Source organism: Streptosporangium sp. NPDC003464 (assembly GCF_053588315.1).
On the sequence record NZ_JBSFPS010000006.1, the window covers coordinates 1 to 56790 of the forward strand.

The following is a 56790-nucleotide window of genomic DNA, read 5'->3' on the forward strand; positions in this document are numbered from 1 at the left end:
GCTGGGCGGGGTTGCCGGCCACCACCGCGCCGCCCTTGACGCGCAGCCACTCCTTGCCCTCGGTCCCTTGGTTCCCCACCCAGCATTGTCCGTTTTTATCCAAGAAGAAGCCCGTCTGGCCGATCGCGGGGTTCACACCGGAACCCGTCGGACCGAAATGAATGAGTCCACCGTCGTTGCCCTGAAGCATTCCCGCGATCTTGCCGATCGTCGTACCCACAGAGAGCGCGGTCTTCACCCAGTCCATGATGAATCCCTTTGACATGCGATTTTTTCGGCTACAGCATGACAGCGATTCCATTTACTCGCGAATTTCATGCCTCATATGTGACCGAAGGCTTCCCTCCCGAGTCACCGTAACCTTCGGCACCATATGAGCCGAAAATATCAGCGCCGTCCGCGTTTTACGGATGGCCCGCGCGGCTCACTCTTTCTGATTTTGGTAAGATTTTTCCATCTATGCCCGGAGTCGCCATAGCAGGCCCCGGCCAGTCCGAATGTCGCCGGGCCCAGTGCCGGGAGCGGTTGTCAGCGGTGGATCAGGGCGAAGACCCCCCAGCCCACGTATTCGCGTTCGTAACGCGCGTAGTGGGCGGGAGCTTCCGAGAGTTCGGCCCGCAGGTCGGCGGCCAGTCCGTCGTCGGGGTTGCGGTCGAGCCAGCGGCGGATGTTGAGCCACTGCGCCGCCCTGTAGCGGTCCCAGCTGTCCTGATCGGCGAGCACCATTTCGACGACGTCGTAACCCAGTTCTCCGAACTGCTCGATGAGCTCCGGGAGCAGCCGGAGGTCGTCTCTGTCGCGGACGCGGCAGGCCTCGACGGCATGCTGGTCAGGAGGGTCCTGACGCCAGTACGGCTCACCGATCAACATCGTGCCGCCCGGCCGGAGGCTGCGGTTCAGCAGTTCGACCGTGCCGGCCGGACCACCGCCGATCCAGGTCGCGCCGATGCACGCCGCGAGCTCGACGGGTTCTTGCGCGACGTAGCCTGAGGCGTCGCCGTGGATGAAGCTCACCCGGCCGGCGACGCCCAGCTCGACCGCGCGGGCACGCGCGTTCCCGGTGAACACCGTGCTGATGTCCACCCCGGTCCCGGTGATCTGATGGGCCTGGGCCCAGGTGCACAGCATCTCGCCCGATCCGCTCGCGAGGTCGAGCACGCGCGTTCCGGGCTCCAGGCGCAGCGCCCGCCCCAGAGTGGCCAGCTTCTCGCTGGTGAACGGGTTGTGGATGCGGTGACTGCTCTCGCGGATGGTGAAACTACGAGAAAGGTCCACTGACGGGATTCCTTACGTCCGTTGAGGTCATGGCGTTCGCGGATGACGGCCGGTCGCAGCGGGCCGCCGGTGCCTGGAACCTCATGAGATGCACCCCGATCAGGACGTGGGAATCTTGAGCCCTGTGAAGATAGGACGCCACAGGTCATCACGTCTATCGGTTATGCGCACGCGCCGAGCGCGATGATCACTGCCTGCCTGGCGGCCGCCCTCCTGCGGCCGGTCTCCCGTACGGGGCCGGGGGCGGTCGACGGCCACTCCGGGCCGAACGGCCACGCCGTACCCCTCCCGCAAGGGGTCCGCGAGGTGCCGAGAGGGTTGTCGCTGGTGAGAGAGTTATTTGTTAAGAAACTTGACAGTGATGCCGTTGGTCCCGACCATGTAACCACGCGGATCCGTGCACTCATCCAGTAGCTCGCTGGCGGGCGAATCCACCGGCCTCGCCAGTGCGCCATCACCCGTACCCTCACCCCCCTCGATCGGCGCGGAGGCTCCGATCGCTCCTGGTCCGGGAGACCCGCATGCGAAACCGAACATCGCGTCTGCTGACGCTGGCAGTGTCGCTACTGCTGGCGGCCGTGGGCGCCCTCATCGCCCAGACGCCGGCCAGCGCGGCCAACCTGCTTGTGAATCCCGACTTCGAGACCGGAGCCCTCTCGCCCTGGACCTGCGCCGGCGGGCTGGGATCGGTGGTCGATTCCCCCGCCCGCTCCGGCACGAAGGCGCTCGCCGGCGCGGCGAGCGCCTCCGACACCGCCCAGTGCAGCCAGTCCGTGGCCGTCCGGCCGAGCACCGCCTACACCCTGACCGCCTGGGTCCGCGGCAACTACGTATACCTGGGCGTGAACGGCGGCGGATCCACCTGGACCTCATCGGCGACGGCGTACACGCAGCTCACCGTCCCCTTCACCACCGCGGCCAACCAGACCACCGCCGTGATCTACCTGCACGGCTGGTACGGCCAGGGCACCTACTACGCCGATGACGTGAGCTTCGACGGCCCCGGATCCTCGCCGTCCCCCACGCCCACCCCGACACCGACGCCGACACCGACCCCCACCCCGACACCGACGCCAACCCCGACCCCAACGCCCACGCCCACGCCCACGCCCACGCCCACGCCAGGGACGACGTGCCCGGTGAAGTCGAGGCCGGCGGGCAAGGTCCTCCATGGGTACTGGGAGAACTGGGACGGCGCGTCGAACGGTGTGCACCCGCCGCTCGGCTGGATCCCGATCACCGACTCCCGCATCCAGGCCCACGGCTACAACGTGATCAACGCGGCGTTCCCGGTGATCCGCTCCGACGGCACCGCCCTGTGGGAAGACGGCATGGACTCCACCGTCAAGGTCGCCACCCCGGCCGAGATGTGCCAGGCCAAGGCCGCCGGTCTGACGATCCTGATGTCCATCGGCGGAGCGACCGCCGGCATCGATCTCAGCTCCAGCACCGTCGCCGACCGCTTCGTCGCGACCATCGTGCCGATCCTCAAGAAGTACAACTTCGACGGCATCGACATCGACATCGAGACCGGTCTCAGCGGCAGCGGCAACATCAACCAGCTGTCCGCGTCCCAGGCCAACCTCATCCGCATCATCGACGGCGTGCTCGCCCAGATGCCCGCCAACTTCGGCCTGACCATGGCCCCCGAGACGGCGTACGTCACGGGAGGCAGCGTCACCTACGGCTCGATCTGGGGCGCGTATCTGCCGATCATCAAGAAGTACGCCGACAACGGCCGCCTCTGGTGGTTGAACATGCAGTACTACAACGGGAGCATGTACGGCTGCTCCGGTGACTCCTACTCCGCGGGAACGGTTCAGGGATTCACCGCCCAGACCACCTGTCTGGACAAGGGGCTGGTCATCCAGGGCACCACGATCAGGGTCCCCTATGACAAGCAGGTCCCCGGCCTGCCCGCCCAGCCCGGAGCGGGAGGCGGCTACATGTCGCCCTCCCTGGTGAGCCAGAGCTGGAACGGCTTCAACGGCAACCTCAAGGGCCTGATGACCTGGTCCATCAACTGGGACGGGTCGAAGGGCTGGACCTTCGGCGACAACGTCAGGAGCCTGCAAGGTCGCTGACCGGTGTGCCCGTCCGGGCCTGCCGGTACGGACCCTGTCGGCACGCTGCCCCGGCCGCGCACGGGCCGGGGCAGCGTGCGCGGCCCCCGCCGTGGACGGGCTCGCCTGCCGACGGGCTCTCCTACCGGCGGGTTCACTTGCCGGTGGGCTCTCCTACCGGCGGGCTCGCCTGCCGGTTACGCCGGTCCGGGCTTGCGGGCCAGGAGGCAGACGTACGGCCTCTTCCGGCCCTCGCCGGGCTCCTCCAGCAGCCGCGCGATGACGACGAGCCCGGCCTCGGCGAGCAGCTCGGTGAGGCGGTCGGGCGGCAGCAGGTAGGAGCCCAAGGACACTGGGTGGCCGTACGCCTGCTGGAGATGCAGGCGCTCGTCGCCGACATGGGTCCCCAGCAACAGGTGGCCGCCCGGTGCCAGCGTCCGCTGGAACTCGGCGAACACCACCGGCAACTGCTCCGTCGGGACGTGATGGGTGGAGTACCAGGCGACGATGCCGCCCAGTCCGCCGTCCTTGAGATCCAGCGCGGTCATCGAACCCTCGTGGAAGCGCAGGCCGGGGTGCCTCCGCCGGGCCACCTCGACCATCTTGGGCGACAGGTCGACGCCGAACACCGGCACTCCCAGCGTGTTCAGATGCGCCGCCACGTGTCCGGGCCCGCACCCGACATCGGCGACCGGCCCGTCTCCGGCGGCTTGCACGAGTTCGGCGAACGCGGCCAGCATCGCGCGGGTCAACGGCATCGACGCGAGCGCGTCTCCGTAGCGTTCCGCGTAGTCGACGGCGACGGTGTCGTAGGACGCCCGAGTGTCGGTCAGGTAGGAGGGTTCGGTCACGCGGATCACCGTAGCCCGTTGCCCGTGGTCCGGCGCGTGTCGCAGACCCCGGCCACCGGGCGCCGGACCCCGGACCCCTGCCACCGGCCACCGGACGCCGGACGCCCGATCACCGTAGCCCGTCACCGGGCCCCGGCACGGTCGGCGCGGGGACGGGACCCTAGGCGGGCAGGACCTTCGCGTCGCCCGCAACGGTGGTGATCGAGATCCGGTGCTTCGAGGCCGAGTTGTCGGTGACCTTCACCGCCACGTCGCCCGTGACCGCGTCCGTGGTCACGTTGTAGGCCCCGTCGGGGACGTAGACGATGCCGTTGCCACTGGCGGTCTCCATCTCGACGTCGTCGGGCTTGGCCGTGTACCTCAGCTCGATGTCACCCGAGACCGTCTCGCCGATGAACTTCTTGCCGCCCAGTCCGCTGGCGACGATGTTGCCGGAACTGGTCGCCGCCTCGACCACCCCGGACAGGGTATGGAGTGTGATGTCGCCCGCCCGGTTGTCCACCTTCACATGCAGGCCCTTGGGTACCTCCACCCGGTAGTCGACGCCGCACGAGCCCCAGTCCGACTCGCACTGGTAGGACACGACCAGCGCCTCTCCCTCCACCCGGTGCTCCGTCTTCGGCTTGTCCCCACGCCAGTAGAGAGTCTCGACGACCCGGATCCCGGTCCTGTCCTTCTCGACGACCGTGATGTCCCCCGTCCGGCCCCGGACGTCCAGCTTGGCCACCCGGTCCTCGACGTCGTAGGAGATCTCGTCCCGCGCGGAGGCCTTCCCGAGGTCCTGCAGACCGCATCCGGTCAACAACGCGCAGGAGGCCAGCAGCGCTCCGGCGGCGATCACGTTCTTCATCCTCACGACGAAGATCCTCCCTCCCGGCCGGGTGGCCGCGCATCGGGGGATCCCCTGAGAGAACCCCCAGGGGACCCCCGACCGGCGGGCGGCTGGCGGCGGGATCGGGTCAGGGGTCGAGAGGCTCGTAGGCGACGACCTCCCGGGAGGCGAGGCGGGCCAGGCAGTCGCCGACGACGTGCTTCTGGAAGTGCTCGGAGGCGCGGTGCGCCTCGAAGGCCGCGGCGTCGACGTACTGTTCGTAGATCATGAACCGCCGGGGGTCGTCGACGGAGACGTGGGCCTGGTAGACGAGATTGCCCGGCTCCCGGCGGGACAGCGGGGTGATGGTCCGGATGATGTCGGCGACGGCGTTCTCCTCTCCGTCACGGGCGGTCCAGACGGCTTGCACGACATAAGACATGGTGTGCGACTTTAGGGTTAATGTCCTTGATTGTCACATTTGGGTCATGACCCTTGACATAACGGACATGCATAAATAACGTCCTGTTAACCGACAGGCACAGACGAAGACATCCCTGTCAGTGGTCTTCGTCTGTGCTTTTTGTCGTTCCTGGACCGCTGGCAAGGGATTCAACCCCCCTGAAAGGCGGCTGGGCATGGACGACGGCCCCGCGACCACAAGAACAGCAGTCATCCGCAACGCGGGAGACGCGGCCGATCTCATCGACACTCTCAAGACCTTGGGCGGCAGGGCGAACTGGATCTGGTTCCTCGCCCTGGCAGGTCTGTTCCTGGACGCCTACTCCAACGCGGCGCTGGGGGCCGGCCTGTCCCCCATGGTCAAGCAGCTGAACCTGTCACCCGCGCAGGTCGGCCTGCTCACCGCGATGGCCCCGGCGATCGCGATCGTCTCCAACCCCTTCGGCGGCTGGCTCGCCGCGCGGATCGGCCGGATCAGACCGCTGCTGATCACGAAGGTCGTCTTCGCGCTCGGCGCTCTGCTGACCGCGGCCGGCTCGGACTTCCAGACGGTCTTCGCCGGGCGGGCCCTGGTGGGCGTCGCCTACGGCATGGACTTCGCCGTCGCCATGGCACTGCTCGCCGAATACACGCCCGCCTCCCTCAAGGGCAGGCTCAACTTCTGGCAGGGCGTCTGGTACACCGCGACGACCATGAACCTCCTGCTCACCCTGGTGTTCTACAAGTTCGACGTCGGCGCCGACATCTGGCGCTGGTCCGTCGGCTCCGCGGCCGTCTTCGCGCTCGCCCTGTTCGTGCTGCAGCTGACCTTCCTGGTGGAGAGCCCCACCTGGCTGGCGTCCAAGGGGCGTCTCCGGGAGGCCGTGGCGAACCTCCGCCGGATGTACGGGTTCGCCGCGCAGGAAGGGCCCCAGGAGGACGGGCAGTCCGGGAAGCCGGCGCACCAGGTCGGGTTGCGGGACGCGGGCGTGCTCTTCCGCAAGCCCTACCTGCCGCGGACCATGCTGTCGACCGTCATCTCCCTCACCCAGGCCATGCAGTACTTCGCCGTGGGCTGGTATCTGCCGGTGATCAGCCTTGAGCTGTTCGGCAAGGAGTTCGAGAAGGCGACCCTGGGTTCCATGGCGTTCAACGCCGTCGGCATCATCGGCGGCTGCCTGTCGGCCTACGCCGGCCGCCGGCTGGGTCTGCGGATCAGCTCCATGCTCGGGTACGCCATGGTGTTCGTCGCCCTGCTGGTCATGGGCGCGACGTTCAAGGAACTTCCGATCGCGCTGGCCGCCATGCTGCCGGTGCTGTTCATCTTCTTCCACTCCGCCGGCCCCGGTCCCAACGGCAAGTCGATCGCGGCGCTGTCGTACCGCAGCGACATCCGCACGCTGGGCACCGGCGTGACCGGCATGCTCGGCAGCCTCGGATCGGTCGCGGGCCTGTACCTGTTCCCGCAGCTCCAGGCGGGCCTCGGGGTGGGCACCAGCCTGATGCTCCTGTCGGTGGTGCCGCTGGTCGGCCTGCTCACCTGCGTGGCGATCAAGTGGGATCCCACCCGCGTGGCGGTGAACCTGGAAGAAGAGACGATCCACCTCCAGCAGCGCAAGCCGGTGTCGGCCTGAACGGTGTCCGGCTCGGACACGATGAAAGGACCTTCTCGGATGACCGGAGAACGCCGCCGCGGCGTGCTCAGCATCGATGAGGGCACCACGGGCACCCGTGCCGCCGTCGTCCTCGACGACGGCGGCACGGCACCACCCGCCTACCTGCCCATCTCGGTCTGCTCGCCTGACCATCTGCGCGTCGAACAGGACGGGACGGAGATCTGGGTGAACACCGTCCAGGTCTGCCGTGAGGCGCTGGACTGGGCCTCCGCGCACGGGGTGGAGATCACCGGAGTGTCGATCTCCACCCAGCGCGCCACGGTGCTGTTGTGGGACACGGTGACCGGCGTGCCGCTGAGCCAGGCCGTGGTGTGGCAGGACCGCCGCTACGCCGCCCGGCTGCGGGAGTGGGAGCCGGAGTGGGACGCGCACCTCGTCCAGCACACCGGCCGGCCGGTCGGCTCCCGGGCGCCGCTGCTGTGGGCGGCGGAGGAGCTCACCCGGAACGAGGCCGCCGGCCGGGCCCACGACGAGGGCCGGCTCGCCTTCGGCTCGATCGACACCTGGCTGGTCTGGAAGCTCACCGGCGGGGCGCGCCATGTCATGTCCGCCACGAACGCCGTGGCGACGGGCGCCTACGACCTGCGGACGGGGGACTGGCACGGGCCGTGGGTGGACTTCCTCGGCTGCCCGCGCGACCTGCTGCCGCGGATCGTGGACGAGGACGGCGACTTCGGCGTCACCGACCCGTCGGTCCTCGGCGTGCGGCTGCCCATCCTGTCCGTCATGGGCGACCAGCACGCGGCGATGATCGCGCTCGGCGCCCACCGGCCCGGTCAGGCCATGTGCGTCCACGGGACCGGCACGTTCCTCGACGCCGTCGCGGGCGACCGGCCGCCCGCCCACCTCCGCCAGGTGCCGGGGGTGCTCACCCTGGTCGGCTGGCGGTCCGCGGGCGCGTCCGTGTTCAGCCTGGAGGGGTACGCCCCGACGACCGGCTCCGCGATGCGCTGGCTGTGCGAGGAGATCGGGCTGTTCGAGTCACCGGCCCAGCTGGCCGAGCTCGCCCGCGAGCACACGGGGCCGACCCGGGTCCGGTTCCTGCCCGCGCTGGCGGGGCTGCGGACCCCGGTCTGGTCGCCGGAGGCCACCGGGATCCTCACCGGGCTCAGCCTGTCCACGACCCGGGCGGAGCTGGCGCGCGGCATCCTCGACGGCTTCGCGCACTCGGTGTGCGACCTGCTGGAAGGCGTGGAGGGGGCCATGGGCCGGCCGGTCACCGACCTGTTCTGCGGCGGCGGGCTCGCCACCAGCGACGTGTTGATGTCCAGCCAGGCGGATCTGATCGGCCGGCCCGTACGGCGCGCCCGCGACAACGGGACCGCCAGCCTCCGCGGCACCGCCTACCTCGGCGGCGTGCGGACCGGGCTGTGGCCGAGCCTCTCGGCGGCCGTCGCCGGGCTCCGGACCGCCCCCGTCTTCGAACCCACCCTGTCAGACGCCGGGCGCCAGGAGGCCCGCGCCGAATGGCGCGACCTGCTGGCCCGCCACATCACCCCCGCCGACCACGGCGCCCGGCCGCAGAGGCCCGGGGCCCGCGGCGCCGAACCCGATTCACAGGAGGAATCAACGTCGTGATCCGGCTTCCCGAACGTAAGGCGAGATCAGAGACGAAGAGCGCCATCCGGCGCACCGCGCTGGAACTCGACCGCCAGGAGCAGATCGAACGGCTCGCCTCCCAGCACGTGGACGTCCTCGTCGTCGGCGGCGGCGTCACCGGCTGCTACACCGCGCTGGACGCCGTCACCCGCGGCCTGACCGTGGCGCTCGTGGAGCGGGACGACTTCGCGTCGGGCACCTCCTCCAAGTCGTCGAAGATGGTGCACGGCGGCCTGCGGTACATCGAGCAGGGCAACCTGCCGCTGGTCCGGCGTTCGCTGCTGGAGCGGCAGCGGTTCCGCCACAACGCGCCGCACCTGGTGCAGCGGCTGCCGTTCGTCTTCCCCGTCCTCGCCCAGGACGGCGTCTTCGACGCGCGCATCGCCAAGGCCTTCGAGGGCCTGCTGTGGACCTACGACCTCGCCGGGGGATGGCGCATCGGCAGGCTCCACCAGCGGCTCAGCGTGCCCGAGGTCCTCGCCCGCGCCCCACGGCTGCGCGCCGACCGGCTCAAGGGCGGGCTGCTCTACTACGACAGCCGCACCGACGACGCGCGCCTGACCCTGACCATCGCGCGGACCGCCGCGCACTTCGGGGCGACCGTGCTCAACGGCGCCGCCTGCCGCGGCCTCGTCCGCGAGGGCGGCAGGGTGCGCGGCGCGACCGTCGAGGTCGACGGCCGTGACATCGAGGTGCGGGCGAGCGTCGTGATCAATGCCACCGGAGTCTGGTCGGACACGCTCGACGCCCTGTCGGACCCCGGCCACCGGCCTCGGATCCGCCCCGCCAAGGGGGTGCACATCGTGGTGCCGTGGACCCGGCTGCCCATCGACGGCACCGTGACCGTGCCCATCCCCGGCCGGGCCCGCCGTGCGACCTGCACCCGCTGGGGGGACGTGGTCGTGGTCGGGACGACCGACACCGACTACGAGGGCTCCCTGGAGGAGGTGCTGTGCACCCGGGAGGAGATGCAGTATCTCCTCGACGGGGCCAACACCGCCTTCGACGCCGACCTCACCCCGGACGACGTGGTCGGCTCGATCGCCGGGCTCCGTCCCCTGGTCGGCGGCAAGGAGGGGGCCACCCTCGACATGAGCCGCGACCACCGCATCTCGACGGACGCGCACGGGCTCGTCACCGTCACCGGCGGCAAGCTCACCACCAGCCGCCACATGGGTGAGCTCGTGGTCGACGAGGCCCTGAAGGTGCTCGGCCGCCAGGCCCGCTGCCGTACGGCGCGCCTCCCCCTGCTGGGCGGCGCCGGCTACGACACGGAGGCCACCTCGGCCACCGGGGGGCTCGGCGCCCACCTGGGGGAGCGGTACGGCACCGAGGCCCGCTTCGTCGCCGACCTCTTCAACGAGGATCCGTCCCTCGTCGAGCCGATCATCGAGGGCACCGCCCACCTGCGGGCCGAGGTGGTCTACGCGGCCCGGTGCGAGCTGGCGCGGACCGTCGACGACGTGCTGTCCCGCCGCACCCGGATGCGGGTGTTCGCCCGGGACCTGTCGGTCAAGGCGGCCCCGGAGGTCGGCCGGCTGCTCCAGCGGGAGCTCGGGCTGTCCGACGACGAGGTCGCCCGGCAGGTCGACGACTACATCTCCGGCATCGACCGGGAGAAGACCGTACTGATGGAGGGACTTTCATGATCAGCAGGCAGACCATCACCCATCCGTTCAACCGGGGCGACTACGTCGTCGGCGCCCCCACCCCGCCGCGCTGGGCCGCCGACTGCCCGCCCGGCGCGGGAGAGGCCAGTCTGCAGACTGCCGTGGTGGAGGTCCCCGACACGGTCGTCGCCGAGCTGCGCGCGGTCGCCGCCGCCGTGCACACCGACCGGGACGAGGTGATCCTGCGCACCCGCGACTGGTGGGCGGGCACGTCCATCGGGGAGACGGACGGCAACCCCGCCACCCCGGACGCCGTGATCGTCGAGGCGTCCGACGAGGAGCAGGTGGCCGCCGTGGTCCGCGTCTGCCGCGCGCACGGCATCCCCCTGACGGTCTCGGCCGGCCGCAGCAACGTCCTCGGGGCCGCCCTGCCGGTGTTCGGCGGGGTCGTGCTGGACGTCTGCCGGCTCAACCAGATCATCTCCTTCGACGCCGAGTCGATGATCGTCGAGGTGCAGGCGGGCATGTTCGGCGACCTGTTCGAGAAGGAGCTGCAGGAGGTGCACGGCGCCACCACCGGGCACTGGCCGTCCGCCTTCGCCATCTCCACGGTCGGCGGCTGGGCCGCCTGCCGCGGCGCCGGCCAGCTGTCCACCCGGTACGGGAAGATAGAGGACATGGTCGTCGGCCTGGACGTGGTCCTCCCGGACGGGAGCACCGCCAGCTACGGCACCTATCCCCGGGCCGCCGTCGGCCCGGACCTCCGCCAGCTCTTCATCGGCTCCGAGGGCACCCTGGGCGTGATCACCCGGCTGCGGTTGCGGACCCACCGGCTGCCCTCCTACGCGACGGGCCTGGCGTACGGGTTCGACACGTTCGCCGCGGGTCTGGACGCCTGCCGGGAGATCCTCCAGCGGGGCGCGACCCCCGCGGTGCTGCGCCTGTACGACGCGCACGAGAGCGGCACCCATTTCGGCGAGCCGGGCACCAACCTGCTGCTCATCGCCGACGAGGGGGACCCGGCGCTGGTGGACGCGGCCATGGCGGTGGCCGAGGAGGTCTGCGGCGAGCGGGCGTCGGTGACGCTCGACGGCGACGCGCTCCTCGCCCGCTGGCTGGACGAGCGGATGCTCGTCGGCAAGTCCGGTGACGGTTTCGCCAAGGGTCCCGGCTTCGTCGCCGACACCTGTGAGATCGCCGGGCCGTGGTCGTCGCTGCCGGCGATCTACGACGAGGTGGTCGCGGCCATCGAGGCGGTCCCGGGGACGCTGCGCGCCTCCGCGCACCAGTCGCACGCCTACACCGACGGGGCCTGCCTGTACTTCTCGCTCCGCGGTGACGTGGAGCGGCCCCGCCGCCGCGAGTGGTACCGGGCCGCCTGGGACGCCGCCAACGAGGTGCTCATCCGGCACGGCGCCGCGATCAGCCACCATCACGGTGTCGGACTGCTGCGCTCGCCGTACGTGGAGCGCTCGCTGGGCAGCGGCTTCGGCACCTGGGTGGCTATCAAGCAGGCCCTCGACCCGACGGGGATCATGAACCCCGGGAAGCTGGGGCTGCCCGACCGTTTCAAGGCCGGTACGTCCGACCAGGGCTAGCACATAAGGTGGATTGGTGAACCATCGTCCAAAACGTCCCGTTGACCGGCGCCTGCTGGCCGCGCTGGCGGAACATCCCGTCATGGCGTCGCTGGTCGGTGTGGAGATGGCGGACCGGTTCACCACCACCTCGACCCCGCTCGGCATCCTCGCCTCGGTCCCGCTCGGCGACCTGACGGAGACGGTCCGGCGGACCGTCGCCGCGGGCAAGATCGTGTTCGTCAACATGGACTCGACCCCCGGTCTGGGCCACGACCCCGGAGCCCTGACCTACCTCAAGGGGATCGGGGCGATCGGGATCTGTTCCACCCGCGCGGCGATCATCGAGCGGGCGAGCAGTCTGGGCCTGCTGGCCATGCAGAAGGTGTTCGTCACCGACCGCTCCAACCTGCACCGCAGCCTCCAGTCCATCGCCCGCTCCCGCCCGGACCTGGTCCAGCTCATGCCCGCCGTCGTGTTGCGCTACATGGAGCAGCAGGCCAGAGCGCTCGGCGTGCCGTATCTGGCGGCCGGGTTCGTCCAGGACGAGGCGGACGTGGTCGAGGCACTCCACCACGGTGCCGCCGGGGTCTGCACCTCGGACGAGGAGCTGTGGGGGCTGCGCCGCTCGGCCCTGCGCGCCTCCTGAGACACCTCCCGGCCCACCGGCCCACCCGTACCGCCCCGCCCTGACGCGCGGGCGGGTCCGCGTGACCCCAGATCACGCGGGGCGGGTCTGTGTGGCCTCGGCCGCCGCATGAGCGTGATCCGCCGGCGGCCATCCGCAGTGAGCAGTCTCCGCACGGAAGGACGACTCGATGACGCCGGTAACGCCGGATCTGTCCGGACCGCGCCCTGGGCCGCCGCCGGCGGCTCCCGGGGTACCACCCGGCGGCACGGACAGGACCGCGCCCGGTGACACGGACGGGAGCGCACCCGACGACACGGACAGGACCGCGTCCAGCGACACGGACAGGAGCACGTCCGGCGGCACGGACGGGGCCGCGTCCGTGCCGGAACCGCCGGCGGGCGGGCGCCCACGCCTGATGGCGGCCGCCCCTGCCGTGTTCGTCGTGCTCTGGAGCAGCGCGTTCATCGCCGGCATTCCGGGAGTCGCGGCCGCTCCGCCGCTGCTCCTGATGTTCGCGCGCTTCGCCCTGGCCGGGGTGCTGCTCGCCGGGTACGCCCTGATCACGCGCGCGCCCTGGCCACGCGGCCGGGCCCTGGCGCACATCGCCGTCTCCGGTCTGCTCATCCAGGCCGTCCAGTTCGGCAGCTTCTACACCGCGCTCGGCATGGGCTTCCCGGCGGCCGTCGTCTCCCTCGTCCAGGGGCTCAACCCTGTCGTCATCGTGCTGGCCACGCGCTTCCTCGGCGAGAGGGTCACCGGGCGGCAGGGACTCGGCTTCGCCCTCGGCGCGGCCGGTGTGATGCTCGCCGTCGCCGACCGGGTGAGCCTTTCGATCTGGGGCGTGGTGCTGTGCCTGGTCGGGCTGTTCGGCCTGAGCGCCGGCACCCTCTACCAGAAGCGTTTCGTCCCGCGCATGGACGTCCGCACCGGGACCGCCGTGCAGCTTCTCGCCAGCGCCCCGGCGGTCGGGCTGGCCTGCCTGGCCGTCGAGACCCCGCGGGTGTCGGACTGGGCGGCGTTCGGCGGGTCCGTGGCCTGGATGGTGCTGGTCAACTCCATCGCGGCGTTCATCCTGCTCAACATGATGCTGCTGCGCTCGTCCGCCAGCCGGGTCAGCACGATGTTCTTCCTGACGCCCTCGGTGACGGCGGTGCTGGCCTGGCTGCTCGTCGGCCAGTCACTGCACCCGCTCGCCGTCGCCGGGCTCGTCCTCGGCGGCGCCGGCGTCCTGCTCGCCAATCACCGGCCGGCACAGGATCAAGGGTGAACGGCCTGCTCCTGTCCCCGGCGGCTCCACCCGCGCGCGTCTGCCCGAGAAACCGATGTCGAACAGAACCCCGAACCCCCCGGAGAGGTGATGTGATGAGAATCCGCGGAGCCGTCCTCGAAGAGATCGGCCGGTCGCGCCCGTACGCCGAGTCCCGGCCGCTGTCGGTCTCCGAGCTCGAACTGGACCCGCCCGGCCCCGGCGAGCTCCTCGTCAGGATCGAGGCGGCGGGCGTGTGCCACTCGGACCTGTCGGTCGTCGACGGCAACCGGGTGCGCCCGGTCCCCATGCTCCTGGGGCACGAGGCGGCCGGCCTGGTGGAGCAGGTCGGCGCGGGCGTCGATGACGTCGAGGTCGGCCGGCGGGTCGTCATGACCTTCCTGCCTCGCTGCGGCGGGTGCGAGGGCTGTGCCACCGACGGGGTGACGCCCTGCGTCCCCGGAAGCGCGGCGAACAACAGGGGAGCGCTGCTGGCCGGCGGCGTCCGCCTGCGCCGGGACGGCGCCGAGGTCCTGCACCACCTCGGGGTCTCCGCCTTCGCCACCCACGCCGTCGTCGACCGGCACTCGGTCGTCCCGGTGGGCGAGGACGTCCCTCCCGAGGTCGCCGCGATCCTCGGCTGCGCCGTGCTCACCGGCGGCGGCGCGGTCATCAACGTCGGCAGGCCCTCCGCCGGTCAGACGGTGATGGTCGTCGGGCTCGGCGGCGTCGGCATGGCCGCGCTGATCACCGCCCTCGCCTTCGACGGCGTCACGGTCATCGGCGTCGACGGCAACCCGGACAAGCTCGTCACCGCACAGGAACTGGGCGCCCACGCGGTGTACCGCCCCGCCGAGGTCGTCGAGCTCGGGATCAAGGCGCCGATCGTCGTCGAGGCGGCCGGGAACGCCCGGGCCTTCGAGACCGCGGTCACCGCGACCGCGCCCGGCGGCCGCACCGTCACCGTGGGGCTCCCCGCGCCCGACGCCCGAGCGTCGATCTCGCCGCTCGGGCTCGTGGCGGAGGGACGGACCATCGTCGGAAGCTATCTCGGCTCGGCGGTCCCCGCCCGCGACATCCCCGTCTTCGCCCAGATGTGGCGCGAAGGCAGGCTCCCGGTCGAGGCGCTGGTGTCGTCGAGGATCCGGCTCTCCGCCGTGAACGAGGCGATGGACCAGCTCGCCGACGGGACCGCCATCCGCCAGGTCATCGTGTTCGACGACGCCGACGGCCGGTAGACCCGCCGAGGGTCCGGGGGCACGTGATCGCAGGCGGGACGCGCGCCGCTCCGTCACCCCTTCCTGCGGTTCTTCTGGAACTCCTCCTTCAGCTTGAGGAACTCGGATTCGGAGCCGGCGAACTTCGTGACGCCCTTCTCCGGATCGGTCGTCACGAAGAACAGCCAGGGGCCGGGGGCCGGCTTCAGGGCGGCCTCGATGGCGTCGTCCCCCGGGTTGCCGATGGGACCGGGCGGCAGGCCGAGGCGCATGTAGGTGTTGTACGGCGACCGGCTCCGGATGTCCTCGTTCGAGGCACTGACGCCGTACTTGTTCAGGCCGTACATGACCGTGCTGTCCAACTGCAGCCTCATCTCGGGCGTGTGGTTCAGCCGGTTGTGGATGACCCGCGCGATCTTGGGCATGTCGCGCTTGTCGGTCGACTCGGCCTGGACGATGCTGGCGATGGTCAGGATCTCCAGTGGCGTACGGCCGGCGCGCCTGGCGCCGGCCACCAGGTCGGCGTCCTGGGCCGCGCGGTTGAAGCGGGTGACCATCGCGGCGAGGATCTCACGGGGGTTCGACTCGGGCGAGACCTCGTAGGTCGCGGGGAAGGCGAATCCTTCCAGCGCGCCCTTGGCGTAGGCCGGCAGGCCGAGCGCCCCGCCGTCCTTGACGGCCCGCTCGAACTCCGCCGCGGGCCTGCCGGTGGCGGTCGAGAGCCGATCCAAGATGTCCGAGAGCCGCAGCCCCGCTTTCACGGTCAGGGTGGTCCGCCCCCGTCCGGTCTCCACAAGCGCCTGGCCGGTGCCCTGCCCGGTGGGCTCCCGCGGCACCGTCACCCGGGAGGACAGCCCTTCGACCGCGAGCGCGGCTCCGACCGCCAGCACCGTGACGGCGGCCGCCGCCGCCAGGGCGAGGCCACGGCGGGGGGATCGGCCTCCCTCGGCCTGGAGGAACCGGCCCGGTGGGGGTGGCTGCTCATCGTGGGCCATGTCGGAAAGGGTCTCGCGCAGCAGATCCTCGATGTTCATCGCAGCTCCCTCACGGTGCTCAGCTCGGGTGCGGCCTTCTTCAGGCGCTCCAACGACCGGTAGATCTGGCTGCGGACCGAGCCCACCCTGACCCCGAGCAGCCGTGCGATCTCGGTCTCGGACAGGTCTTCGAAGTAGCGCAGCACGAGTATGGTCCGCTGCCGGGGTGTCAACCGGGCAAGAGCCGCGCGCATCATCAGGCGGAGGTCCACGATCTCGGCGTGCCCGTCGCCGATCTGTTCGGGCAGCCACCCGGTGGACACTTCCGCGATGCGGGAACGGCGCCGCCACCAGCTCACCTGCTCGTGGTACATGACGCGGCGGACGTAACCCTCGACGGCCGCCGGGTCGCGCAGGTCGCGCCACTTCGCCGACGTCTTGGCCAGCGCCGACTGCACCAGATCCTCAGCGGCGTGCCGGTCACCGGTCAGCAGGTACGCGGTACGGAACAGAGCCTCCGACCGGTCGATGACGAACTGCCGGAAGTCCGCCGCAAATCCTGGATCCACCCGTCCTCCTCGCTGTGTCACCAGCCAAGGACGCGGGCAGGTCTCCGATCTATGCCGACCCGTCCGGGCCGACCTGTCTCCAGGACCGCCCGGGACGGCTCGTCGCTCAGCCCGCCGCCGGGGAGAGCATGGTCCGGGACGGCGCGAGCAGTCCCGCGACGGCGTCGGCGGCCGCGGGATGCCGGGCCAGCAGTTCCGCCACCGCGGGGTGACCGGGCCCGTCGGCGGCGGGGACGGCCTCCTGCCATCCGCCGTCGCACCCGAGCAGCGCGGCCACGGCGTCGCACGCCGCCGGGTGGCCGGCCAGCAGCCCGGTCACCGGCCCGGCCGGCGCGGCCACCCGTCCGGCGGGCGCCTGCGGCACCGCCCGCGCCGCCCACGGCGGCACCCACGTGTCGACGGAGGCCAGGCTCGCCGGGAACGTGCGGCCGGCTTCGCGGACGAGTACGGGCACGAGTTCGGGCGCCTGGTCCCGGAGGGTCGTGATCAATGTGGGCAGCCACGGGAGCAGGATGGCGTCGGGCAGCCGGGCGAAGGCCTTGGACATCATCTCGACCACGAAGGGCGCCAGCGCCGGAGCCGGCTCCAGCGCCTGGACGAACCCGCTCATGTACTGGGGGAAGGCCGGGATGACCAGCGGGTTGGCCAGCAGCTCGTCGCAGCGCGAGCGCAGCTCGGCCATCGGCAGCAGGCCGAGCTGGGACTGGGCGGCCCACAGCAGCGCCACCTTGGCGGGCGCCTCGGGATGCGACTGCCGTACGGCCAGTTCGAGCTGCGCGCGGTCACACCCCAGGGCGAGCGCGAGGCTCTCCATGCTGGACAGGAAGCCGAGCATGGCGGCCACCTGGCGGACGCCGGTGTCGTCGTCCACGAAGGCGGTCGGCAGCAGCGTGCAGTAGTGCGCGTATCCGGCGGTGACGAAGTCCTCGCACCACGCCGGCAGCACCGGCTCGGTGGCGCGGTAGTGGGTCAGCAGCCTGCGGATCCGGCGCAGCACCTCGGGGGCGTCGTCCACGGTGCGCTCGGCGGCCAGCAGCTCGACCGCCCGCGCGCCGAGCTCGTCGGTGAAGCGCCGGCTGCCCAGGTAGAGGATGGCGTCCTCGACGGCCGCGAGGGCGACGGCGGCGGTGGCCCGGGGCTCCCACACGCTACGGCGCAGGCGCTGCTCCAGCACCTGCTCGACGGTGACCCCCTCGTAGCCCAGCTCGATGATCGCCCGCTGGTGGTGGCCGATCGCCAGGTCCCAGCTCTCCTGGATCGACCGCTCGCCCAGCCTGCGCGAGCCCATGATGGGACGGACGGCGCCGTCTGGCAGCAGGTGGCGCAGTATCCACAGCAGGTGGGAGCAGGGCACCAGCTCCGGGGACGCGTCGAGGTTCAGCAGCGCCCGCTGCACCGCGCGCTTGTCCAGGTTGAGTCCCAGCGGGCTCAGCCGGTCGTACACGTCCTGGGCCAGCGGCGGCAGGGCGTGGTAGCCGACCTGGCCGATCCGGTCGCCGCCCAGGAGGATCTCGCACAGCCGGCGCACGTCGCGGCGGCCGGGCACCACGTCCTTCTCGATGCACGTGACCGCGGCGTCCTGGAAGTCGTAGGGCGTGGGACGGGCCCGGTTGCGCATGCCGGCGAGCAGGATGGACGTCTCGAACACGGCGATGGCGTCCGCCGTGCTGGCCAGGTAGCCGTTGCCGCGGGCCAGCCGGACGATGTCGACGCACCATCCCAGCAGCTCAGCCTCGTCGAGGCCGTCCAGCGCGGGCGGGTCCGACAGGAAACCGGACAGCCGGTCGGTGACCGGCCCCGGCGGGGTGGGCGCCGCCAGCGGTGCGCGCCCCGCCCGCTTGCGGGCGCCCTGCTGGCCCGCGAGCCGGTACGGCGTGACGCCCCAGCGCGCCACCGCCTTGGTCCAGGTCGCCGCGGCGATCGACACCGAGCCGGAGGCCAGCCCGAACTGGGCCTCGATGGCGGAGTGGCTGGAGGGGATGAGCCCGTACAGCCAGCGCGTGGCCGTGGGGGGGCTGATGTCGTAGGCCGGCGCCTCGGCCGCCAGCCCGAACTGCTCGACCCGGCTGGCCGCGTGGAAGGCGCCGCACACGTACAGGCACTGCGACGGGTCGGCGCCGGACGCCGCCAGGTGCTCGCGCATCCGGGTCCACATGTAGCGCTCGCGGTCCTCGTCACGGGCCAGCCGGTCGCCGTCGCCGGGGCCCAGCCGCCGGAACAGGCTGCCGATCAGCACCATGACCTGGCGGTAGGTCTCGTAGTCCGCGCCGGCCAGGGGCTGCTCCACATACTGGTCCCACCACTCGGACCAGTGCCGGACCTTGCCGTGGTGGAGCAGGTGCGCCTCCAGCTCGGCGAAGCGGGGCCGCAGGTCGCCGATCTCGATGCCGACGGCGTCGCCGTGCAGGGCCGCCTCCTCGCCGTGCCCGGCGGCGTCCTCGTCGGCCGCCGGGGGCTCGGCCGGCTCGCGGGGCAGCCACTGGAAGACGTGGTCGGCCGAACGGTCCACCAGCACCAGCTCGACGTCCGGCGTGTCGAGGGCGTAGGCGATGGCCTGGTACTCGGCCGACGCCTCGGTGATGGGCGCCACGACGCTGAGCGGCCCCCACGCCGGTGGGAAACCGTCGAGCTCGGAGGCGAACGCCTGCAGCGCCACGGGGAGGCGGCAGTTGCGCAGCTCGTCCAGGAGCGGCTGCAGGTCCTCGCACAGCTCCAGATAGACGACCTTGGGCTGCTTCTCGCGCAGGCGCCGTGCCATCGCCAGCGCCGAGGCCGGTGAGTGGTGGCACACCGGGAAGATCTCAAGCTCCTCGCGCAGCGCCCGGTCGACGTCGTCGACCATGCCCGACAGGATGCCGGGCACGGCGCCCGGGGCGTCGGCGAAGGCGGTGGCGGCATCGAGCAGCTGCTCGCGCAGGGCGCCGAAAGGGCTCATGACAGCGTGGAGATCGCCTGGCGGCCGCCTTCGAGGAATTCCTTCCACTCCCCGCCGTCCTTCTTGCTCCGGGGCTCGACGACACCGTGCCAGTACTTGTTCAGGATGGCCAGGTCCTCCGGGCTGCGGCGGGCCAGCGAGCCCACCAGCGAGCCGGCCAGGGTCTCCGCCCGCAGCGTGCGGTCACCGAAGAACTGGCTGTGCAGGATGGCGTCCTCCAGCACGCCGATCTGCTCGGCCGTGGACAGCGCCGACTCCAGCTTCTCGTCGTCGCTGGTGGCCGAGGCCGCCGCGGCGCGCAGGTCGGCGAAGCTCTGCAGCAGGATGTCCAGCAGCGTGGGCGGCAGCTCCAGCTCGATCCGGTGCCGGCGCAGCAGCTCCGTGGTGCGGAAGCGGACGATCTCCGCCTCGCTGCGCTTGTTCGTCACCACGGGGATGCGGACGAAGTTGAAGCGCCGCTTCAGGGCCGACGAGAGGTCGTTGACGCCGCGGTCCCTGCTGTTGGCCGTGGCGATGATCGAGAACCCGGGCTGGGCGAAGACGATGTTGTCGTCGTCGAGCTCGGGGATGGACACGTACTTCTCGGACAGGATGGAGATCAGGGCGTCCTGCACGTCGCTGGTCGAGCGGGTCAGCTCCTCGAAGCGGCCGATCACGCCCTGCTCCATCGCCGTCATGATCGGCGAGGGGATCATCGACTGGCGGGACTGCCCCTTGGCGATCACCATGGAGACGTTCCACGAATACTTGATGTGGTCCTCGGTGGTGCCGGCCGTACCCTGGACGACGAGGGTGGAGTTGCGGCAGATGGCGGCCGCGAGCAGCTCGGCGAGCCAGCTCTTGCCGGTGCCGGGGTCGCCGATCAGCAGCAGTCCCCGGTCCGAGGCCAGGGTGACGATGCTGCGCTCGACGAAGCTGCGGTCACCGAACCACTTCTGGGAGATCTCGCGGTCGAGCCCGTCGGAGCGCTCGGAGCCGAGCACGAACAGCCGCACCATCCGGGGGCTGAGCCGCCACGAGAACGGCTTGGGCCCGTCGTCGACGGACTCCAGCCAGTCGAGCTCCTCGGCGTACTTCACCTCGGCGGGGGCACGCAGCATCTCGTTGGTCATTCGCGGGGTCTCCTAGGCGAGGAAGTTCTTGAGCTCGAACACGAGTTTGCGGATGTGGCCCGAGATAACGGGGGTGCCCAGGTCCTTGAGTTTCTGGCGGAACCAGGGGTCCACACTCTGGTGTCCCGAGCTGTTCACCGAGCCGACCGGGATGAACTTCACCCCTGACCGGTGCACCGCCTCGAAGTCGGTGATCAGTGCTCGGTTGTCGTAGAAGTCGGAGATCCACACCATCACGGTGTTGCGCGGATCGGCGATCTTCGGCCGGGCGACGGCCATCGCGACGGTCCCGTCGGTGCCGCCGCCGAGCGTCGTCCGCAGCAGCACCTCGAACGGGTCGTGCACCCACGGGGTCAGGTCGAGCGCGCGGGTGTCGTAGGCGACCAGGTGCACGTCCACCTTGGGCAGCCCGGCGAAGATCGAGGCGAGGATCGTGCAGTTCACCATCGCGTCGACCATCGACCCCGACTGGTCGACGACCACGATCAGCCGCGCGGGCGTGGTGCGGCGGGCGGTGTGCCGGTAGTACAGCCGGTCCACGTACAGCCGCTGGTCCTCCGGGCTCCAGTTGGTCAGGTTCTTCCAGATCGTCCGTTCGAGGTCGAGGTTGCGGAAGACCCGCTTCGGCGGCACCGACCTGTCGACGACGCCGACGCTGGTCTTCTCGACCTGCGTACGCAGCACCTCGGCGACCTCGTCGACGAACCTGCGGATCAGCGCCTTGGCGTTGGCCAGCGCGACCCCCGACAGGTTGGCCTTGTCCCGCAGCAACTGCTCGATGAGCGACATGCTCGGCGTGAGCTTCCTGGCCAGGGCCGGGTCGGCGAGCACCTCGCGCAGGCGCATGCGCTTGACGAGGTCGCCCTCCAGACCGGCCAGGACACCGGCCAGCTCGCCCGCGCCGGGACGGGAGCGCAGCTCACCCGGCTCGGCCCCGAGCGCCTGCTCGAACCAGCCGGCGTCCTGCTGCCAGCGGGCCAGGTCGGTGGCGGTGACGTTGCCCGTCCCGGTCGAGAACACGTTGAGCAGGAGCTTCGACACCAGGGCCGCCCGGCGCACCTCGGCCGCGCCGTCCCGCTCCGGCCGGTCAGCGCCGTCATCCTCGGCCGCGCCGTCGCGCTCAGGCTGGTCACCGTCGCCCTCGGGCGCACCGTCGCGCTCAGGCTGGTCAGCGCCGGCGTCCTCGGGCGCACCGTCACCTTCCGTCGGCCGGTCGCCGCCGTCGCGCTGCGCCATCAGGCCCCGCAGCTCGGCGCCCAGGTCCGGGAAGCGCTGCACGAGGGTGTCGACCGACACCGACGGGTCGAGCAGCGCCGGCGGCAGCCCGAGGTCGTCGACGATGGCCACGCTGGCGGCCTCCAGCGAGGGCTGCTCGTCGGTGTCGAACACGCGCGCCAGAAGGCGCCAGTAGAGCACCTGGCGCCGGTTCTCGTCGGCGCTGATCCGGGGGTCGCTCATCGCCGCAGCAACCGCCCGGCCCGCTCGCGCAGCACGGCCACCACGTCGCCGGCCCTGGCCTCGGCCTTGGCGGCCTTGGGGTCGGTGGGGCCCAGCGCCCAGTCGCCGTTGTGCGCCGTGACCGGCTTGCGCTTGACCGTCGCCTGGACCGCCAGGGGCTGCAGCAGCCATCGGCCGCCGTCCCAGCGGATCAGGCCGATGCAGGCCGAGGAGGCGGTCACCAGCTCGGGGGTGAGCGGGCCGCAGGCCGGCAGGCGGTCGACGTCGACGGCGAGGGTGTTGCCGTCCAGGTCCAACGTGCCGTCGGCGGCCGCCTTGTAGCCCTCCACCAGCACGGGTTCGGCGATGCGCACCGGATGGCGGTCGAGGGGCGGCACCGCCGGGGCGAGCGCGCCGGTGAGCTGGACCCGGGCGGTGGCGAACGGGTCGGCGGGCCCGCCCGCGCGGGCCCGGTCCTCATGCCACACCAGGTCACCGCTGCCCAGCAGGGGCAGGTCCGTGACCTCCAGGCCGCGGTGCTCGGCCAGCGCGCCCAGCAGCACGGGGTAGGCGCCGAGCAGCCGCCACAGGGTCGGGCCGACGATCGTGTCCACCTTCGCGGCGGCGACGCTGGTGCGCACCAGCCGGGACGGCCCGCCGCCGGCGGGCTCCAGCACGCCGTGCACCTGCACCTGCACCGCGGTGCCGTGCTCGTGCACGTCGGCGCCGAGGATCAGCAGCCGGCCCGACACCGTCTCCGCGGGCGCGGAACCGCCGGGCAGACCGCCGGGCTGCGACAGCAGCAGGGCACGCGTCCACAGGTCGGCCCAGCGCCGTGCGGGCAGCCGCTCGGCCGCCCCGACCGGGCATGACGCCCGCAGCTCGGCCGCCAGGCCGTCGAGCAGCACCGCCGGCCGGCGCAGCTCCGGTACGGCCAGCAGGGCCTCAAGTGTCTGGTCCGAGGCGGAGACGAGGTCGTGGTCGACGCCCCGCCATCCGGTGATGGCCAGCTCGTGGAGCCAGGACCGGGCCCCGCTGAGCAGGTTGTCGGCCACGGGCGCCGCCGTGGACGGCGCTCCCTCCCACGGGGCCCTGGACCGTCCCAGCGCGGCGTCGAGACGGCCGAGCAGGGCGTCGTGCACCGCGCCGAGCAGGGCGGCGCGCCCGCCGGCCAGCACCGTCAGATGCTCGCCGGCGACCGAGCCGGCGGCGAGCTTTCCGGCCGCCTCGCCCGCGCGTCCGCCGAGCGGCGTGGCGGCCAGGGCCCCGGCCAGGGCGGCGAGCGCCGCGGCGCGGTCCTCGCCGAGCCGGGCGAATCCGTGCACGAGGGCGTCGTCGAAGCCCGTCACCAGGTCGAGGGCCTCCCCGACTCCCGCCGGGTCGCCGTCGAGCAGTTCGGCCAGCTGTACTCCGAGCATCATCGGGCCGCCCCCGTGGCCGGGAACCAGTGCAGTTCGGGGATGGGCTCGGTGGTGTCGGGCAGCTCCAGGTAGGCCAGGTGGCGCAGGAAGCGGCTGAACACGACGGCCGCCGGCGCGGGCTCGTGCCCGCCGTGCAGGCAGCTCATCAGGTCCGCGCCGTCGCCGACCTCGACGCGCAGGTAGCGGGCCACCCGGTCGAGGCCGTACTGCAGCACGGCCTCCGCGGCGAGCGCCTGCAGGTGCTTGCACGGCGAGCCGTACACCCCGCCGCACGGCCGGTTGTTGTTGGTGCTGCAGCTGAAACCGTGCGTCCCGGCGGCGATCGACGAGACGTACACCCGGGCGATGTCCGAACCGCTCGACACGACACCCTGCAGCCGTCCGTCCGCCAGTTCGACGAAGGGGACCTTCGCCAGTTTGCGGGGCTGGACGGGGGAGACCACCCGCGCCGCGCTGCACTGCTCCCACGCGGTTCTGTCCGCGCTCACGATCCTCGACCTCCAGCCCAACGGCTCGCGGACGCCAGGCTGTGCTGCGGCATCTACGCGAACGGCCGATCCATGATCCGGAAATGTACCCCATGGGCGCGTCGGCTGCGACCTGGCTCCGGAGCCCGCGCCGCCCCTCCGGGACCTGTCCGGCGGGCCCCGGACGCCCCGGAGCGGCCGCCCCCGCGGCACCGGCGCCCCTTCCTCCGCCGGGACTTGTCGGAGATCATGACGACGCGGACATCGGCGGGGTCAGGGATGGGACGGGACGTGGGTCGATGGGGCACGCTCGGCTGGCGCGATCCGGAATACCTCGCCGCCAGCCCCGGCCGCGAACGCGTGCACCGCTTCGTCGCGATGCTGCTGATCCTGCAGCGCCTCAGCTACCTGGTCCCGGCGGGCGCGAGCCTGTTCAGCGCCGACGGGCTCTACGAGGACCGGGCGCTCAACGCCCTGCTGCTGGCCGTCGCCCTGGCGTGGAACGTTCTCCAGTCCGTGTCCGTACGGCGGCGCGGCTGGTTCGCCCCCTGGGTGGTCGGCGCGGACGTGGCGGTGACCTGCGTGCTCATGATGGGGGTCACCGCCAACTGCGTGGGCGCCGCCACGACCGGCACGGCCAACTGGTCCTCCTCCGCCCTGCTGTCCACGGGGGCGGTGGTCGGCGCGTTCACCACGCGGCCCCGCCATGCCCTCGCGCTCCTGCCGCCGATCGCCGCCTACGCGGTGGCGCACGCCGGCGACCTCGGCCTGCGCTACCCGCTCCCGCTCGACCTCGCCGTGCGCGTCAACGGCTACGTGTGGTTCGCGGTGATCGTCTACTTCATCCGCCGCTACCTGGCCGCCCAGGCGCGCCGCCTGGACGACCTGACGGAGCTGCGCCTGGCCGCCGAGGCGGAGCAGGCCCGCTCGGCCGAACGGCTGGCCCACTACCGGCAGTTGCACGACACGGTGCTGACCACGTTGACCGCGATCGCCCGGGGCGGCCTGGACCACCGCGCCGAGCAGGTCCGCCGGCGCTGCGCCGCGGACGCCGAGTACGTCCGGGCCCTGATCGGGCAGGACTCGGCGGGCCCGCCGACCACGCTGGGCAACGGGCTGGCCCAGGCGGTGGCCAGGGCCGCCTGCCTGGGGCTGCGCGTCAGGCATGCCGCCGCGGCGCTGCCGGAGCGGCTGCCGCCCGAGGTCACCGCCGCCCTCACCGACGCCTGCGGCGAGGCGCTCAACAACGTCGCCGTGCACTCGGGCGCCGGGGAGGCCTGGCTCACCGCGGTCACCGTGGACGGCGCGGTGACCATCCGGGTGGTGGACCGGGGCCGGGGGTTCGCTCCCGAGGAGACGGAGTTCGGCTTCGGGCTGCGCTCATCGGTGATCGACCGCATGCGGGAGGCGGGTGGGAGCGCCGCGATCCTGGCGGCACCGGGGGAGGGCACCTGCGTGGAACTCGTCTGGCCCGCCGGCTAGGGCAGCAGGCCGTCCTCCCTGGCCCGGACGGCCAGCTCCAGCTTGGTGTAGGCGGGCCGGCCGGCCTTGCGGTATTTGTCCTTGACCCGCTCCAGGTAGTTCTTGGCCGTCCCGGGCTGCACCCCGGCGCTGCGCGCGGCGGCGGCCAGTGTCATCCCCGAGGCGTAGGCCAGCAGCACGGCCCGCTCCTGCGGTGACAGCGTGGGCCGGTCGGCGCAGCGGTCGGACAGCCAGCCCAGGGCGAGCTCGGGAGAGTAGGCGACGCCCTCCCCGACCACCTCCCCGACCCGCGCGATCAGGGCCGCCAGGTCGTGGTCCTTGGTCAGGTAGCCGCAGGCCCCGGCCCGCACGACCTTCCTGGCCATGTCGCCGGAGGGCACCACGCTGACCACCAGCACCCGGCGGCCGGCGCGTACCAGCTCGCGGACGTTGTCGAGGGGGTCGGAGCCGTCGGCGAGGAGCAGGTCCAGGATCACCACGTCGGCCTCGCCGGTCTCGGCCTCGGCCCCGAGCAGCGCGGCGACCGTGGCCCCCGCCGCCGCCAGCCGTACTCCGGGGACCCCCGCCAGCCAGGCGGCCAGTCCGTCGATCAGCATCTGGTCGTCGTCGACCACGGAAATGGTGATCACCAACCTCTTTCTCATAGACCCCATTTGCTGTCAAGTGAGCAGTTGTGGCGTCTATCGCCCCCCTCCTCCGCCTCAGATCATGGCCACACCGAGAAGGGAGTGGCCATGAGCGTGACCATCGAGAAGGCCGAGGAGATCATCGCCGCGTGGCGGGCGGGTGAGGAGCCCGGCGACGGCTGGGACAGCCCGGCGGGCCCGCTGCTGCCCAGCGGCGAGTACGCGGAGTCGGAGATCACCATGACCGGACCGCCGATCTCCGGCCGGTGCGGCACCGCGTGCACCGCCTCCCCCACCCGCTACTGCTGCTGAGCCGGAGGGCGGAGCGCATGGCCGGTGAATTCGACCCCCCGCTGGACGTCCTGACCGGACCGGCTCTGGCCGACCTGGCGGCCCGGCTGGGGTCGATCACCGGCCTCACCGCCGCCGACCGGCGGGCCCTGCTCGACGGCGCCGCCGCGGCGCTGGAGGAGACCGTCCGCCGCAAGGTCACCCGGGTGCTGGTGCTGGAGCTCAACGCGGCGAGGATCAGCGGCCGCCTGACGGCCGCCGACCCCGCCGCCCGCTGGGAACAGTGGCGCCGGAGCGTCGCCGGGCCCGCGTTCTGGCGGGAGCTCGCCGGCCACTATCCCACCATGACGGGCAGGCTGCGGACCGTGATCGGCAACCGGTGCGAGGCCGCCGCCCTCCTGGCCCACCGGTACGCCGCCGACAGGGCCGTGCTCCCCACCGGGGAGTTGACGAGTGTGGAGTTCGGCGCCGGCGACAGCCACCGTGGCGGGCACGCCGTCGCCGTCCTGCACGGCGTGGACGGCCGCGTGGTCTACAAACCACGCCCGCTCCAGGTGGACGCGGAGCTCGCCCGCCTCATCCCGCGCGTGCTGCCCGGCGAGCCGCTCATCCGCGTGCCCGAGGTGATCGTCCGTGACGGGTACGGCTGGGCCGAGCACATCCGGCACCGCCACTGCGACGGCGACGCCGAGCTGCGCGCCTTCTACCGGGGGATCGGCCACTGGCTGGCGCTCATGCGCCTGCTGGGCGGCAGCGACCTGCACGCCGAGAACCTGATCGCGGCCGGACCCCACCCCGTCGTCGTCGACTGCGAGACACTCTTCACCCCGCACGCCTCCGCCGCCCCCTCCGGCTACGGCCTGGCCGTCGACCGGGCGGTGAGCCTGGTCGAGGGCTCGGTGCTGCGCACCGGGCTGCTGCCCGGCCGGGGTGTCGCGCTGGGCTGGCGCGGGGTCGACCTCTCCGCCGTCGGCGCCCTGCCCGGACAGCAGCCGTACATGGAGCTGCCCGTCGTGCTCGGCGCGGGCACCGACACCGCCAGGCTGGGCGTGGAGCGCGTGCCCGTCCCGCAGACGGCCAACCACCCCAGCCCCGGACCGGTGCTCGGCCGCTACTGGGACCTGATCCTCGCCGGGTTCGACGAGCTGACCGAGCGCCTGCACGCGATGGACGGCCGGGGCGAGCTGGCCGGGGCGCTCGACGCCTTCGCCGACTGCCCGATCCGGGTGGTGCTGCGCTCCACCGAGTCCTATGCCGAGCTGGGCAGGATGCTCTGGCACCCGGCCGCGCTGCACGACGAGGCGGCGGCGCGCGACAAGGCCGCGCGGCTGCTGGCCGAGCAGGCCGGGAACGTGCCGGGCGCGCCCGCCGACCCCGCCGTCATCGCGGCGGAGGTGGACGAGCTCTGCGAGGGCGACGTCCCCTTCTTCGCCACCACCCCGCGCAGGGGGCGCATGGACGGCCCCCGCGGCACCGCCCACGGCCCCGGGCAGGACCTCATCGCCGACGCGGTGCGCCGCTGGCGCGGCCGCGACCAGGCGCTGGACCGCCAGGTGATCCAGGCCGCCCTGGTCAGCGCCTATCTCAACGAGGGCTGGCTGCCCGACGAGAAGCCGCTGGCCCCCGCCCTGGTCCGCACCGACGACCTGGACGGCAGGCGCCGCACGGTGGCCGCGGGCATCATGCGCGGCGTGCTGGACAGCGCGGTGCGCGCCGAGGACGGCACCGTCACCTGGATCAGCCCCGTCCTCAACCCCACCGGCTGGACCGTGCAGCCGCTCTCGTCCGACCTGTACGGCGGGGCGCACGGGGTGGCCGTGCTCCTGGCCGCCTACCTCCAGGAGGCCGGGCAGGGCCGGGCCGACCCGGTGGACGGGGTGGCGGAGCTGCTCGCGGGCACGCTGCGCACGATCAGGCAGATCGAGGACAGGGACGCCGAGCACCGGCGGGAGGGCGTGCGCCTGCGCCCCCAGCCCCCCGGCGGCTACATCGGCGTCGGCTCCCAGATCTGGGGCTGGCTGCTGCTGCGCCGGCTCGGCGCCGTCGGACGGGAGGAGGCGCTCAGCCGGGCGTCCGCGCTGGCCGCGACGGTGCCCGGGTCGGTCGCGGCGGACGATGTGTACGACCTGGTGACAGGTATGGCGGGAGCGGTGGTGCCGCTGCTGGGACTCGCCTCCCAGACGGGCGACGGGCAATGGGCCGGACAGGCGGCCGCGATCGGGGTACGGCTGGCCGAGCTCGCCCAGAGCCGGGAGCCGGGGGTCTGCTGGCCGAGCGCCCGCTTCCCGCAGGGGCTCGGCGGCCTCGCCCACGGCGCCACCGGCATCGGCTGGGCCCTGTCCCGCCTGGCCGCCTCCCCCACCGGGGCGCCTGCCTCCGGCACGACCGCCCCGGACACCGTGACCCCACCCTCCGGCGCCGGAACCGCCTCCCCCACCGGGACATCTGCCTCCGACGCCGGAACCGCCTCCCCCACCGGGGCGCCTGCCTTCGGCACGACCGCCCTGGCCGCGTTCGCCTACGAGGACTCGCTCTACGATCCCGGGCTCGGCGGGTGGCGTGACCTGCGCGAGGACGGGATCACCGCCGCCGCCTGGTGCCACGGCGCCGGTGGCGTCGGCGTGGTGGCCGCCGACCGGCTGGCACGTGAGGGCGGCGAGCGGTGGCGCGAGACGCTGCGCCGCGCCGCCGCGGCCTGCTGGGGCGAGGGCCTGGGCTGGAACCACACGCTCTGCCACGGCGACCTCGGCGCCTGGGAGGTGATCGACCTGGCGCTGGCCGCCGGCGTCGGTCCCCGGGGCGTGGACAGGGAGAGGCTGGACGCCTCCATCCTCGGCGGCATCGAGGAGCACGGCCCGGTCAGCGGCCTGGCCAGAGACGTCTTCGCCCCCGGCCTGCTGCCCGGGCTGGGCGGCGTGGCCTACCAGCTGCTGCGCATGCGCGCCGGCGGTGCCCTGCCCTCCGTCCTGCTGCCCGACCCGGAGGGATGAGGCGTCCGGACAGCCGACGGGGCCGGCCCGGCCCCAGGCAGCCCGGCCGTCCGGGCCGTCCGGGCCGGCCGGCGCCGAGCCCGGGGACCGGGAGGCCGGGAGGCCGGGAGGCCGGAAGGCCGGAAGGCCGGAAGGCTGTCTCAGCCCGCGAAAGTGCCCTCCCGGCGGATCGTCTGCCAGCGCAGGCGCACCCCGAGCACGGCGGTCGCCACCGACTGGATCACCACCAGGTACATCAGCTGCCGGTAGACGAACTGCTGCAGCGGCAGCACCCACAGTGCCGAGGCCCGCTCGCGGTCCAGGCGCAGCGCGTACCAGCCGCTGAACGCCTGGACGAGCACGAATCCCGCCCAGACGGCCACCACCGGCAGCGGATCTCCCATCAGCACGCTGTAGACGGCCATGACGTCCACGACCGGGGCGAGCAGCGGCAGCACCACCTGGAACAGCGTCAGGTAGCCCAGGCAGCGCCGGCCGAACGGGCCCGGCTCCGTGATCGCGCGGCGGTGCTTCCACATCGCCTGCAGCGTGCCGTAGCACCAGCGGTAACGCTGGCGCCACAGCTGCCCGAGCGAGGTCGGCGCCTCGGTCCACGCCAGCGCGTTCTCCTCGTAGACCACCCGCCAGCCGCCCCGGCACATCGCCATGGTCAGGTCGGTGTCCTCGGCCAGGGTGTCGACGCTGACTCCCCCGATCTCCCGCAGCGCCGAGCGCCGGAAGGCCCCGATCGCCCCCGGCACGGTGGGCATGCACCCCAGCAGGTCGAAGGCGCGACGGTCGAGGTTGAAGCCGATGACGTACTCGATGTGCTGCCAGCGGCCGATCATGCCGCGTCGGTTGCCGACCTTGGTGTTGCCGCTGACCGCGCCCACGGCCGGGTCGGCGAGCGGCCGGACCAGGTGCTCGATGGTGTCGGGCTCGAAGACGGTGTCGCCGTCCACCATGACCAGGATGTCGTGCGAGGCGTGCGCGATACCGGTGTTGAGCGCCGCGGGCTTGCCGCCGTTCTCCTGGCGGATCACCCGTACTCCGGGCAGGCCGAGGGAGGCGGCGATGGCGGCGGTGCCGTCGGAGGAGCCGTCGTCCACGACGATCACCTCCAGCGCGCCGGGATAGCCGGTGTTCACCAGTGAGCGTACGGTGGCCTCGATCCCGGCCTCCTCGTTGTAGGCCGGGACGATCACGCTGACGGCGGGCGGCGCGGGCCATGCCGGGGCACGCCCGGCCCGCCTCTTGCCGCCCCGTGCGCGCCGGGCGTGCACCCATGCCAGGACCAGGAAGAACAGCAGCCGCAGCAGGGTGAGGCCCCCGGCGACGGCCAGGACCCACGACATCACCGTGACGAAGCCGCTCGCCCCGCGCTGGGCGAGACCCAGCCCGGTGCCGGCGACGCGCTCCAGGTCTCCGGCCGGGGCGTGGGCGGAGGGCATGCCGAGCGCGGAGGTGAGCGTCGTCGCCCGATACTTCTGCTCGGCGAGCCTGGTGAGCAGGCGGTCCACCGCGGCGACCGTCTGACCGCGGTCGCCTCCCGAGTCGTGCATCATGATCACCGCACCTCTGCCCCGGCGGGGGAGGGCGGCGCGGACGATCTGGTCGACGCCGGGCCTGGCCCAGTCCTTGGTGTCCAGGTCGGTGAGCGCGACGATGTACCCCTCCCCTCCCATGACACGCAGCGCGCGCAGCTGGGGGCCGGTGACGGCCGCCGGAGAGGAGGAGTACGGCGGGCGCACCAGGCGGGTGTGCACGCCCGCCGCGCCGGCCAGCGCCTTCTGGGTCAGCGACAGCTCCAGCCGTAACCGCCAGTCCGGCACGGCGGCGAGGTCGGCGTGGGCGTAGGTGTGGTTGCCGATCTCGTGTCCCTCGGCGACGATCCGCCGGACCAGCTCGGGGTTCTCGGCGATCCGGGCGCCGACGGCGAAGAACGTCGCCTTGGCGGAGTGCTTGGCGAGCACGTCGAGCAGCTGCGGGGTCCAGCGCGGGTCGGGGCCGTCGTCGAAGGTGAGCGCCACCGTGCGGGCCGGGAGGCGGGCGCTGTCCGGCCTGGCACGTGAGATTGAGCACCGGGCCGCCGCGCCGTACGTCGTCGAGCTCGGTGGAGGGCCGGTCGGCCGGGGGCGGGGCGGCGTGCGTCTCGCCCACCGTGTTGGTCGCGTACCCGTTGAGCACCAGCGCTCCCGCCATCAGCACGATGCCGACCGCGACCAGGAACCAGTGCCCTCGCGGGTCGGCCTGCCGCCGGCGCCGTCCCCGGGCCGCGGGGCGCCCTTCTCCGTCCTGGGGCTGCCCGGGCGGGGGCGGCGTCAGGTCGACGAGGGTGACGGTGGCGGAGTCGGCGGCCCCCGCCGTCTCGGCCGGATCCCGCGGCGGCCATACCTGTGTCGCCGGTGGTGGCTGCGGGCTCATCCCTTCGGCCCTGAGGACTTGTCCGGGTTGCGGCCGGGCGGGGTCTTGGTGTGGCCCGGCGGCTCGGTCCGTCCGGCGGTCGGCTCCGGCGACTGCTCGGGCGCCGTCGGTTCCTGCGGTGGGGCGGCCGTGGAGGGGTCCTCGGCGGGTGGTGAGGCCGGCCGCTCCGAGGGCGCCGGCAGGGGCGTCACCCGCGCCGGGGAGGAGACCGTGGGCCGGGCCGTGCGGCGGGCCGGCGGCGTCGGGCGCTGCCGGGCGAAAACCGTGGTGGCCTCCGCACTCGGCGTGGGCCGCGCCGACCGCGTGGGCCCGCCCTCGGGTCCGGCCGTGGTGGCGACGGGCGCCGGCCGCGTGGGACGGTCCCCGGGCCAGCCGACCAGCGGCAGCGACGTGCCGGTGAACAGTCCGCCGACCACGGCCGCCACCGACACGGAAATCAGGGCACCGACGCCGATGCCGACGGCCTTCAGGAGTCGCCGGCGTCTGCCGGTCTGGTCGACGAACACGGCCGTGCCAGTGGGATGCTGCCTGTCACTCACGGACGCAGATGGTAGTGACACATGGTTACGTATGGGGAATTTCATCACGTTTGTGACCAGGCGGACGACGGACGGCCGCCTCCAGCCGGACGGTGACAGCCGCCGGCCACGGCCATGGAGACGGCCGGAGAATCCGTGGACCGCGGGGAATTCCGGGACGGGGGAATAGCCCGCCGGGGGAATCTCGATGCCTAGAGAATTCCGGGATTTTCGTGAATTTCCGGGACTCCCATGGAACGGGGTGTGACGTCAACCTTTCCAGGCGCCCGTACGCACCTCACGGGCCGCGCCTTCCCGACCCATGCGACCGGCACGCGCGGATCCCCGCCGGCCGACGCCGGTCACGCAAGGCCATGGATAGGCTGCACATTGTTCCCACGCTCCACCGGCACGGTTTCCACGCCGCACCGGCACATCCCCTCCTCCCTACCCAGAAGTAGCATGTGTTCCGCATAACGCTATAGCATTCCATTATCCGGAATATTTGAGGAGGATCCATGGGCGAGGCCCAGTCTCCGGTGGGAAGCGTCGATCGCGCCCTGCTGATCCTGCAGGAGATCGGCAGGCACAGCAGAGGGATGACCCTCGACGAGCTGGCCACCCGGCTCGGGCTGCCCAAGAGCTCGCTCCACCGCCTGCTCGGCGCGCTGAAGCACCGGGGGTTCGCCGCGCAGCCCGAGCCCAGCGGGCCCTACTTCCTCGGCTCCGAGATGCTCGCCACGGCCTTCCGCTTCCACGAGACCATGGACCTGCGCGCCATCGTCCGCCCCCTCCTGCTCCGGCTGAGCGAGGAGTTCGCCGAGACCGTGCACATGGCCACGCTCGACGGGGGCGAGGTCGTCTACCTGGACAAGGTCGAGGCGGTCCGTTCGATCACGATGACCTCGGTGGTGGGCGGGCGCAACGCCGCGCACTGCACCGGCGTGGGCAAGGCGTTGCTGGCCTGGACCTACCCGACCGACGAGGCAGTCAAGGCGTGGGCGGAGCGATACGGCCCGCTCGCCGCGCCGAGCCGCAACACCATCACGAGCCCGGCGAAGCTGGCCGCGCACCTGGCCCAGATCCGGGAGCGGGGCTACGCCCTGGACCTGGAGGAGAACGAGCCCGGCGTGCGCTGTGTCGCCGCACCCGTCTTCATGGGCAAGCCCACCCCCGTCGCCGCGGTGAGCGTGACGGCCCTCAAGGACCGCATGCCTCCGGCCAGGATGGAGGAGGTCGGCGCGGCCCTGCGGCAGGCGGTCGCCGAGCAGCTCTGACCCTTGACACCGCACTCCCCGTGGTGGTCTCCTCTAGCCTGTTCGGAATCATATTCTGCATCACGGAATTAAAGGAGTGCGGATGAGACTCAGCAGCTGGCGCGTCCCCACCGTGAGCCCGCGATGACCAGGGTCTCGGAGCCGGAGATCGTCCCGGTGCCCCGGGCGCGGCTGGGCGAGGGGCCACGGTGGGACGGACGCACCGGGACACTCCTGTGGGTCGACATCCCGGCGGGCCGGGTGCACCGTCTCGACCCCTCCGACGGCTCGCACGGCGTGATCGACGTGGGACAGCCGGTCGGGGTGGTGGCCCCCAGGGCCGCCGGCGGGCTGGCGCTCGCCGTCCGGGACGGCTTCGCCGTACTCCCCGAGCCCCGGTGGGCGGCGCCCACGACCGGGGACGCCGCCGCGCACGGCGGCCTGGAGCTGATCGCGCCGGTGACGGCCGCCGAGCGGCCGGGCAACCGGATGAACGACGGCGCCTGCGACCGCGCGGGCAGGTTCTTCGCCGGCACCAAGGCGGAGGACGACACCCCCGGAGCTGGCGCGGTCTACCGGCTCGACCCCGACCACCGCTGCGAACGGGTGCTGGAGGGGGTCACGGTCTCCAACGGGATCGCCTGGAGCCCGGACGAGCGGCTGCTCTACTACGTGGACACGCCCACCGGACGGGTGGACGTCTTCGACTACGACCCGGGCGACGGGCGGCTCGGCAACCGCCGGACGTTCGCCGAGATCTCGCGGGGGATGCCCGACGGGATCACCGTGGACGCCCGCGGCCACGTGTGGGTCGCGCTGTGGGGCGGCGGCGCCGTCCTGCGCCTGCGCCCCGACGGGCGGCTGGACCTGACCGTCGAGATCCCCGCCACCAACGTGACGAGCTGCGCGTTCGGCGGCCCCGACCTCGACGTGCTGTATGTGACCACCGCCTCCGACGGCACGGCGGGCGGCGAGCTGCTGCGCTGCCGCACCTCCGTCGAGGGGATGCCGACCAACCCCTACCGGGAGCACGCGTGACGGTCCCGGAGGCCGACCGGACGCCCCGCTGAGGCCCCGGGCCCGAGGACGTGCCCGCGGGGTCCGCGGCGGGCACGTCCTCGGGCCCGCACCCCGGCTCAGCCCTTGACCGCGCCGGTCAGCGCCTGGACGAACCGGCGCTGGCCGAAGAGGAACACGCCGAGCACGGGGAGCGTCGTGAGCACCGTGCCCGCCATGACCGCCGGCCAGTCGGCGCGGTGCTGGCCCTGGAAGGTCGTCAGCCCCACCTGGACCGTGTAGTTCGCCTCCGAGCTGACCGCCACCAGCGGCCAGAACAGATCGTTCCAGGCGGTGATGAACGTGATGACGCCCAGGGCCGCGAGGGCCGGCCCGGCGGTCGGCAGGACCACCCGGAAGAACACGGCGGACCGAGAGCACCCGTCGATCCGCGCGGCCTCCTCCAGCTCCTTCGGGAACGACTGGAAGAAGGAGGTCATCAGGTAGATGCCCACCGCCGAGCTGAGCTGCGGCACGATGAGCGCGCCCAGCGTGTCGGTCAGGCCGACCCTGTTGAAGATCAGGAAGGTCGGGATCACCGTGAGCTGGAACGGGATCAGCGCGGTGGCGATCACCAGGATCAGGGTGACCCTGGAGCCGACGAACCTGATCCTGGCGAAGGCGTAGCCCGCCATGCTGCACAGCACCAGCTGGGCCAGCACGATCGCGCCCGACACGATCACGCTGTTGAGGAACCAGCGCGGGAAGTCGGAGCCTTCGAGCACCGTGCGGTAGCCGCCCAGGTCGACGCCCTCCGGCCAGAGCGCCGGCGGGAATCGGTTGAGCTCACCCTGGGTCATCACCGAGCTGAGGATCATCCAGACGAACGGCAGCACGGTCACCGCCGACATCGGCGCGAGCACCAGATGCCACCCGCTGGGCAGACGGCGTCTCATCGCATGACCCCCCTCCGCCGCGCGACCAGCAGGCCCGCGACGATCAGCAGCAGGGTCCCGGCGAACAGGGTGTACGCCACGGCCGCGCCGTACCCGGCGGTGAAGAAGCTGAAGGCGAGCTGCCAGACGTAGTAGACGATCGTCACCGTCGAGTTGGCCGGGCCGCCCTTGGTGGTGGTCATCACCAGGTCGAAGAACTGCAGCGCGTCGATCAGCCCCCAGACCGCGAGGAAGATCGTCATGGGCCGCACCGACGGCACGATGATGCGCCGGAACGTGGCCCACCTGCCGGCCCCGTCGATGGCGGCGGCCTCCAGCACCTCCTTGTTGATCTCCTGGATCGCGGCCAGGTAGATCACCACCGAGAACCCGAAGCGGGTCCAGAAGAAGATGAGGGTGAGCACGGACATCGCCTGCGAAGGGCTGCTCAGCAGGCCCTGCACCGGCAGACCGAGCTTGACGAGCAGCCCGTTCATCAGCCCGAAGTCACGGTCGAAGATGTAGCCCATGAGCAGCCCCGCCGAGGTGGCCGAGGCGATGTAGGGCACCAGGAAGCAGGCCCGGTAGAAGCCGATGCCCCGCACCTTCCTGTTCAGCAGCACCGCCACCAGCAGGCCCGCCGCCAGCGAGGCCGGGATGTAGAGCGCCACCAGCAGCCCGGTGTTCCTGAGCGCCTGGTGGAAGACCGGGTCCTGGACCAGCGCCCGGTAGTTGTCGAGCCCGACGTCGCGCCCGGGGGACATCAGGTCGGAGTCGGTGAAGGAGAGCGCGAGCGCCCACACCATGGGGATGATCGAGAAGCCGAGGATGACCAGCGTCGCCGGGCCCGCGAAGGACCATCCCGCGACGTTGTCGGCCGGCTTCCCGCGGTCCCGCGGTCCTCCGCGGGACGCGGCGGCGCGGCCCAGGGCCGGCGCGGTGGCGTTCACGATCCCGGTACGGCGAGCGCCGCGTCGGTCTTGGCGGCGGCCTGGTCCAGCGCCGTCCTGGCGTCGGACCTGCCGAGGAGGGTCTGCGCGATCGCGTCGGCCATGAAGGAGGACACCCGCGGATACTTCGTCGTCGGCGGCCTGACCCGCTTGGCGTTGGCGAGGTTGGCCGAGACCACGTCGATGCCCGGGTATCTCTTCAGGTAGTCCTGGTAGCCGGGCAGCTTGGTGATCGACTCGCGGATCGGCAGCGACCCCGTGTCGGTCATCCACACCAACTGCTGCTCGGCCGCGGTCAGCCAGCCCAGGAACGTGGCGGCGGCCTTGACCCGCCGCTCGTCGTGCTCGAAGACGACCCAGTTGTCGGGCCCCGAGACCGTCTCGTGGTTGCCGTCCGTGCCGGGCAGCCGCGCGACGCCGTAGTCGAGTTTCGCCGCCTGCAGGTCCGGGAGCACCCACGGGCCGGACAGGAAGAGGGCCAGCCGCCCGGACTCGAACAGCTTCTGCCCCTTCTCGGCCGGGCTGGAGTCGAGGTAGACCGACTTGTCGTCGACCGCCATGGCCCGCAGCAGGTCGAGGGAGCGCTGCCCGGCGGGGGAGTTGAAGGCGGCCTTCTTGTGGTCGGGGGAGAGGATGTCACCACCCGCCTGCCAGATCATCGGCCACAACCCCCAGACGGCCTCCTCACTGCCGCTGATCGCCCAGGTGGTGCCGTAGACGCCGCCGCTCGCGTCGGTCGTCCTCTTCGCCATCGCCCGGAAGTCGGCCCAGGTCCAGTCGGGCCCCGGCGGCTCCAGACCGGCCTTGGCCAGCAGTTTCCTGTTGTAGAGGACCACCATGTTGTCGACCACCGCGGGGAAGCCGATGACCTTCCCCTGGACGGTGACCGCCTCGCGCTCGTTGGCCCAGAAGTCCGGCCAGCCGACGGCCGGGTCCTTCACGTGCTCCGAGAGGTCGGCCACCTTCGGGTTGCGGGCGATGTTGGGCGCCCAGGAGCCGTAGAGATAGGCGATGTCGGGGTAGGCGTCGGAGGTGAGCGCTGCGGTGATCTTGGGAAGCATGCCGTCGGCGGTCGCCCCGCCCGACTCGGCCCGGACCTTGACGTCCCGATGGGTCTGGTTGAACCGGTCGATCAGCTTCTCCACGGACTTGGCGGACCTGTCCTCCTGGCCGTGCCAGATGGTGATCTCCACCGGCCCGGAGGCTCGCTCCTCCGCCGCCGCGCAGCCGGTCGCGGCCAGCGCCACGGCGGCGGCCACGGCCAGGGCGCGCCTCACCGGACCTCCCCGATGAGGCGGGGGCCGGTCGCGACGGGGCGGGCGGCCTCCGGACCCTCCGGTCCGTGGGGTGCCGGGATGTGGGGTGCCGGGATGTGGGGTGCCGGGATGTGGGGTGCCGGGATGTGGGGTGCCGGGATGTGGGGTGCCGGGATGTGGGGTGCCGGGATGTCAGGGAGGACGTTCTCGGGGGTTTCGACGCTGCCCGCGCCGACGGACACGATACGTGCCATGGGACTTTCCTTCCGCAGAGCACGGCGGCCGCAGCCGCTGCGTGCGGTGATAATAGCGACTGTCCGCCATGCAGACTAGCTTTCCGTTATACGGAATACGCTGAAAAACGTGGCCACTTATGGAACGGGACAGGGCGTGCCAGCAGGCCGTCCACCGGCGCCCTCCTCCCCGCAGACGTCCGCCGGGACCGCCAGGGAGTTGACAAGCTCACCTCCACCCCGATTTCCTTGATCGCGAAATTTAATTCCGCTATACGGAAAGCAGAAAACTTTGTTGGTCAATTTCCGGGCGCTCCGCCCGGCCCCGCTCCGCCTCGCCGGGCGGCTGGCCGTAGCGGCGGCCGTACTCCTGGCCCCGGTCACGGCCCTCGGCGCCACCGCCTCGGCCGCCGCCGCCTCGGCCGCACCGGCCGGCGCCGCCGCGAGCGCGGCCATCTGGCGCCCTCCGGTGCAGAGCCGCTGGCAGTACCAGCTCGAAGGCAGCACGGCCCACGCGGCGACCGGCGGGATCGACGTCGACGTCTGCGTGACCCCGCAGACGGGCGGCGCCTGCGTCCGGCCGAGCGTGTTCGACATCGACCTCTACGTGGACGCCGCCGTCGCCGGCAACAACACGACCGTCAACACGGCGGCCGTCAAGGCGATCCACGCGCGGGGCGCCAAGGCGATCTGCTACGTCGACTCCGGGTCGATCGAGGAGTTCCGCCCCGACTACCGGCAGTTCGTCGACTGGCACAAGAGCCACGGCAACTCCCTGCTGGGCAAGCCCTTCAGCGCGGAGTTCCCCAACGAACGCTGGGCCAACATCAACAACGACAAGGGGCAGCGTGACTTCCTCCTGCGGATGATGGAGGCCAGGGTCGCCAAGTGCGCCGCGGCCGGATTCGACGGCGTGGAGTTCGACGTCGTGCACGCGCACGAGGAGGGGGCCTCCGTCACCGGCTGGAAGATCAGCGCGGCGACCCAGCTCGTCTACAACCGGGCGCTGGCCGACATGGCGCACCGGCACGGCCTGTCGGCGGCGCTCAAGAACGACCTGAGCCAGGTCTCCGATCTGGTGTCGAGCTTCGACTACACGGTCAACGAGGAGTGCTTCCAGTGGGGCGAGTGCGCCGAGCTCAAGCCCTTCGTCCAGGCCGGCAAGCCGGTCTTCCAGGTGGAGTACAAGACCTCGCCGTCGAGCTTCTGCGCCAAGGCGAACGCCGCCGCGCTCAACTTCAACGCCATCAAGAAAGCCTCCGACTACTCCCTGAAGAACCAGCCGTACAAGCCCTGCCGCTGACCCGGCCGGACGCCCGCTCCCGGAGTGCCGGGAGCGGGCGCGCCGGGTCCGGCCCGCCCTCGGCGCCGTGCCGCCGCCGGAGCACCGGCACGGCCCGTGTCAGCTCCTGGACGTTCATGCCAGCCTCGGTACGAGCCTGAGCGCATTGCCGGTGTAGACCTGCTCCAGCACGTCGTCGGGGAGGTCGAGCCCGCTGATGGTCCAGCGGCCCATCAGCGGTGGGTCGTCCAGGGAGTGGGCGAACGCCTCGTCGGCGGTCTCCATGAAGCGGAAGTGGATCCGGTAGACCTCCGGGTCCGGCGGGATCTCGTCGGTGCCGAACAGCACGCGGCCGGGGTGGCGGAGAATCAGCTCGCGGGTGGCGCGCGGCGCCCTGCCGAGCTCGGCGATGCGGGCGGCGATGTCGATGTGGAAGTTGGGGTGGTCGTCGAGCATCCGGCCGACCCAGCCGAGGTTCTCCGGCCAGCATCCGGCGTGCACGCCGATCACGGTGGTGGCCGGGTGGGCGGCGACCATCGCCTCCATGGCCTCCATCAGCCGCTCGAACGGCGGGAACCGCGGACCGGAGAAGGCCCAGTCGGGGCGGGCGGCCAGCAGTTCGAGGCGCTCGTTGCGCTCGTCGATCGGCTCGAAGAAGGCGACGGGGTCGGCGGTGTGCAGGGCGATCGGGACGCCCAGCTCGCCGGCCGCCGCCCAGAGCGGGGCCAGCCGCGCGTCGTCGAGCATGACCAGCTCGCCGCGGTGGTCGCGCACGTGCAGGCCGACGTCCTTCCAGACCTTCAGCCCGGCGGCGCCCTCGGCGACCGAGGCGCGCAGCTGCGCGGCCAGCCGCTCGCCGAACCCCGGCTCGGCGGCCTGTGACCAGTCGACGTGGCAGAACGTGGCGAACTTCCCGGGGTGGGCGGCGTCGTAGCGCTCGATGTTCTCGGCCAGCTCCCGGCCCCAGCGGCCGTCGAGGTTGACCATGCCGCGCAGGTTGAGCGCGTCCATCGTCCCCAGCAGCGCCGGCACGTCCTTGACCATCCAGTCGCCGTCCTCGGTGAGCCAGCGGCCGAGGTGGATGTGGGCGTCCACGGCGGGCAGGCGGGCGCGGTCGACATGGTGGACGGGGACCCGGAGCTGGGAGACGGGGCGGTAGCGGGAGAGCGGTAGGTCCGGGGTGCACACGGTCAGTCCCTGACGCCTTCGGGCAGCAGGTCCCCGTGAGCGGCGATCAGCTCGTCGACCAGCTCGCGGATCCGGTGGACCGGCAGGGTGGCCGCGGTGTTCGGGTCGAGCAGGGCGGCCTGGTAGACGTGGTCGCGGCGGCCTTCCAGGGCGGCCTTCACGGTCAGCTCGCTCACATTGAGCGTGCTCCTGTTGAGCGCGGCGAGCTGGGCGGGCAGCTCGCCGATCCTGGTCGGCTGCACCCCCGCCCGGTCCACGTGGCAGGGCACCTCGACGCAGGCGTCGGCGGGGAGGTTGGCGATGAGCCCCCCGTTCCGGACGTTGCCGTGGATGAGGCGGGGGGTGCCGGTCTCCATGGAGTGGATGGCCAGCGAGGCCAGCTCGTCGCCGCGTTCGATGGTCACGCCCTCGCCGGCGTCGAGGGAGCGCTTCTGCGACTCGTACTCGGCGAAGCCGTCGGCCAGCCAGTCCAGGTAGACGCCGACCGGGATGCGGTAGTGCTCGATCTGGTCGGCGTGCGGGAGGAACCAGGGCAGGTATTCGGAGCCGTGCTCGCTCGACTCCGTCGGGAAGTAGCCGAAGTTCCGGTACACCTCCACGCGGACCCTGCGCCGCAGCTCGGGGTCGGCCTCGATGAGCTCGTCCAGCCGGCCGTACAGGTTCTCCCCGTTCCGCTCGAAGCGGAGCACGAACGCCTGGTGGTTGACGCCCGCGGTGGTGAAGGAGATCTCCTCCTCCGGCACGCCGACCATCCTGGCCAGGGTGGACTGGGTGTCGCGCGCGGCGTGGCAGACGCCCACGACGTTGCGGAACGGCGTGCCCGCGTAGACCGCCCACGGGATCATCGACATCGGGTTGGTGTAGTTGAACAGCACCGCGCCGGGGGCGAGCTCGGCGAGGTCGTGCCCGATGGCGACCATCACGGGGATGGTGCGCAGCGCCCGGAAGATCCCGCCGATGCCCAGGGTGTCGGCGATCGTCTGGCGCACGCCGTACCGGGCGGGGATCTCGAAGTCACGCTGTACGGCGGCCAGCCCGCCGACGGCGATCTCGTTGATGACGTGGTCGGCGCCGTCGAGCGCGGCCCTGCGGTCGGCGTGCGCCTCGATCTTGGCTCCGACGCCCAGCTCGGCGACCATCCAGGTGGCCATCGCCTCGGCCGTGGCCAGCCGCGCGGGATCGATGTCGTGCAGCACGATCGTCGACTCGGTCAGCTCGGGGAAGGTCAGGATGTCGGAGAGCAGGTTCTTGGCGAAGGTGATGCTACCGGCGCCCACCAGGACGATCCGGGCCATGGGATACCTCGATTCAGGGGGTGAGCAGTGCCTTGACGGGGGTGGCGCGGCCGTTCATCAGCGCGGTGAAGATCTCGGCGCCCTCGGCGAGCGGGAAGGTGTCGACCCAGCTCAGGTCCCAGCCGCCGACCAGGTCCACCGCGGCGGCGAAGTCGGCGTCGCGGTAGGCGAAGGAGCCGAGCACCCGCTTCTCGCCGCGCACGAGATCGGCGGCGTCAAATCCGGCGGTGCTGTCGGCCAGGCCCAGCCAGACCGCGACCCCGCCCGGCCGCAGGCGGGCCAGCGACTGCTCGTGGGTGGCGGCCGCGCCGACCGCGTCGAAGATCACGTCGTACTCGCCGGTCAGCGTGGACACGGCCGCGTCGGCGCCCAGCCGGCCCGCGATCTCGCGGCGGATGTCGGACCGGTCGGCGATCTCGACCCGCCCGGCCCCGCCCGCCACCGCGACCTGCAGGCAGGCCAGGCCGATGGCGCCGGCGCCGATGACGCCCACCCGCACCCCCGCCGGAGCGCCGGCCAGCGCCCAGGCGTGGACGGCGTTGGCCGCCGGCTCGACGATGCCCGCCGCCGTCCAGTCGAGCCCCTCGGGCAGCGGGACCAGCGCGCCGGCGGGCACGGCGACCCGCTCGGCGAACGCGCCCGGCGTGTGCACCCCGACGATCCGCCGCTCCCGGCACACGTTGCGCAGCCCCAGCGCGCACAGGTCGCAGCGGCCGCAGGAGAGGATGGGATTGATGATGACGGGGCGGCCGTCCTCCGTGCGGCCGGCGAACTCGTGCCCCATCACCAGCGGCGGCACCCGGAAACCGGGCGTCTTGACGCCGTGCAGCTCGCTGCCGCAGATGCCGGAGGCGACCACGTGCACCAGCACGTCGCCGGGGCCCGGCTCGGGCTCGGGCACCTCGCGCATCTCCACGGTGCCGGGCCCGGTGAACACCAGGGCCCTCACCGGAGCTCGCCGCCCGCCGGATGTGCGTGTCTCACAGAAACTCCTGTCCAAGAGGTCGGATGCGGCACGGGGTCGGCCCGCCGGCCGTCACCTGCCGACGACGGGGTCGCGCAGGGCGCCGATGCCCTCACCTGCCGACGACGGGGTTGCGCAGGGCGCCGATGCCCTCGACGCTCACCTCGACGACGTCTCCGGGCCGGAGCGAGCGCCGCGGGTCCATGAACTCGCCACAGCCCCACGGGGTGCCGGTCAGCACCACGTCGCCGGGTTCGAGGGTGAAGGCGCGGGAGCAGTAGGACAGCAGCTCGGCGACGCCGAAGAGCATCTCCGCGGTGCTGGAGTCCTGCACGGTCTCGCCGTTGACGGCCGTCCGCAGCCGGAGCGACTGCGGGTCGCCGAGCTCGTCGGGGGTCACGACGGCCGGGCCGAGCGGGCAGAAGGTGTCCAGGCTCTTGCCGCGCGTCCACTGGCCGTCGGCGAACTGCAGGTCGCGGGCGGAGACGTCGTTGGCCACGGTGTATCCGGCCACTCCCGCCAGCGCCTCGGCCGGGCTCGCGTGCCGGATCGGCGCGCCGATGACGGCGGCCAGCTCGACCTCCCAGTCGACCCGCTCGGTCAGCTCGCCGTCGATGACGATCGGCTCGCCGGGGCCGATCACGCTGGAGGGGAACTTGGCGAACATCAGCGGGCGCTCCGGCCTGTCCATCCCCGCCTCACGGATGTGGTCCAGGTAGTTCAGCCCGATCGCCACGATCTTGCCGGGCCGCAGCGGCGCCACGGGCGCCGCGTCCGCGATCGGCCCGGCCGCCGAGGCGGCCAGCCGCCGGGTCTCCTCGATGCCCCCGGCCAGCACCGCCTCCAGCGGCGTGCCGGCCGGGACGTCCAGCGCGTACCAGAGCCCCTCTCGCTCCACCGCGGCCAGCCGGGCCCCTCCGGCGCGCACCGTGCCGAGTCTCATTCACCCTCCTTATTTCATTCCGTATCGCAGAATGCAGTTCTGAACTGGCGACAGAACACCACCCGGGGCGATCGACTGTCAAGCATCAGCGGAAAGATCCCAGATGAGAACGGCCGTCCCGGGGCACCACCCAGGAGGCACCGCGGACCGGGCGCCGGACCAGCCGGTCCCCGCGCGGGACACGGCCCGGGGAGTGGGGCGAGACGCCGGCGGACCGGCCGCTCCCGGCGGACACCCAGGCCGGAGCGGCGCGACCCGCTACAGAGCACACCTCGCCGACGAGTACGGCCGGTAGATTCCGGATAACAGAATGCTGGACCGTATTGCGGAACTAATGCTAATTTCGACCAACATCCGCCGTACAGCCGACAGGGACGGTCCCGCCGATGTATCTCGAACTCGACACCCCGGCACTGGTCATCGACCTCGATGCGGTCCGCGCCGACGTCGCCCACGGCGTCGAAGGCGGCCGGGCCGTCACCGAACCACGCGTCGCCGCCCGCGGCGCGGTGCGCTGAAGGGGAAGGTCGTCATGCGAGGACTGTCGGGAAAGCGGGTGCTGGTCAGCGGTGGCAGCAGCGGCATCGGCGCCGCCACCGCCCGGAGGTTCCTCCAGGAGGGCGCCCGGGTCGTCATCGGGGGGCTGGACCAGGCCGAGGTCGACCGGACGGTGGCCGAGCTGACCCCGCTCGGGGAGGTGAGCGGGCTGCCGGGCGACGTCAGCTCCGAGGCCGACGTGGCCCGGCTGGTCGGCGGCGCGGTCGCCGTGCTGGGCGGCCTCGACGTGCTGGTCAACAACGCCGGCACCGCCTGGCGCGAGCCGTTCCTGGAGATCACCCCGGACCACTGGGACCGGATCATCGCGGTGAACCTGCGCGGCATGTTCCTGGTCGCCCAGGCCGTGGCCAGGCACCTGGTGGCGCAGGGGTCTGGCGGGGTGATCCTCAACATGTCCTCCACCAACGGGCTCGGTGGGGAGGCGGACTACGCCCATTACAACGCCTCCAAGGGCGGCGTGCTCCTGCTCACCAGGACCATGGCGGTCGAGCTGGGCCGGCACGGCATCCGCGTCAACGCGCTCTGCCCCGGCTACATCCGCACCCCGCTGAACTCGGTGATCTCGGCCGGGCTCGACGACGGCTTCGTCTCCGCCTACGAGCGCGACCACATCCCGCTCGGCCGGGCGGGCCTGGCCGAGGAGGTCGCCGCCGGATACGCCTTCCTGGCCTCCGACGACGCGGCGTTCGTCCACGGCACCGAGCTGGTGATCGACGGCGGTCAGTTGGCGATCATGTGATATCACACCGCCGTACGCCAAGGAGGCCGTACGCCAAGGAGAGGGCCCATGAACACCGCCTCACACGGGGAGCCGCTGGACGCCACCCTGCTGCGGGAGCTGCGCGCGATCGTCGGCGCGGACCACGTACGGCACGCCGACGGGGACGTCGCCGCCTACGCCAGGGACGCCACCCCGCTCTTCTCCGCCAGGCCCGGCGCCGTCGTCCACCCCGGCTCCACCGAGGAGGTGGCCGCCGTCCTCAAGCTGGCCGGCGCCCGCTCCGTCCCGGTCGTCCCCCGCGGCGCCGGGTCCAACCTGTGCGCCGCCACCGTCCCCCTCACCGGCGGCATCGTGCTGGTGCTGACCCGGCTCGACCGCATCCTGGAGATCAGCGCCGACGAGCTGCTGGCGGTCTGCCAACCGGGCGTCACCTCCGCCGAACTGGCCGGGGCCGCCGCCGCGCACGGCCTGCTGTACGCGCCCGACCCCGGCAGCAGGACCGTGGCCACGGTCGGCGGCACCATCGCCACGTGCGCGGGCGGCCTGCGCGGCCTCAAGTACGGCGTCACGCGCAACTACGTGCTCGGCCTGGAGGCGGTGCTGGCGACCGGCGAGGTCATCCGCACCGGCGGACGGCTCTGGAAGGACGTCGCGGGCTACGACCTCACCCGCCTGCTCACCGGCTCCGAGGGCACCCTCGGCGTGATCACCGAGGCGACGGTCGCGCTCACCCCGGCCCCGGAGGCCGGTGGCACCGGCCTGGCGTACTTCGCCACCCTGGCCGACGCCGGCCGGGCCGTGGCGCGGATCATCGGCTCCGGCCTCGTCCCGGCGACGCTGGAGTTCCTGGACGCCAAGTGCATCGAGGCGGTCGAGTCCTACGCCCGGCTCGGGCTCCGGTCCGACGCGGGGGCGCTGCTGCTGTTCGGCGACGACGGCGACGCCGCCACCGTCGGCCGCCATCTCGACCGCATGGCCGAGCTCTGCCTCGGCGAGGGCGCGCTGGAGGCCACCGTCGCGGGCGCGGCGGCCGAGTCGGAGGCGCTGCTGGCCGCCCGGCGGTGCGCGCTGCCGGCGCTGTCGCGGCTGGGCTCGGTCACGATCCTGGAGGACGCCAGCGTGCCCCGCCCGCGCATCGCCGAGATGGTCGGCCACATCGACGCCATCGCCGACCGGCACGGCCTCACGATCGCCACCTTCGGCCACGCGGGGGACGGCAACCTCCACCCCACCTGCGTCGTGGACGCCGGCGACACCGACGCGGTCGAACGCGCGCACCGCGCCTTCGGCGACGTCTTCCGCACCGCGATGGAGCTCGGCGGCACCATCACCGGCGAGCACGGGGTCGGCGCCGCCAAACTCCCCTATCTCACCGAGCGGCTCGGTGCCGACCAGATGGCGCTGCTCCGCCGGATCAAGGCCGCTTTCGACCCCGCAGGCATCCTCAACCCCGGAAAGCTGGGCTCGTGAACGGTTTCACCCCCGAACTGCTCGACCGCTGCATCTCCTGCGGCTTCTGCCTCCCCGCCTGCCCCACCTACGCGCTCACCAAGGACGAGACCTCCTCCCCCCGCGGCCGGATCACGCTGATGCGCGCCCTGGAGGAGGGCACCCTGCCGGACAACGACCTGCGGCTCCAGGAGGAGTCGAGCTTCTGCCTCGGCTGCCGGGCCTGCGAGACCGTCTGCCCGGCCGGGGTCCAGTACGGCGCGCTGCTCGAGGAGTGGCGGGACCGGCAGTGGCAGGGCAGCCGCCGTCCCCTGATCGTCCGGCTGCTGATGTTCGCGGTGAACGCCCGCCGGCGGGTGTGGCTGATGGGCCTGCTCCGCCGCCATGCCCGCACCCGTCCGGCCCGGTCCGGCCTGTTCCGCCGCCGGGCCCGCACCTCCCCGGCCCCCTCCGGCCCGCACCTGATGCTCGGCTGCTTCGAGCGCGCCCTCTACCCGCAGGTGAGCCGGGCCGCCCGGCGCCTCCACCCCGAGCTGGCGGCCCCGGCGGCGCAGGGCTGCTGCGGGGCGCTGCACGCGCACAACGGCGACTCGGCCCGCGGCCGGGAGATGGCCGTGGAGCTGGGCGAGCGGCTGCCCGGCACGATCGTCACCACCTCCGGCGGCTGCGCCGCCCACCTGGCCGACGTGCTCGGCCGCGACCGGGTCAAGGAGCTCTCGGAGTATCTGACCGGCGCGGAGGCCGCCGGGCCCGGCTCCGGGACCGGCGCGGATCCGGCCGGGAGCGGCCGGGACGTCCTCGGCACCGGCGCGGAGGCCGCCGGGCCTGGTCCCGGGACCGGCGCGGACGGCCCCGGGACCGCCCGGGAGCTCCCCCGGACCGGTGCGCGCATCGCCCTGCAGGACTCCTGCCACCTGCGTAACGGCCTCGGCGTCTGGCGCGAGCCCCGGGCGCTGCTGGAGCGGATGGGCGAATACGTCGAACTGCCGTCGGCGGGGACCTGCTGCGGGGCGGCGGGCAGCTACGCCCTCGTCCGGCCCGGCGACAGCAGGCGGATCCTCGACGCCAAGCTCGACGAGATCGAGGCGGCCGGGGTCGACTACGTGGCCGTGGTCAACCCCGGCTGCTACCGCCAGCTCGAACAGGGCCTGCGCCGCCGGAGGTCCGCCGTGCGGGCGGTGCACCTGGCCGAGCTCGCGGCCGGCTCCGTCGGGCCCGCCGACCGCTGAGGGCCTCGCCCGTACGGCGCGCCGGCCGCGGGAGCCCGCCGTGGCACCGCTGAGGGCCTCGCCCGTACGGCGCGGGGGCGGCGGTGGCGCGGCGGGTTGATCTCGCGGACCCCGCCTGATGTCGTGGAGCCGGACCCGGCCCCCCGACGGAAGGACCGCCACATGATCGACGCCAGGACCGGCTGGTACTTCATGCACGCCTCGGTCAAGGCCGTGGTGCTGGCGGACGGCGGCGTGCTGCTGTGCCGCAACCCGCGGGACAAATGGGAGCTGCCGGGTGGCTGGCCGGCGGAGGACGACGTCTGCCTGGCGGACGTCGTCCGGCGCGAGGTGCGCGAGGAGAGCGGCCTCGACGTGGTGGTGGGTCCCGTCGTCGGCGCGGAGATCCTGAGCATCGCGGACGCCGGAAAAGTGATCATCATCGCGCTGCGCGCCACGGTCGACGGCCCGGCCGCGCTGCGGCTCAGCCACGAGCACAGCGACCTGCGTTTCTTCCCCCTCGACGAGCTCCCCGAGGACCTTGAGGCCGGATACGCCGGCCTGATCCGCGCGGCGGGCGACCTCCCCGCCTGAGCCGTACGGCTCCCCGGGCCCGGACCGTGCGGGCGTGCCGGGGAGCCGCACGGGCATGCCGGGAGCCGGGCGGCTCCGGTTCAGCTCTTCAGGAACAGTTCGACGACGGGGACCGCGACGTCCGGCCGGGTGACCGGCAGCCGCAGCGTCAGCGTGCTGTCCGGCAGGCCGGACAGGTAGAGGTGGCCGGGCTGGCCGGGGTCCACCTCCAGGGAGCGGACCTCCGCCCATCCGGGCGGGGTCTCGATCCACGTGTCCCTGGTCGTGCTGTCCGGCGATGCCGTCCATCCCGGCGCGCTGCGCGAGGCCGTCACGGTCGGTGTCCAGGGCTCCTCGGTCATCGTCACGCTCCCGGACGGCGACCGCTTCGAGGTCCGGCCCGCCGCGGACCCCGACGCCCCCCTGATCCGCCCGCCGACACCGGACGGAGATGCCGCTTCGCACCCGGGAACCAAGATCGGATAGGTACCGTGGCGTCGTAGGCACGCTGCCAATCACGGGCGCTCTGCCCCGGGCGGGAGTAGGAATGACGGCGACCGTGGACTCATCGCAGCCAGCGCCCTTCGACGCGCTCTGCCCGCTGGTGGGGGTGGAGGAGGAGTATCTGGTCGTCGACCCGGTGACGCGGGCGGTGGCGCCGCGGGCCGCCGCCGTGGTGGAGCGCGCCGCCGCCGAGCTGGGCGAGCAGGTGGGCACCGAGATCACCCGGTTCCAGGTGGAGGCCAAGACGCTGCCGTGCGCCGGCATCTCCGAGCTGGCGGGGCAGCTACGGCGGATGCGGGCGGCGGTGTCCGCCGCGGCCCGGGACGGAGGGCTGGCCGTGGTCGCCTCGGGCACGCCGGTGCTCGGCGAGGTCGTCCCGCCGCCGATCACCGACCACCCGCGATACGGGGTGGGGATCGGCACCTACCGGGCGCTCCACGACGAGCAGAGCATCTGCGCGGGCCACGTCCATGTGCACCTGCCGGACCGGGAGCGGGCGGTGCTGGTGAGCAACCACCTGCGGCCGTGGCTGCCGGTGCTGATCGCGCTGATGGCCAACTCCCCGTTCTGGACGGGCCGCGACACCGGATACGCCAGCTGGCGGACGCTGAGCTGGGGGAAGTGGCCGGTGGCCGGGCCGCCCCCCTACTTCGCCTCCCTGGCCGAGTTCGAGGAGCTGATCGGCACGCTGACCGACACCGGGGTGCTGGTCGACCCAGGAACGATCTTCTGGGACGTCCGGCCCTCGGCGCGGCTGCCGACGCTGGAGGTGCGGGTGAGCGACGTGCCCGCCACGGCCGAGGAGTCCGCGCTGCTCGCGGCCGTGGTGCGGGGGCTGGTGGTGGTGTCGCTGGAGCGGGTGGAGCGCGGAGACCCGGGCCCGTCCCTGTCGGCCGAGCTGCTGCGGGCGGCCTACTGGCGGGCGGCCCGCGACGGCCTGGACGGCCACGGCGTCGACCCGCTGACCGGCCGCCTGGTGCCCGCCGCCGAGCTGTGCGAGACGTTGCTGCGGCACATCCGCCCGGCCCTGGAGCGGACCGGCGACCTGGAGACGGTGGCCGGGCGGCTGGAGCGGCTGCGCGCCGCCGGCACCGGGGCGGCGCGCCAGCGGGCGGCCCACGACAGGCGCGGGCGGCCCGCCGACGTGGTCGACCATCTGATCGACCACCTGGTGGATCAGGACGGCTCGGGGGCGTGGGCCTGATCGGCCTCCGGGGCGTGCGGCCGGTCGGCCTCGGCACCGTGGGATCGATCGGTCTCGGCGCCGTGGGACCGGTCGGCCTCGGCGCCGTGGGACTGGTCGGCCTCCGGGACGGCGGGGAGCCGGGAGGTCAGGAACGCGCGTAGCGGCTGCACGTGCCGGACCGGGTCACGCCAGACGGCGAGGAGGTCTTCCAGCAGGTGCTGCTCGGCGACCATCTCCCCGTGCCGCCAGGCCCGGGCGACGGGATGCAGGAAGGCGCTCTCGTCCGCCCGGTCGGGGGTCGGGTGCCGCTGGATGGCGAACACGTCGCCGTGGTCACGGGGCCCCCACCGCAGGGTGAGGGTGAAATACAGGGCGTGCTCGGCGAACCGGCCGACCGCGTAGTCCTCCGGCAGGTCCTCGTAGTGCCGGATCCGCCCGGTGTCCTCGTCGACCACATACGTGTCGCACAGGTATTCGAACTGGGTCCACAGCGCCGAGCTGTAGTTCACCCGCTCCAGCATGGTGGCCGTCAGCTGGTCGGGGTCGACCGGCAGCACCCGGTGTTCGAGCGGAGTCTCGTCGTAGCGCTCGGCGAGCAGCCGGGCCATGGTCCGCAGGTTGTAGCGGAACCCGTCGATGAACGCCGAGGAGGCGCCCTTGAAGTCGCGGCCCTGCATCAGGGTGCCGGCGAAGTAGAGGCCCTCGACGTTCGTCGACCGGAAATCGGGGCCGATCGCCGGCATGCGCCCGTTCGGGGCGAGTTCGGGCCGGCAGGAGGGGTCGAAGACGGAGGTGTCCATGGTGAAGCCGGTGCAGCGCAGCACCACGTCATATTCCAGCAGCGCCTTCTCGTCCTCGGCCATGGTGTAGGTGATCTCCACCTTGAACCGGTCGCCCTCGCGCCGGATCTGGTCGATCTCGCACTCCAGCACGCCGTGCAGGGTCTTGAACCAGTAGCTGTCCAGCAGCGCGCCGTACTGGCCCCGCACGTCGCCGGGGTGTTTGCTCGTCCAGGCGAAGCGGACCGGATGCCGACTGGCGAGATGGACGACGGCGGCGTGGCCGAGGAGGGCCTGGGCGGTCTCGAACGCCGAGTTCCCCTTGCCGATGATCAGCACCCGCCGGCCGGTGAAGTCCTCCGGGGCGATCGGCATGTCCTCGTATCCCACCGCCAGCTCGATCCCCGGGATGTCGGGGATGTTCGGGCCGCCCCAGCCGGCCGCCATGACCAGGCATTCGGCGCGGAACGTCTGCCCTCCGGCGTGCGCGACGAAGAGACCGTCCACCTTCTCGATCCGGTCGACGGGGGTGGAGAAGCGCACGTTGAGGGCGTGCTCGCGCTGGAAGTCGGCCAGGTAGCGCACCATGTCCTCGGCGCACGGGAAGTATTCCTGCGAGTAGCGGGGGAACTGCAGACCGGGCGCGTCGTTGAGCAGGGAGTTCCAGTCCCAGCGCAGGTTGATCTCCGGGTCCTTCTCCCCGGTGTGGACCTTGTTCAGCGAGATCAGCCTGCGGTGGCGCGGATAGCGGCGGAAGAAGCCTCCCGGGGCCTCCTCCCGCTCCAGGGTGAGATAGTCGGCGCCGGCCCGCTGCAGGAAGTAGCTGAGCTGCAGTCCGCCGGGCCCGGCGCCGATGATCAGGTAGCGGTGGACGTGCTCGCCGGATCCCGTCGTCGTCATCGGCCCCGGCCCCCCGCCGCGGCCGTGCCGGTGGTGAGAGCGGTGTGTGGCAAGGGCACTCCTTGTGCGGTCGAGGCGGTCGAGGGAACGGGACGCCTCACGTACGGCGTGGGCGGTCCTGTCGGTCGGCTCGGACTCCCCCGGCGTGGGGCCGGAAGCGTCCGACAGGGGCCGGCGACGTCGTCGCCGGCCCCCGTCTCACGGGGCGACGGTCTGGGAGAAGGGCGCACCGGTCAGGCCGCGGCGGGGGCGCAGCGGCAGGTCATCGCCGCCCGCTCGGCCGGGCTCGGCCTGCGGTGCAGCCACATCGCCACCACCATGGGGGCGAACACGATCGCGTTGTAGAACAGGTGCAGCTCGACCCGGGGCACCAGCAGCTGGATCAGGCTGGTCGGCACCGGCCTGCCCAGCAGGTTGTTGCCGGTCAGCGCCTGCAGGAGCAGCAACAGGTGCTCCAGGTGGTGCCAGACCTGGATGCCCAGCGAGATCGTCCACCAGGTGCGGGCGCGCCCGGTGAAGCCCCGTCGGAGCAGGAGCAGGCCGGCGAGCATGACCAGCGCGTAGCCGTAGTGCATCCACTCGGACGTCACCAGCCACGGGAACGGCCCCCCGAGCACACCGCGCGCCTCCGGGACCGGCCAGCCCATGACGTAGATCTGTACGGCCTGCGCCACATGCTCGGCCCAGTGCGCCAGCACGATCACCAGATAGACGTTCAGCCCGATCCGGTGGTAATCGGTGTTCATCGAGGTGACCAGACCTGGTCTGGCTGGTAACGCACCTGAGTGGCTCGCCATGGGTTGTCCTCCGCGGGGGTCGGGTCCGCCGGGCAGTGGATGTTTCTCAGCCCCTCGCCCGCTCGCCGCGTGGCGGAGGGACCTTCTCGCGGAGCGGCGCCCGCTCCGGCCCGTCCGCCGGACGGCTGCCGCGGGGGCGGCTGGTCTCGGAACGGTTGCTCTGGGGACGGCTGGTCTCGGAGCGGCTGGTCTCGGGACAGCGCGGGAACGCGCCTCTGAATATCGGCCCGTCCGTTTTAAGCGTGATATTGAGCATAAATGGTCCTCTAACGGCGAGATGAAGGAATCTCCACGCCGCCTCAGCGCATAAAACCATCCGTCAAACGCTCATGATCGCCATATCGGCGCAGGCTGTCAACGGCCACTTTCCCGACCGCACGTTTCCGCAGGCCCCGCCATTCTGCACGTCCGACACAGCTATATGGCCCCACGGTAAGTGTGTCCTCACTCCCTTGTCGGGCCCCGCCCGTCAGGCGTAGCGTCACCGACGCCACGCAAATACACCCCAGCTACCACAAGGTGGGCATTCATGACCGAACACCCCAACATCGCCCTTGCCCGTGACAGCTACGACGCCCTCTCCAAGGGAGATCTGGACCACATCCGCGACAATCTGCTCGCCGACGATGTTGTCTTCCACGTTCCGGGCCGTGGCCCCCTCGCCGGCGACTATCGCGGAAAGGACCAGGTGCTGGGTTATCTCGCGCGATTGACCGAAACGACTGACGGTTCGGTCCGTTTCGAACCGGAATCCATTCTGCCCGGCGATGACCGCGCCATGGCGACGGTCCGGGTCCGGGGAGAGCGTGCCGGTCGGCAGTTGGACGACCGCGGCGTCCACGTTTTCCGCATCGCCGACGGCAGGATCAGCGAGCGCTGGAGCTACCCGGAGAACCTTTACAGCACCGACGACTTCTTCGCGTAACCGGATGGGCCGATCACGCCCCGCCCCGGCGGCCGTCCGGCACTGACCCCGGCCGCCGGTCGATCACAGCGGGCAGACCCGCCGCCGTCCGGCTGTCGCCCCCGGATGTTCCGGGCGGCGCCGAAACCTCCGCGGCGGCCGGGTCTGCCTCTGGCCTCTGGGCCGGCGTCTCTTCCATCACCTCTCCCACGCCCTCCCACGGTCCTTCTCCTGCTTCCTCCTGGTCCCTCCCACGCTCTTCCTCCTGCTCCCTCCCTTCCTCCCTGCCCCTCCACGGCCTTTCCGTTTTCCGCTTTCCCCTGCCTCCTCCCTCGGTCCTTCTCCTGCTTCCTCCCGGCCCCTCCCACGGTCTCTCCCGGGCACGGGCACGCCTCTCACCAGCCTCCTTCCGCTCGGTCCTCCTCCGACTCGGTCCTCCTCCGGCTCCGGCTTCCTCGCTCCGGCCTCCCTCCTCGCTCGGCCTTCTCAGGTCGGTCCTCCTCCGGCTCCGGCCTCCCCTCCCGCTCGGGTCTCCTCAGATTCGGGCCTCTTCCGGCCTCCCTTCTCGCTCCGGCCTCCCTTCCGGCTCCGGCCTCCTTTCAGCTCTGGCTCAGCGAGTCGGTCAGCACGGCCAGGTATCCGTCGCTGCGCTGCGCGCGCGCGGCATAGTGCGCCGGGTCGTCGGTGGCGACCGTGGCCAGGCCGTCGACGTAGCGGTTGTACATGCAGAACGCCGCCGCGATCAGCACCGTGTCGTGGATCTCCAGGTCCGTCGCGCCCGCCGCCCGCGCGGCGGCGACGTCCTCCTTGGAGACCTTCTTCCCGCTCTGCTGCACTGCGGCCGCGATGACCAGCAGGGCCCTCAGCTTGTCCGAGACCGGCGCCGCGTCCAGGTCGGCGCGGACCTGCTCCACCAACGTCATCCCCTCGGACAGGTGGGCGGCCGCGATGGCGGCGTGCGTGAAGAAACAGAACCGGCACTCGTTCAGCGCCGACACATACGTCGCGATCAGCTCCCGCTCACCGCGCGACAGGGAATTCTCCCTGAACAGCAGCACCTCCACCAGCCCGTTCAGCGGGAAAGCCGCCTCCGGACGGTATTTGAACAGACCGCGGATCCCGGGCTCGTCGGAGTTAAGGGTGATGTGCGGGGTCGAGGAACCCTCGTGGTTGTACTCACCTGGGCCGTTCCGCACCGGCCATTCGACGTCGCATGGTAAGACTCGGGGAGAAAGTATGTCCGCGAGTTTGTCGGCGACATCCGAGCGGACAATTTTGTCGGTGACATCCGAACGGACCGGAAGTGCGACTGCGTTCGTCATTTCTCGGCTCCCTTGCAGGCTGTTTATATGTCCTCGCACGGATAACTGTGCGCGCTCCGCGACCTGCGGACCAGACAACCGGAAGTCAGCAACCTGACCGCCGACAACCGCTTCCTGCCAGCCGGAAATTTGACATCCCACACGTGCCGGATTAAACGACCCGACATCAGCCGGTAACCACGGCACGGAATGCGCCGGCGAACATCCCTTTTATGGACGGCCGGCCGGACCCTCGTCCGGGGGATCGCTCCGGCTCTCCTGGGCGAGCCGTCCGCCGAGGAGGCGGCGCGGGCCGGTCCCCTCGTCGCCGAGCCGGTCGTCGGAGTTGCGCAGGACACACCGGTCGATGGACAGGCAGCCGCAGCCGATGCAGTCGGACAGGTCGTCGCGCAGGCGGGTGAGCTGGTCGATGCGGGTGTCGAGTTCGGCACGCCAGGCCGCGGACAGGCGGGCCCAGTCGGCGCGGGTGGGAGTGCGCCCCTCGGGCAGCTCCGCCAGGGTCTCGGCGACCATGCGCAGCGGGATGCCGACCCGGTGCGCCACCCGGATGAAGGCGACCCGGCGCAGGGTGTCACGGGGGTAGCGGCGCTGGTTGCCCGCCGTCCTGCGGCTGCGGATGAGGCCCTTGTCCTCGTAGAAGTGCAGGGCGGTGACCGCCACGCCGGAGCGCGCGGCGAGCTGGCCGACGGTTAGTTCGGCTGCGTCGAAAGGGGGTTTGGTCATGGCCGGATGCTACGGGTTGACCTCGACCATGGTCGAGGTTTCTTGCCGGTCGGGTGACGACGGCTCAGCCGGCGGACGTACCGCGACCTCATATGGCCGGACGGCGGGGACGGGGATCCCGCGGTGCCGGTGATCGGGCCGGAGGAGCCGCCGCGCGCCGGGGCCTGATCACGGCCCCGGCGGTCCCGATCGGCACCGTCTCCAGCGTCTGGCGGACGCCCCCGTCCGCCACCGAGGTGGCGTACATGGTCAGCCCGACGAGTGTCGTGGTGGCGAGCAGGATCGCGCCGGAGGCCGCGAGCAGCGGAGCGGCTCGCCGGACGCACGCCGGGACACCGGCGGTGCCCGCCCCGGCATGGAAGCGCTGCCTCCCGCGCGTCCGTCGCGTGCCGCTGTACGCACGTTCCGGCGAATCGGCGCCACAGGCAAGTTTGAGGAGAATACGGTGATAGATCCGATATATCGCGGCAACAGGGAAGTGATATTGAAATCGTGACATTGGCCGTTTCTAGCGGCATTCCGACGTGCTGAACTGCAGTTCTGCCCCGGCCGGCCGGAAACACCTGTGGCCCGACGTCCACGCAGCGCCCGGCCCGGAATCCGTACGGCCGGCGCCGGGCGCGGCTATGGCTCGGGCGTCCAGGTCTCGTGCAGATGCCGCCAGCGCAGTCCGTGAGGGGCGTCCGGATCGCGGAGGAACACCACGGTGGCACGGCGGTTCCGGTCGGCGCCCGTGCCGTGCTGCCACTCCTGGTAGGCGGCGACGAGCAGCGGCCCGGCCGCCGCGACCAGCTCCACCTCCCGGATCCGTATCTCGATCCCGGGCACCCGGCCGTGCGCGGCCTCGACCCAGGCCAGCACCTGTCCGCGGGTGAGCGAGGCGCCGTCCGGCCCGCTGAGCGTGAAGTCCGGCAGATGCGCCTGCGCGAAGGCCGCGAACTCCCCGGCGGTGCGTGGCGTCCTGCCCGACAGCCAGCCTTCGATGATCCTGTGCAGGCGGACGATCTCCGCCCGGCAGGCCGCCGCGTCGGCCGCCCCGCGAGGATCCCCGGCCGCCGCGCCGTGGGCGCCCGCGGCGGCCGCCTCACCCGGGTCGTCTCCCGCCGTGCCGCCCGCCGTACGACGCGGGGCGGTCATCACGCGGCTCCGGCGAGGGCGTGCCAGGGCTGGGCGGCGATCCAGGCGCGCAGTGGCGTGAGCCGGATCCCCAGGGTCTCCTCCACCGCCCGATGGTCCACGCCGTACAGGGTCTCGCCGGCGTCGGCGACCCACCGGTAGGTCGCGGCCACTCCGGCCGCCGCGGGGGCGCCGAGCGCGTGGGCCAGCCCCGCCTCGAACTCGGCGGGATCCTGGGCGACGTAGTCGACCCGGCGGCCCAGCTCGGCGGCGAAGGCGGCGGCCAGCTCCGGACCGGTCACCGTGTCGGGCCCGCCGAGGTCGAGGACGGTGCCGGCCAGGCCGTCCCGGGTGAGGGCGGCCACCGTCGCCGCGGCGAGGTCGCCGTGGCTGAGCCACGCGACCGGGGAGCGGGCGGGCAGCGGGTAGCGCAGCACGCCGTCACGGACGAGCGGCCCCGCCGCCCAGGGGGCGCAGAGGTTGTCGAGATAGATCGGCGGGCGCAGGACGACGGTGGGCACGCCCGAACC

The 56790-nt window shown here is 72.2% G+C and carries 51 protein-coding genes (1 of these 51 only partly in view); 21 read left to right on the forward strand and 30 right to left on the reverse strand.

Annotated features, from left to right (window positions below):
* Both ACWDS7_RS02420 and ACWDS7_RS02425 read right to left on the reverse strand, forming a co-directional pair.
* Positions 1-247, reverse strand: a 247-nt coding sequence (locus ACWDS7_RS02420; RefSeq protein WP_451927759.1) for a hypothetical protein, incomplete at its 3' end; no start/stop codon positions are given.
* A 281-nt stretch (positions 248-528) separates the two neighbouring features.
* A complete protein-coding gene (locus tag ACWDS7_RS02425; RefSeq protein ID WP_451927760.1) occupies positions 529-1275 on the reverse strand; it encodes an SAM-dependent methyltransferase in 747 nt (248 codons plus the stop codon).
* A gap of 521 nt (positions 1276-1796) precedes the next feature.
* Here ACWDS7_RS02425 and ACWDS7_RS02430 point away from each other — a divergent pair.
* Positions 1797-3359, forward strand: coding sequence for a glycosyl hydrolase family 18 protein (locus ACWDS7_RS02430; RefSeq protein ID WP_451927761.1), 1563 nt, complete (start codon positions 1797-1799; stop codon positions 3357-3359).
* Between the two features lie 176 nt (positions 3360-3535).
* On the opposite strand, the gene ACWDS7_RS02435 is transcribed toward ACWDS7_RS02430, so the two are convergent.
* The 3 genes from ACWDS7_RS02435 to ACWDS7_RS02445 all read right to left on the reverse strand — a co-directional run bounded on the left by ACWDS7_RS02435 (position 3536) and on the right by ACWDS7_RS02445 (position 5442).
* Positions 3536-4189, reverse strand: a complete 654-nt coding sequence (locus ACWDS7_RS02435; protein WP_451927762.1) for a class I SAM-dependent DNA methyltransferase — start codon at positions 4187-4189, stop codon at positions 3536-3538.
* A 160-nt stretch (positions 4190-4349) separates the two neighbouring features.
* A complete protein-coding gene (locus ACWDS7_RS02440; RefSeq protein WP_451927821.1) occupies positions 4350-5039 on the reverse strand; it encodes a DUF4097 family beta strand repeat-containing protein in 690 nt (229 codons plus the stop codon).
* Positions 5040-5148: 109 nt separating this feature from the next.
* Positions 5149-5442, reverse strand: coding sequence for a putative quinol monooxygenase (locus tag ACWDS7_RS02445; protein ID WP_306862414.1), 294 nt, complete (start codon positions 5440-5442; stop codon positions 5149-5151).
* A 196-nt stretch (positions 5443-5638) separates the two neighbouring features.
* On the opposite strand from ACWDS7_RS02445, the gene ACWDS7_RS02450 reads away from it, so the two are divergent.
* The 7 genes from ACWDS7_RS02450 (at position 5639) to ACWDS7_RS02480 (ending at position 15018) form a co-directional block, all read left to right on the forward strand.
* Positions 5639-7075 carry an MFS transporter gene (locus ACWDS7_RS02450; RefSeq protein WP_451927763.1) on the forward strand — a complete coding sequence of 479 codons (1437 nt, stop codon included), beginning with the start codon at positions 5639-5641 and terminating at the stop codon, positions 7073-7075.
* Between the two features lie 39 nt (positions 7076-7114).
* Positions 7115-8695: an FGGY family carbohydrate kinase gene (locus ACWDS7_RS02455; RefSeq protein WP_451927764.1), complete on the forward strand. Its 1581-nt coding sequence runs from the start codon at positions 7115-7117 to the stop codon at positions 8693-8695.
* Positions 8692-10365, forward strand: coding sequence for a glycerol-3-phosphate dehydrogenase/oxidase (locus ACWDS7_RS02460; protein WP_451927765.1), 1674 nt, complete (start codon positions 8692-8694; stop codon positions 10363-10365). Before ACWDS7_RS02455 ends, ACWDS7_RS02460 begins: the two co-directional genes overlap by 4 nt.
* A complete protein-coding gene (locus tag ACWDS7_RS02465) occupies positions 10362-11924 on the forward strand; it encodes an FAD-binding oxidoreductase (protein ID WP_451927766.1) in 1563 nt (520 codons plus the stop codon). Before ACWDS7_RS02460 ends, ACWDS7_RS02465 begins: the two co-directional genes overlap by 4 nt.
* Positions 11925-11940: 16 nt before the next feature.
* The gene (locus ACWDS7_RS02470) at positions 11941-12552 is read left to right on the forward strand and encodes a glycerol-3-phosphate responsive antiterminator (RefSeq protein WP_451927767.1); all 612 of its coding nucleotides are present in this window, start codon (positions 11941-11943) and stop codon (positions 12550-12552) included.
* A gap of 397 nt (positions 12553-12949) precedes the next feature.
* Positions 12950-13801 (forward strand): DMT family transporter, encoded by an 852-nt coding sequence (locus ACWDS7_RS02475; RefSeq protein ID WP_451927768.1) that lies wholly within the window; start codon positions 12950-12952, stop codon positions 13799-13801.
* 95 nt (positions 13802-13896) lie between these two features.
* The gene (locus ACWDS7_RS02480) at positions 13897-15018 is read left to right on the forward strand and encodes an alcohol dehydrogenase catalytic domain-containing protein (RefSeq protein WP_451927769.1); all 1122 of its coding nucleotides are present in this window, start codon (positions 13897-13899) and stop codon (positions 15016-15018) included.
* A gap of 53 nt (positions 15019-15071) precedes the next feature.
* Here the strand turns inward: ACWDS7_RS02480 and mltG are convergent, their stop codons facing one another.
* From mltG to ACWDS7_RS02515, 7 genes are all read right to left on the reverse strand, one after another.
* A complete protein-coding gene (gene mltG, locus ACWDS7_RS02485; protein WP_451927770.1) occupies positions 15072-16031 on the reverse strand; it encodes an endolytic transglycosylase MltG in 960 nt (319 codons plus the stop codon).
* Positions 16028-16540: a SigE family RNA polymerase sigma factor gene (locus tag ACWDS7_RS02490; RefSeq protein WP_451927771.1), complete on the reverse strand. Its 513-nt coding sequence runs from the start codon at positions 16538-16540 to the stop codon at positions 16028-16030. Before ACWDS7_RS02490 ends, mltG begins: the two co-directional genes overlap by 4 nt.
* Positions 16541-16646: 106 nt before the next feature.
* Positions 16647-19475: a hypothetical protein gene (locus tag ACWDS7_RS02495; RefSeq protein WP_451927772.1), complete on the reverse strand. Its 2829-nt coding sequence runs from the start codon at positions 19473-19475 to the stop codon at positions 16647-16649.
* Positions 19472-20587 carry an ATP-binding protein gene (locus tag ACWDS7_RS02500; protein WP_306862389.1) on the reverse strand — a complete coding sequence of 372 codons (1116 nt, stop codon included), beginning with the start codon at positions 20585-20587 and terminating at the stop codon, positions 19472-19474. Before ACWDS7_RS02500 ends, ACWDS7_RS02495 begins: the two co-directional genes overlap by 4 nt.
* A 12-nt stretch (positions 20588-20599) precedes the next feature.
* A complete protein-coding gene (locus ACWDS7_RS02505) occupies positions 20600-22045 on the reverse strand; it encodes a VWA domain-containing protein (RefSeq protein ID WP_451927773.1) in 1446 nt (481 codons plus the stop codon).
* Complete coding sequence (locus ACWDS7_RS02510; RefSeq protein WP_451927774.1) at positions 22042-23445, reverse strand: hypothetical protein; 1404 nt, start codon at positions 23443-23445, stop codon at positions 22042-22044. The genes ACWDS7_RS02505 and ACWDS7_RS02510 overlap by 4 nt, the downstream gene beginning before the upstream one ends.
* Positions 23442-23933 carry a hypothetical protein gene (locus ACWDS7_RS02515; RefSeq protein WP_451927775.1) on the reverse strand — a complete coding sequence of 164 codons (492 nt, stop codon included), beginning with the start codon at positions 23931-23933 and terminating at the stop codon, positions 23442-23444. The genes ACWDS7_RS02510 and ACWDS7_RS02515 overlap by 4 nt, the downstream gene beginning before the upstream one ends.
* 270 nt (positions 23934-24203) lie before the next feature.
* On the opposite strand from ACWDS7_RS02515, the gene ACWDS7_RS02520 reads away from it, so the two are divergent.
* Positions 24204-25394 (forward strand): sensor histidine kinase, encoded by a 1191-nt coding sequence (locus ACWDS7_RS02520; protein ID WP_451927776.1) that lies wholly within the window; start codon positions 24204-24206, stop codon positions 25392-25394.
* Here ACWDS7_RS02520 and ACWDS7_RS02525 read toward each other — a convergent pair.
* On the reverse strand, positions 25391-26023 hold the full coding sequence (locus ACWDS7_RS02525; RefSeq protein ID WP_451927777.1) for a response regulator: 633 nt from the start codon (positions 26021-26023) through the stop codon (positions 25391-25393). The two genes, ACWDS7_RS02520 and ACWDS7_RS02525, sit on opposite strands and share 4 nt — an antisense overlap.
* 105 nt (positions 26024-26128) lie before the next feature.
* On the opposite strand from ACWDS7_RS02525, the gene ACWDS7_RS02530 reads away from it, so the two are divergent.
* The gene (locus ACWDS7_RS02530) at positions 26129-26332 is read left to right on the forward strand and encodes a DUF6229 family protein (RefSeq protein WP_306862377.1); all 204 of its coding nucleotides are present in this window, start codon (positions 26129-26131) and stop codon (positions 26330-26332) included.
* A 17-nt stretch (positions 26333-26349) separates the two neighbouring features.
* Positions 26350-29301: a type 2 lanthipeptide synthetase LanM family protein gene (locus ACWDS7_RS02535; RefSeq protein ID WP_451927778.1), complete on the forward strand. Its 2952-nt coding sequence runs from the start codon at positions 26350-26352 to the stop codon at positions 29299-29301.
* Positions 29302-29441: 140 nt separating this feature from the next.
* On the opposite strand, the gene ACWDS7_RS02540 is transcribed toward ACWDS7_RS02535, so the two are convergent.
* Entirely contained in the window at positions 29442-31310 is a 1869-nt protein-coding gene (locus tag ACWDS7_RS02540; RefSeq protein WP_451927779.1) for a bifunctional polysaccharide deacetylase/glycosyltransferase family 2 protein, read from the reverse strand.
* Positions 31311-31700: 390 nt separating this feature from the next.
* Positions 31701-32243, reverse strand: coding sequence for a hypothetical protein (locus ACWDS7_RS02545; protein WP_451927780.1), 543 nt, complete (start codon positions 32241-32243; stop codon positions 31701-31703).
* A 497-nt stretch (positions 32244-32740) separates the two neighbouring features.
* Between ACWDS7_RS02545 and ACWDS7_RS02550 the strand changes: the two genes are divergently transcribed.
* Positions 32741-33499, forward strand: a complete 759-nt coding sequence (locus ACWDS7_RS02550; RefSeq protein WP_306862368.1) for an IclR family transcriptional regulator — start codon at positions 32741-32743, stop codon at positions 33497-33499.
* 123 nt (positions 33500-33622) lie between these two features.
* On the forward strand, positions 33623-34516 hold the full coding sequence (locus ACWDS7_RS02555) for an SMP-30/gluconolactonase/LRE family protein (RefSeq protein ID WP_451927781.1): 894 nt from the start codon (positions 33623-33625) through the stop codon (positions 34514-34516).
* 98 nt (positions 34517-34614) lie between these two features.
* Here ACWDS7_RS02555 and ACWDS7_RS02560 read toward each other — a convergent pair whose 3' ends face one another.
* The 4 genes from ACWDS7_RS02560 to ACWDS7_RS02575 are packed head-to-tail and all read right to left on the reverse strand — an operon-like array spanning position 34615 to position 37869.
* Positions 34615-35430, reverse strand: coding sequence for a carbohydrate ABC transporter permease (locus ACWDS7_RS02560; RefSeq protein ID WP_451927782.1), 816 nt, complete (start codon positions 35428-35430; stop codon positions 34615-34617).
* The gene (locus tag ACWDS7_RS02565) at positions 35427-36359 is read right to left on the reverse strand and encodes a carbohydrate ABC transporter permease (RefSeq protein WP_451927783.1); all 933 of its coding nucleotides are present in this window, start codon (positions 36357-36359) and stop codon (positions 35427-35429) included. Before ACWDS7_RS02565 ends, ACWDS7_RS02560 begins: the two co-directional genes overlap by 4 nt.
* Entirely contained in the window at positions 36356-37636 is a 1281-nt protein-coding gene (locus tag ACWDS7_RS02570) for an ABC transporter substrate-binding protein (RefSeq protein WP_451927784.1), read from the reverse strand. Before ACWDS7_RS02570 ends, ACWDS7_RS02565 begins: the two co-directional genes overlap by 4 nt.
* On the reverse strand, positions 37633-37869 hold the full coding sequence (locus tag ACWDS7_RS02575) for a hypothetical protein (RefSeq protein WP_451927785.1): 237 nt from the start codon (positions 37867-37869) through the stop codon (positions 37633-37635). Before ACWDS7_RS02575 ends, ACWDS7_RS02570 begins: the two co-directional genes overlap by 4 nt.
* 271 nt (positions 37870-38140) lie before the next feature.
* On the opposite strand from ACWDS7_RS02575, the gene ACWDS7_RS02580 reads away from it, so the two are divergent.
* Complete coding sequence (locus ACWDS7_RS02580; protein ID WP_451927786.1) at positions 38141-39151, forward strand: endo alpha-1,4 polygalactosaminidase; 1011 nt, start codon at positions 38141-38143, stop codon at positions 39149-39151.
* A 114-nt stretch (positions 39152-39265) separates the two neighbouring features.
* On the opposite strand, the gene ACWDS7_RS02585 is transcribed toward ACWDS7_RS02580, so the two are convergent.
* The 4 genes from ACWDS7_RS02585 to ACWDS7_RS02600 form a co-directional block, all read right to left on the reverse strand.
* Positions 39266-40318 (reverse strand): amidohydrolase family protein, encoded by a 1053-nt coding sequence (locus ACWDS7_RS02585; protein ID WP_451927787.1) that lies wholly within the window; start codon positions 40316-40318, stop codon positions 39266-39268.
* A 2-nt stretch (positions 40319-40320) separates the two neighbouring features.
* The gene (gene melA / locus ACWDS7_RS02590; RefSeq protein WP_451927788.1) at positions 40321-41613 is read right to left on the reverse strand and encodes an alpha-galactosidase; all 1293 of its coding nucleotides are present in this window, start codon (positions 41611-41613) and stop codon (positions 40321-40323) included.
* A gap of 13 nt (positions 41614-41626) precedes the next feature.
* Positions 41627-42562: a zinc-binding dehydrogenase gene (locus ACWDS7_RS02595; RefSeq protein ID WP_451927789.1), complete on the reverse strand. Its 936-nt coding sequence runs from the start codon at positions 42560-42562 to the stop codon at positions 41627-41629.
* Between the two features lie 127 nt (positions 42563-42689).
* Entirely contained in the window at positions 42690-43520 is an 831-nt protein-coding gene (locus ACWDS7_RS02600) for a fumarylacetoacetate hydrolase family protein (RefSeq protein ID WP_451927790.1), read from the reverse strand.
* Between the two features lie 386 nt (positions 43521-43906).
* On the opposite strand from ACWDS7_RS02600, the gene ACWDS7_RS02605 reads away from it, so the two are divergent.
* From ACWDS7_RS02605 to ACWDS7_RS02625, 5 genes are all read left to right on the forward strand, one after another.
* Positions 43907-44038 carry a hypothetical protein gene (locus ACWDS7_RS02605; protein ID WP_451927791.1) on the forward strand — a complete coding sequence of 44 codons (132 nt, stop codon included), beginning with the start codon at positions 43907-43909 and terminating at the stop codon, positions 44036-44038.
* A 14-nt stretch (positions 44039-44052) separates the two neighbouring features.
* Positions 44053-44817, forward strand: a complete 765-nt coding sequence (locus tag ACWDS7_RS02610) for an SDR family NAD(P)-dependent oxidoreductase (protein ID WP_451927792.1) — start codon at positions 44053-44055, stop codon at positions 44815-44817.
* Between the two features lie 48 nt (positions 44818-44865).
* Positions 44866-46269: an FAD-binding oxidoreductase gene (locus tag ACWDS7_RS02615; protein WP_451927793.1), complete on the forward strand. Its 1404-nt coding sequence runs from the start codon at positions 44866-44868 to the stop codon at positions 46267-46269.
* A complete protein-coding gene (locus ACWDS7_RS02620) occupies positions 46266-47477 on the forward strand; it encodes a (Fe-S)-binding protein (protein WP_451927794.1) in 1212 nt (403 codons plus the stop codon). The genes ACWDS7_RS02615 and ACWDS7_RS02620 overlap by 4 nt, the downstream gene beginning before the upstream one ends.
* A gap of 162 nt (positions 47478-47639) precedes the next feature.
* Positions 47640-48050 carry an NUDIX domain-containing protein gene (locus ACWDS7_RS02625; RefSeq protein ID WP_451927795.1) on the forward strand — a complete coding sequence of 137 codons (411 nt, stop codon included), beginning with the start codon at positions 47640-47642 and terminating at the stop codon, positions 48048-48050.
* Positions 48051-48130: 80 nt separating this feature from the next.
* Here ACWDS7_RS02625 and ACWDS7_RS02630 read toward each other — a convergent pair whose 3' ends face one another.
* Positions 48131-48391 carry a hypothetical protein gene (locus ACWDS7_RS02630; protein ID WP_451927796.1) on the reverse strand — a complete coding sequence of 87 codons (261 nt, stop codon included), beginning with the start codon at positions 48389-48391 and terminating at the stop codon, positions 48131-48133.
* Between the two features lie 197 nt (positions 48392-48588).
* Between ACWDS7_RS02630 and ACWDS7_RS02635 the strand changes: the two genes are divergently transcribed.
* Positions 48589-49737 carry a carboxylate-amine ligase gene (locus ACWDS7_RS02635; protein ID WP_451927797.1) on the forward strand — a complete coding sequence of 383 codons (1149 nt, stop codon included), beginning with the start codon at positions 48589-48591 and terminating at the stop codon, positions 49735-49737.
* Here the strand turns inward: ACWDS7_RS02635 and ACWDS7_RS02640 are convergent.
* Together ACWDS7_RS02640 and ACWDS7_RS02645 are read right to left on the reverse strand one after the other, a co-directional pair.
* Positions 49710-51398: an NAD(P)-binding domain-containing protein gene (locus ACWDS7_RS02640; RefSeq protein ID WP_451927798.1), complete on the reverse strand. Its 1689-nt coding sequence runs from the start codon at positions 51396-51398 to the stop codon at positions 49710-49712. The genes ACWDS7_RS02635 and ACWDS7_RS02640 overlap by 28 nt on opposite strands.
* Positions 51399-51631: 233 nt before the next feature.
* Positions 51632-52144 (reverse strand): hypothetical protein, encoded by a 513-nt coding sequence (locus ACWDS7_RS02645; protein ID WP_306862323.1) that lies wholly within the window; start codon positions 52142-52144, stop codon positions 51632-51634.
* A 580-nt stretch (positions 52145-52724) separates the two neighbouring features.
* Here ACWDS7_RS02645 and ACWDS7_RS02650 point away from each other — a divergent pair.
* Entirely contained in the window at positions 52725-53120 is a 396-nt protein-coding gene (locus tag ACWDS7_RS02650; RefSeq protein ID WP_306862320.1) for a nuclear transport factor 2 family protein, read from the forward strand.
* A gap of 578 nt (positions 53121-53698) precedes the next feature.
* Here ACWDS7_RS02650 and ACWDS7_RS02655 read toward each other — a convergent pair.
* The 4 genes from ACWDS7_RS02655 to ACWDS7_RS02670 all read right to left on the reverse strand — a co-directional run.
* Positions 53699-54295 carry a carboxymuconolactone decarboxylase family protein gene (locus tag ACWDS7_RS02655; RefSeq protein ID WP_306862319.1) on the reverse strand — a complete coding sequence of 199 codons (597 nt, stop codon included), beginning with the start codon at positions 54293-54295 and terminating at the stop codon, positions 53699-53701.
* Between the two features lie 336 nt (positions 54296-54631).
* On the reverse strand, positions 54632-55144 hold the full coding sequence (gene soxR, locus ACWDS7_RS02660; RefSeq protein WP_451927799.1) for a redox-sensitive transcriptional activator SoxR: 513 nt from the start codon (positions 55142-55144) through the stop codon (positions 54632-54634).
* Positions 55145-55768: 624 nt separating this feature from the next.
* Positions 55769-56281, reverse strand: a complete 513-nt coding sequence (locus ACWDS7_RS02665; RefSeq protein ID WP_451927800.1) for a DUF4440 domain-containing protein — start codon at positions 56279-56281, stop codon at positions 55769-55771.
* On the reverse strand, positions 56281-56790 hold the 3' portion of the coding sequence (locus ACWDS7_RS02670; RefSeq protein ID WP_451927801.1) for an SDR family oxidoreductase. 402 nt of this gene lie beyond the right edge of the window; only the last 510 of its 912 coding nucleotides appear in the window; its start codon lies off the right edge, out of view — the gene reads right to left on this strand; it ends in the stop codon at positions 56281-56283. The genes ACWDS7_RS02665 and ACWDS7_RS02670 overlap by 1 nt, the downstream gene beginning before the upstream one ends.

Bases quoted from the DNA above. Each gene is read 5' to 3' on its own strand.
- ACWDS7_RS02430 (WP_451927761.1), top strand. From the start codon at position 1,797: ATGCGAAACCGAACATCGCGTCTGCTGACGCTGGCAGTGTCGCTACTG.
- ACWDS7_RS02440 (WP_451927821.1), bottom strand. From the start codon at position 5,039: ATGAAGAACGTGATCGCCGCCGGAGCGCTGCTGGCCTCCTGCGCGTTG.
- ACWDS7_RS02445 (WP_306862414.1), bottom strand. From the start codon at position 5,442: ATGTCTTATGTCGTGCAAGCCGTCTGGACCGCCCGTGACGGAGAGGAG.
- ACWDS7_RS02450 (WP_451927763.1), top strand. From the start codon at position 5,639: ATGGACGACGGCCCCGCGACCACAAGAACAGCAGTCATCCGCAACGCG.
- ACWDS7_RS02455 (WP_451927764.1), top strand. From the start codon at position 7,115: ATGACCGGAGAACGCCGCCGCGGCGTGCTCAGCATCGATGAGGGCACC.
- ACWDS7_RS02465 (WP_451927766.1), top strand. From the start codon at position 10,362: ATGATCAGCAGGCAGACCATCACCCATCCGTTCAACCGGGGCGACTAC.
- ACWDS7_RS02475 (WP_451927768.1), top strand. From the start codon at position 12,950: ATGGCGGCCGCCCCTGCCGTGTTCGTCGTGCTCTGGAGCAGCGCGTTC.
- ACWDS7_RS02480 (WP_451927769.1), top strand. From the start codon at position 13,897: ATGAGAATCCGCGGAGCCGTCCTCGAAGAGATCGGCCGGTCGCGCCCG.
- mltG (WP_451927770.1), bottom strand. From the start codon at position 16,031: ATGAACATCGAGGATCTGCTGCGCGAGACCCTTTCCGACATGGCCCAC.
- ACWDS7_RS02495 (WP_451927772.1), bottom strand. From the start codon at position 19,475: ATGAGCCCTTTCGGCGCCCTGCGCGAGCAGCTGCTCGATGCCGCCACC.
- ACWDS7_RS02500 (WP_306862389.1), bottom strand. From the start codon at position 20,587: ATGACCAACGAGATGCTGCGTGCCCCCGCCGAGGTGAAGTACGCCGAG.
- ACWDS7_RS02505 (WP_451927773.1), bottom strand. From the start codon at position 22,045: ATGAGCGACCCCCGGATCAGCGCCGACGAGAACCGGCGCCAGGTGCTC.
- ACWDS7_RS02510 (WP_451927774.1), bottom strand. From the start codon at position 23,445: ATGATGCTCGGAGTACAGCTGGCCGAACTGCTCGACGGCGACCCGGCG.
- ACWDS7_RS02530 (WP_306862377.1), top strand. From the start codon at position 26,129: ATGAGCGTGACCATCGAGAAGGCCGAGGAGATCATCGCCGCGTGGCGG.
- ACWDS7_RS02535 (WP_451927778.1), top strand. From the start codon at position 26,350: ATGGCCGGTGAATTCGACCCCCCGCTGGACGTCCTGACCGGACCGGCT.
- ACWDS7_RS02550 (WP_306862368.1), top strand. From the start codon at position 32,741: ATGGGCGAGGCCCAGTCTCCGGTGGGAAGCGTCGATCGCGCCCTGCTG.
- ACWDS7_RS02555 (WP_451927781.1), top strand. From the start codon at position 33,623: ATGACCAGGGTCTCGGAGCCGGAGATCGTCCCGGTGCCCCGGGCGCGG.
- ACWDS7_RS02560 (WP_451927782.1), bottom strand. From the start codon at position 35,430: ATGAGACGCCGTCTGCCCAGCGGGTGGCATCTGGTGCTCGCGCCGATG.
- ACWDS7_RS02575 (WP_451927785.1), bottom strand. From the start codon at position 37,869: ATGGCACGTATCGTGTCCGTCGGCGCGGGCAGCGTCGAAACCCCCGAG.
- melA (WP_451927788.1), bottom strand. From the start codon at position 41,613: ATGGCCCGGATCGTCCTGGTGGGCGCCGGTAGCATCACCTTCGCCAAG.
- ACWDS7_RS02600 (WP_451927790.1), bottom strand. From the start codon at position 43,520: ATGAGACTCGGCACGGTGCGCGCCGGAGGGGCCCGGCTGGCCGCGGTG.
- ACWDS7_RS02605 (WP_451927791.1), top strand. From the start codon at position 43,907: ATGTATCTCGAACTCGACACCCCGGCACTGGTCATCGACCTCGATGCG.
- ACWDS7_RS02610 (WP_451927792.1), top strand. From the start codon at position 44,053: ATGCGAGGACTGTCGGGAAAGCGGGTGCTGGTCAGCGGTGGCAGCAGC.
- ACWDS7_RS02615 (WP_451927793.1), top strand. From the start codon at position 44,866: ATGAACACCGCCTCACACGGGGAGCCGCTGGACGCCACCCTGCTGCGG.
- ACWDS7_RS02625 (WP_451927795.1), top strand. From the start codon at position 47,640: ATGATCGACGCCAGGACCGGCTGGTACTTCATGCACGCCTCGGTCAAG.
- ACWDS7_RS02630 (WP_451927796.1), bottom strand. From the start codon at position 48,391: ATGACCGAGGAGCCCTGGACACCGACCGTGACGGCCTCGCGCAGCGCG.
- ACWDS7_RS02640 (WP_451927798.1), bottom strand. From the start codon at position 51,398: ATGACGACGACGGGATCCGGCGAGCACGTCCACCGCTACCTGATCATC.
- ACWDS7_RS02645 (WP_306862323.1), bottom strand. From the start codon at position 52,144: ATGAACACCGATTACCACCGGATCGGGCTGAACGTCTATCTGGTGATC.
- ACWDS7_RS02650 (WP_306862320.1), top strand. From the start codon at position 52,725: ATGACCGAACACCCCAACATCGCCCTTGCCCGTGACAGCTACGACGCC.
- soxR (WP_451927799.1), bottom strand. From the start codon at position 55,144: ATGACCAAACCCCCTTTCGACGCAGCCGAACTAACCGTCGGCCAGCTC.
- ACWDS7_RS02665 (WP_451927800.1), bottom strand. From the start codon at position 56,281: ATGACCGCCCCGCGTCGTACGGCGGGCGGCACGGCGGGAGACGACCCG.